53 protein-coding genes (2 of these 53 only partly in view) are annotated in these 56,278 nt (G+C 71.3%); 23 read left to right on the forward strand and 30 right to left on the reverse strand.

What is annotated here, in order from left to right; translation table 11 throughout:
* Window positions 1-1,538 carry the 5' portion of a phage tail sheath family protein gene (locus ACFPYL_RS06690; protein ID WP_379152032.1) on the reverse strand. The gene continues 37 nt to the left of window position 1, outside the view, so 1,538 of the gene's 1,575 nt are visible here — the first part of the coding sequence; it begins with the start codon at window positions 1,536-1,538; the stop codon falls past the left edge of the window.
* 157 nt (window positions 1,539-1,695) lie between these two features.
* Between ACFPYL_RS06690 and ACFPYL_RS06695 the strand changes: the two genes are divergently transcribed.
* The gene (locus tag ACFPYL_RS06695; RefSeq protein ID WP_379152035.1) at window positions 1,696-2,697 is read left to right on the forward strand and encodes a helix-turn-helix domain-containing protein; all 1,002 of its coding nucleotides are present in this window, start codon (window positions 1,696-1,698) and stop codon (window positions 2,695-2,697) included.
* Window positions 2,698-2,721: 24 nt separating this feature from the next.
* On the opposite strand, the gene ACFPYL_RS06700 is transcribed toward ACFPYL_RS06695, so the two are convergent.
* The 3 genes from ACFPYL_RS06700 to ACFPYL_RS06710 are packed head-to-tail and all read right to left on the reverse strand — an operon-like array spanning window position 2,722 to window position 4,189.
* Window positions 2,722-3,111: a DUF4280 domain-containing protein gene (locus ACFPYL_RS06700; RefSeq protein ID WP_379152038.1), complete on the reverse strand. Its 390-nt coding sequence runs from the start codon at window positions 3,109-3,111 to the stop codon at window positions 2,722-2,724.
* Between the two features lie 27 nt (window positions 3,112-3,138).
* Window positions 3,139-3,630, reverse strand: a complete 492-nt coding sequence (locus tag ACFPYL_RS06705; RefSeq protein ID WP_379152041.1) for a septum formation family protein — start codon at window positions 3,628-3,630, stop codon at window positions 3,139-3,141.
* On the reverse strand, window positions 3,623-4,189 hold the full coding sequence (locus ACFPYL_RS06710) for a DUF4255 domain-containing protein (protein WP_056157457.1): 567 nt from the start codon (window positions 4,187-4,189) through the stop codon (window positions 3,623-3,625). Before ACFPYL_RS06710 ends, ACFPYL_RS06705 begins: the two co-directional genes overlap by 8 nt.
* Before the next feature lie 200 nt (window positions 4,190-4,389).
* Between ACFPYL_RS06710 and ACFPYL_RS06715 the strand changes: the two genes are divergently transcribed.
* From ACFPYL_RS06715 to ACFPYL_RS06725, 3 genes are read left to right on the forward strand one after another with little or no spacing between them, the layout of a single operon-like run.
* Complete coding sequence (locus ACFPYL_RS06715; protein WP_379152044.1) at window positions 4,390-6,699, forward strand: carboxypeptidase regulatory-like domain-containing protein; 2,310 nt, start codon at window positions 4,390-4,392, stop codon at window positions 6,697-6,699.
* Window position 6,700: 1 nt separating this feature from the next.
* Window positions 6,701-9,307: a carboxypeptidase regulatory-like domain-containing protein gene (locus ACFPYL_RS06720; RefSeq protein ID WP_379152047.1), complete on the forward strand. Its 2,607-nt coding sequence runs from the start codon at window positions 6,701-6,703 to the stop codon at window positions 9,305-9,307.
* Window positions 9,304-15,936: a carboxypeptidase regulatory-like domain-containing protein gene (locus ACFPYL_RS06725; protein ID WP_379152049.1), complete on the forward strand. Its 6,633-nt coding sequence runs from the start codon at window positions 9,304-9,306 to the stop codon at window positions 15,934-15,936. The genes ACFPYL_RS06720 and ACFPYL_RS06725 overlap by 4 nt, the downstream gene beginning before the upstream one ends.
* A gap of 11 nt (window positions 15,937-15,947) precedes the next feature.
* Here ACFPYL_RS06725 and trhA read toward each other — a convergent pair whose 3' ends face one another.
* Window positions 15,948-16,679, reverse strand: a complete 732-nt coding sequence (gene trhA, locus ACFPYL_RS06730; protein WP_379152052.1) for a PAQR family membrane homeostasis protein TrhA — start codon at window positions 16,677-16,679, stop codon at window positions 15,948-15,950.
* A 99-nt stretch (window positions 16,680-16,778) separates the two neighbouring features.
* Here trhA and ACFPYL_RS06735 point away from each other — a divergent pair, with 99 nt between their 5' ends.
* The 3 genes from ACFPYL_RS06735 (at window position 16,779) to ACFPYL_RS06745 (ending at window position 20,050) form a co-directional block, all read left to right on the forward strand.
* Window positions 16,779-17,549 (forward strand): isoprenyl transferase, encoded by a 771-nt coding sequence (locus tag ACFPYL_RS06735; RefSeq protein WP_379152054.1) that lies wholly within the window; start codon window positions 16,779-16,781, stop codon window positions 17,547-17,549.
* Window positions 17,550-17,779: 230 nt separating this feature from the next.
* Complete coding sequence (locus ACFPYL_RS06740; RefSeq protein ID WP_379152057.1) at window positions 17,780-19,201, forward strand: PhoH family protein; 1,422 nt, start codon at window positions 17,780-17,782, stop codon at window positions 19,199-19,201.
* A 192-nt stretch (window positions 19,202-19,393) separates the two neighbouring features.
* On the forward strand, window positions 19,394-20,050 hold the full coding sequence (locus tag ACFPYL_RS06745) for an aggregation-promoting factor C-terminal-like domain-containing protein (RefSeq protein ID WP_379152060.1): 657 nt from the start codon (window positions 19,394-19,396) through the stop codon (window positions 20,048-20,050).
* A gap of 118 nt (window positions 20,051-20,168) precedes the next feature.
* On the opposite strand, the gene ACFPYL_RS06750 is transcribed toward ACFPYL_RS06745, so the two are convergent.
* The 3 genes from ACFPYL_RS06750 to ACFPYL_RS06760 are packed head-to-tail and all read right to left on the reverse strand — an operon-like array spanning window position 20,169 to window position 22,529.
* Window positions 20,169-21,557, reverse strand: a complete 1,389-nt coding sequence (locus tag ACFPYL_RS06750; protein WP_379152063.1) for a class II fumarate hydratase — start codon at window positions 21,555-21,557, stop codon at window positions 20,169-20,171.
* A complete protein-coding gene (locus ACFPYL_RS06755) occupies window positions 21,554-22,252 on the reverse strand; it encodes a spermine/spermidine synthase domain-containing protein (protein WP_379152065.1) in 699 nt (232 codons plus the stop codon). The genes ACFPYL_RS06750 and ACFPYL_RS06755 overlap by 4 nt, the downstream gene beginning before the upstream one ends.
* 28 nt (window positions 22,253-22,280) lie before the next feature.
* The gene (locus ACFPYL_RS06760; protein WP_379152068.1) at window positions 22,281-22,529 is read right to left on the reverse strand and encodes a TFIIB-type zinc ribbon-containing protein; all 249 of its coding nucleotides are present in this window, start codon (window positions 22,527-22,529) and stop codon (window positions 22,281-22,283) included.
* 226 nt (window positions 22,530-22,755) lie between these two features.
* On the opposite strand from ACFPYL_RS06760, the gene ACFPYL_RS06765 reads away from it, so the two are divergent.
* Window positions 22,756-23,688, forward strand: coding sequence for a DUF559 domain-containing protein (locus ACFPYL_RS06765; protein WP_379152071.1), 933 nt, complete (start codon window positions 22,756-22,758; stop codon window positions 23,686-23,688).
* Window positions 23,689-23,761: 73 nt separating this feature from the next.
* Here ACFPYL_RS06765 and ACFPYL_RS06770 read toward each other — a convergent pair whose 3' ends face one another.
* Complete coding sequence (locus tag ACFPYL_RS06770) at window positions 23,762-25,450, reverse strand: fumarate hydratase (protein WP_379152074.1); 1,689 nt, start codon at window positions 25,448-25,450, stop codon at window positions 23,762-23,764.
* 44 nt (window positions 25,451-25,494) lie between these two features.
* On the opposite strand from ACFPYL_RS06770, the gene ACFPYL_RS06775 reads away from it, so the two are divergent.
* A complete protein-coding gene (locus tag ACFPYL_RS06775) occupies window positions 25,495-26,136 on the forward strand; it encodes a DUF1707 SHOCT-like domain-containing protein (RefSeq protein WP_379152077.1) in 642 nt (213 codons plus the stop codon).
* On the opposite strand, the gene ACFPYL_RS06780 is transcribed toward ACFPYL_RS06775, so the two are convergent.
* The 4 genes from ACFPYL_RS06780 to ACFPYL_RS06795 are packed head-to-tail and all read right to left on the reverse strand — an operon-like array spanning window position 26,133 to window position 30,454.
* Entirely contained in the window at window positions 26,133-27,365 is a 1,233-nt protein-coding gene (locus ACFPYL_RS06780; RefSeq protein ID WP_379152080.1) for an ABC transporter ATP-binding protein, read from the reverse strand. The two genes, ACFPYL_RS06775 and ACFPYL_RS06780, sit on opposite strands and share 4 nt — an antisense overlap.
* 4 nt (window positions 27,366-27,369) lie before the next feature.
* On the reverse strand, window positions 27,370-28,248 hold the full coding sequence (locus tag ACFPYL_RS06785; RefSeq protein ID WP_379152083.1) for a carbohydrate ABC transporter permease: 879 nt from the start codon (window positions 28,246-28,248) through the stop codon (window positions 27,370-27,372).
* On the reverse strand, window positions 28,248-29,180 hold the full coding sequence (locus tag ACFPYL_RS06790; RefSeq protein ID WP_379152086.1) for a carbohydrate ABC transporter permease: 933 nt from the start codon (window positions 29,178-29,180) through the stop codon (window positions 28,248-28,250). Before ACFPYL_RS06790 ends, ACFPYL_RS06785 begins: the two co-directional genes overlap by 1 nt.
* The gene (locus ACFPYL_RS06795; RefSeq protein WP_379152088.1) at window positions 29,177-30,454 is read right to left on the reverse strand and encodes an extracellular solute-binding protein; all 1,278 of its coding nucleotides are present in this window, start codon (window positions 30,452-30,454) and stop codon (window positions 29,177-29,179) included. The genes ACFPYL_RS06790 and ACFPYL_RS06795 overlap by 4 nt, the downstream gene beginning before the upstream one ends.
* A 176-nt stretch (window positions 30,455-30,630) precedes the next feature.
* On the opposite strand from ACFPYL_RS06795, the gene ACFPYL_RS06800 reads away from it, so the two are divergent.
* Entirely contained in the window at window positions 30,631-31,713 is a 1,083-nt protein-coding gene (locus ACFPYL_RS06800; protein ID WP_379152091.1) for an ABC transporter ATP-binding protein, read from the forward strand.
* Between the two features lie 88 nt (window positions 31,714-31,801).
* Here the strand turns inward: ACFPYL_RS06800 and ACFPYL_RS06805 are convergent, their stop codons facing one another.
* The gene (locus tag ACFPYL_RS06805; protein ID WP_379152093.1) at window positions 31,802-32,752 is read right to left on the reverse strand and encodes an alpha/beta fold hydrolase; all 951 of its coding nucleotides are present in this window, start codon (window positions 32,750-32,752) and stop codon (window positions 31,802-31,804) included.
* Window positions 32,753-32,862: 110 nt separating this feature from the next.
* On the opposite strand from ACFPYL_RS06805, the gene ACFPYL_RS06810 reads away from it, so the two are divergent.
* Window positions 32,863-33,696: an esterase/lipase family protein gene (locus tag ACFPYL_RS06810; RefSeq protein ID WP_379152096.1), complete on the forward strand. Its 834-nt coding sequence runs from the start codon at window positions 32,863-32,865 to the stop codon at window positions 33,694-33,696.
* Here the strand turns inward: ACFPYL_RS06810 and glpX are convergent.
* The 6 genes from glpX to ACFPYL_RS06840 are packed head-to-tail and all read right to left on the reverse strand — an operon-like array spanning window position 33,661 to window position 38,977.
* A complete protein-coding gene (gene glpX / locus ACFPYL_RS06815) occupies window positions 33,661-34,683 on the reverse strand; it encodes a class II fructose-bisphosphatase (RefSeq protein WP_379152098.1) in 1,023 nt (340 codons plus the stop codon). The two genes, ACFPYL_RS06810 and glpX, sit on opposite strands and share 36 nt — an antisense overlap.
* A gap of 9 nt (window positions 34,684-34,692) precedes the next feature.
* Window positions 34,693-35,769: a sulfate/molybdate ABC transporter ATP-binding protein gene (locus ACFPYL_RS06820; RefSeq protein WP_379152101.1), complete on the reverse strand. Its 1,077-nt coding sequence runs from the start codon at window positions 35,767-35,769 to the stop codon at window positions 34,693-34,695.
* A complete protein-coding gene (locus ACFPYL_RS06825) occupies window positions 35,766-36,551 on the reverse strand; it encodes an ABC transporter permease (RefSeq protein ID WP_379152104.1) in 786 nt (261 codons plus the stop codon). Before ACFPYL_RS06825 ends, ACFPYL_RS06820 begins: the two co-directional genes overlap by 4 nt.
* A 3-nt stretch (window positions 36,552-36,554) precedes the next feature.
* Window positions 36,555-37,325 (reverse strand): molybdate ABC transporter substrate-binding protein, encoded by a 771-nt coding sequence (gene modA, locus ACFPYL_RS06830; RefSeq protein ID WP_379152106.1) that lies wholly within the window; start codon window positions 37,323-37,325, stop codon window positions 36,555-36,557.
* Window positions 37,322-37,717 carry a TOBE domain-containing protein gene (locus tag ACFPYL_RS06835; protein WP_379152109.1) on the reverse strand — a complete coding sequence of 132 codons (396 nt, stop codon included), beginning with the start codon at window positions 37,715-37,717 and terminating at the stop codon, window positions 37,322-37,324. The genes modA and ACFPYL_RS06835 overlap by 4 nt, the downstream gene beginning before the upstream one ends.
* 24 nt (window positions 37,718-37,741) lie before the next feature.
* Entirely contained in the window at window positions 37,742-38,977 is a 1,236-nt protein-coding gene (locus tag ACFPYL_RS06840) for an SLC13 family permease (protein ID WP_379152112.1), read from the reverse strand.
* A gap of 34 nt (window positions 38,978-39,011) precedes the next feature.
* Between ACFPYL_RS06840 and ACFPYL_RS06845 the strand changes: the two genes are divergently transcribed.
* Window positions 39,012-39,587 (forward strand): DUF4245 family protein, encoded by a 576-nt coding sequence (locus ACFPYL_RS06845; protein ID WP_379152114.1) that lies wholly within the window; start codon window positions 39,012-39,014, stop codon window positions 39,585-39,587.
* Here the strand turns inward: ACFPYL_RS06845 and ACFPYL_RS06850 are convergent.
* The 4 genes from ACFPYL_RS06850 to xseA form a co-directional block, all read right to left on the reverse strand.
* Window positions 39,584-40,366, reverse strand: a complete 783-nt coding sequence (locus ACFPYL_RS06850) for a hypothetical protein (RefSeq protein WP_379152117.1) — start codon at window positions 40,364-40,366, stop codon at window positions 39,584-39,586. The genes ACFPYL_RS06845 and ACFPYL_RS06850 overlap by 4 nt on opposite strands.
* An 18-nt stretch (window positions 40,367-40,384) precedes the next feature.
* Window positions 40,385-40,882: a SigE family RNA polymerase sigma factor gene (locus tag ACFPYL_RS06855; protein WP_379152120.1), complete on the reverse strand. Its 498-nt coding sequence runs from the start codon at window positions 40,880-40,882 to the stop codon at window positions 40,385-40,387.
* Window positions 40,883-40,948: 66 nt separating this feature from the next.
* Window positions 40,949-41,173 (reverse strand): exodeoxyribonuclease VII small subunit, encoded by a 225-nt coding sequence (locus tag ACFPYL_RS06860; RefSeq protein ID WP_379152123.1) that lies wholly within the window; start codon window positions 41,171-41,173, stop codon window positions 40,949-40,951.
* Window positions 41,157-42,404 carry an exodeoxyribonuclease VII large subunit gene (xseA, locus tag ACFPYL_RS06865; protein ID WP_379152126.1) on the reverse strand — a complete coding sequence of 416 codons (1,248 nt, stop codon included), beginning with the start codon at window positions 42,402-42,404 and terminating at the stop codon, window positions 41,157-41,159. Before xseA ends, ACFPYL_RS06860 begins: the two co-directional genes overlap by 17 nt.
* A 46-nt stretch (window positions 42,405-42,450) precedes the next feature.
* On the opposite strand from xseA, the gene ACFPYL_RS06870 reads away from it, so the two are divergent.
* Both ACFPYL_RS06870 and ACFPYL_RS06875 read left to right on the forward strand, forming a co-directional pair.
* Complete coding sequence (locus ACFPYL_RS06870) at window positions 42,451-43,452, forward strand: 4-hydroxy-3-methylbut-2-enyl diphosphate reductase (RefSeq protein WP_379152129.1); 1,002 nt, start codon at window positions 42,451-42,453, stop codon at window positions 43,450-43,452.
* Between the two features lie 8 nt (window positions 43,453-43,460).
* Window positions 43,461-44,087: an L-threonylcarbamoyladenylate synthase gene (locus ACFPYL_RS06875; protein ID WP_379152131.1), complete on the forward strand. Its 627-nt coding sequence runs from the start codon at window positions 43,461-43,463 to the stop codon at window positions 44,085-44,087.
* On the opposite strand, the gene ACFPYL_RS06880 is transcribed toward ACFPYL_RS06875, so the two are convergent.
* From ACFPYL_RS06880 to ACFPYL_RS06890, 3 genes are all read right to left on the reverse strand, one after another.
* Window positions 44,030-44,479 (reverse strand): DUF6542 domain-containing protein, encoded by a 450-nt coding sequence (locus tag ACFPYL_RS06880; protein ID WP_379152134.1) that lies wholly within the window; start codon window positions 44,477-44,479, stop codon window positions 44,030-44,032. The genes ACFPYL_RS06875 and ACFPYL_RS06880 overlap by 58 nt on opposite strands.
* Entirely contained in the window at window positions 44,476-45,537 is a 1,062-nt protein-coding gene (locus ACFPYL_RS06885; protein ID WP_379152137.1) for a DNA recombination protein RmuC, read from the reverse strand. Before ACFPYL_RS06885 ends, ACFPYL_RS06880 begins: the two co-directional genes overlap by 4 nt.
* A 67-nt stretch (window positions 45,538-45,604) precedes the next feature.
* Entirely contained in the window at window positions 45,605-46,396 is a 792-nt protein-coding gene (locus ACFPYL_RS06890; RefSeq protein WP_379152140.1) for an exodeoxyribonuclease III, read from the reverse strand.
* Between the two features lie 72 nt (window positions 46,397-46,468).
* On the opposite strand from ACFPYL_RS06890, the gene ACFPYL_RS06895 reads away from it, so the two are divergent.
* From ACFPYL_RS06895 to ACFPYL_RS06925, 7 genes are all read left to right on the forward strand, one after another.
* Window positions 46,469-47,017 carry an ArsR/SmtB family transcription factor gene (locus ACFPYL_RS06895; RefSeq protein WP_379152143.1) on the forward strand — a complete coding sequence of 183 codons (549 nt, stop codon included), beginning with the start codon at window positions 46,469-46,471 and terminating at the stop codon, window positions 47,015-47,017.
* Entirely contained in the window at window positions 47,014-48,240 is a 1,227-nt protein-coding gene (locus tag ACFPYL_RS06900) for an MFS transporter (protein ID WP_379152146.1), read from the forward strand. The genes ACFPYL_RS06895 and ACFPYL_RS06900 overlap by 4 nt, the downstream gene beginning before the upstream one ends.
* Before the next feature lie 10 nt (window positions 48,241-48,250).
* Window positions 48,251-48,652 (forward strand): hypothetical protein, encoded by a 402-nt coding sequence (locus ACFPYL_RS06905; protein WP_379152149.1) that lies wholly within the window; start codon window positions 48,251-48,253, stop codon window positions 48,650-48,652.
* Window positions 48,653-48,657: 5 nt separating this feature from the next.
* Entirely contained in the window at window positions 48,658-49,521 is an 864-nt protein-coding gene (locus ACFPYL_RS06910) for an MOSC domain-containing protein (protein ID WP_379152152.1), read from the forward strand.
* Between the two features lie 112 nt (window positions 49,522-49,633).
* Entirely contained in the window at window positions 49,634-50,710 is a 1,077-nt protein-coding gene (gene ychF / locus ACFPYL_RS06915; RefSeq protein WP_379152155.1) for a redox-regulated ATPase YchF, read from the forward strand.
* Window positions 50,711-51,074: 364 nt separating this feature from the next.
* A complete protein-coding gene (locus tag ACFPYL_RS06920) occupies window positions 51,075-51,962 on the forward strand; it encodes an endonuclease/exonuclease/phosphatase family protein (RefSeq protein WP_379152158.1) in 888 nt (295 codons plus the stop codon).
* Between the two features lie 250 nt (window positions 51,963-52,212).
* On the forward strand, window positions 52,213-52,581 hold the full coding sequence (locus tag ACFPYL_RS06925) for a hypothetical protein (protein ID WP_379152161.1): 369 nt from the start codon (window positions 52,213-52,215) through the stop codon (window positions 52,579-52,581).
* Here ACFPYL_RS06925 and ACFPYL_RS06930 read toward each other — a convergent pair.
* Window positions 52,566-52,694, reverse strand: a complete 129-nt coding sequence (locus ACFPYL_RS06930) for a hypothetical protein (RefSeq protein ID WP_379152164.1) — start codon at window positions 52,692-52,694, stop codon at window positions 52,566-52,568. The genes ACFPYL_RS06925 and ACFPYL_RS06930 overlap by 16 nt on opposite strands.
* A gap of 285 nt (window positions 52,695-52,979) precedes the next feature.
* Here ACFPYL_RS06930 and ACFPYL_RS06935 point away from each other — a divergent pair, with 285 nt between their 5' ends.
* Entirely contained in the window at window positions 52,980-53,381 is a 402-nt protein-coding gene (locus ACFPYL_RS06935; protein ID WP_379152167.1) for a hypothetical protein, read from the forward strand.
* A gap of 16 nt (window positions 53,382-53,397) precedes the next feature.
* On the opposite strand, the gene ACFPYL_RS06940 is transcribed toward ACFPYL_RS06935, so the two are convergent.
* Window positions 53,398-53,604 (reverse strand): hypothetical protein, encoded by a 207-nt coding sequence (locus ACFPYL_RS06940; RefSeq protein ID WP_379152171.1) that lies wholly within the window; start codon window positions 53,602-53,604, stop codon window positions 53,398-53,400.
* A 126-nt stretch (window positions 53,605-53,730) separates the two neighbouring features.
* Between ACFPYL_RS06940 and ACFPYL_RS06945 the strand changes: the two genes are divergently transcribed.
* Window positions 53,731-55,704: a PKD domain-containing protein gene (locus tag ACFPYL_RS06945; protein ID WP_379152174.1), complete on the forward strand. Its 1,974-nt coding sequence runs from the start codon at window positions 53,731-53,733 to the stop codon at window positions 55,702-55,704.
* Here ACFPYL_RS06945 and ACFPYL_RS06950 read toward each other — a convergent pair.
* A protein-coding gene (locus tag ACFPYL_RS06950; RefSeq protein WP_379152176.1) for an LLM class flavin-dependent oxidoreductase crosses the window boundary here: on the reverse strand, window positions 55,685-56,278 show its 3' portion. Its footprint extends 147 nt past the window's final position; only the last 594 of its 741 coding nucleotides appear in the window; its start codon lies beyond the right edge, outside the window; its stop codon occupies window positions 55,685-55,687. The genes ACFPYL_RS06945 and ACFPYL_RS06950 overlap by 20 nt on opposite strands.

Raw genomic sequence — 56,278 nt, forward strand, 5'->3', positions numbered from 1 at the left:
ACCACGAACTCCGCCGGCTTCACCGGGGCGATCCCGACCTCGACGACCAGGAGGCCCTGGTCGATCGACTCCGGCGGGTTCGTCTCGGCGTCGCACTTGACGTAGAACGCCTCGTCGGCGGAGGTGCCGAAGAGGGCACCGGCCGACCACAGGCCGCGGAGGAAGGCTCCGACGGTCCGCTTCACGCCCTCCCAGAGCGCCATGTCGTTGGGCTCGAAGACCGCCCACTGGGTGCCGGTGAGGATCGTCGCCTCGACCATGTTGAACAGGCGACGGACGTTGATGTAGTTCCAGTCGGTGTCCGAGGCGAGGGTGCGCGCGCCCCAGATGCGGATGCCGCGGGTGCCGAACGGACGGATGCAGTTGATGCCGATCGGGTTGAGCAGCGACTGCTCGTTCTGGGTGACGGTGCGCTCGATGTCGAGGACGCCCCGCATCGTGTCGTTGGCCGGGGCCTTCCACACGCCGCGGGTGTCGTCGGTCCGGGCCCAGACGCCGGCCACGTGGCCCGACGGCGGGATCAGGATCTCGCTGTTGCCGTTGACGCCGGTCGGGTTCTCGACCTTGACCCAGGGGTAGTACAGCGCGGCGTACGCCGAGTCGTACATCGCGACGTCGCTGCGCCACTCCTTGATCTGCTGGGGCGACATGCCGGGAGGCGCGTCGAGGACCGCCATCCGGTTGCCGTTCTGCTCGCAGTGCGAGATCAGCGAGGTCTGCACGGCCTTCCACAGGTTGAGGTCGACGGTGCCGTCCTCCCCGGTGGCGGCGGTGACCAGGTCGGGGACGATCACCATGGTGACGTCCTCGGCCACGGCCAGGCCGTTGATGCCGCGGCGGGCCGACTCGGACCCGGCGAACTTCGTGCCCGTGACCGGCACCGGGGTGGGCGCGGCCTTCTCGAGCGGGTACATGCCGGGCTTGACCAGCTCGAGCTGCGAGGCCAGGTCGACCTTGTCGTCCAGGTTGAGCTCGATCTTGATCTTCGTCGAGGTGGCGTTGACGGCCGTCGCGACGTTGGAGTCGCCGCTGCCGAAGCCGAGGCCGGAGAAGGACTCCACGGCCTCGCCGCCCTCGAGCACGGTGATGGTGAAGGTGGCCGGGCCGTCGGCCTCGTCGTCGCCGCCGTCGTCGGTGGTCACCTGGAGGGTGATGTTGGCGTCGGGCTCGACGCTCTCGACGGAGACGGGGAGACCCAGCGCGCGGTCCGCGGCCGGGAGGGCCAGGGTGGCCGGCTGGCCGGCGGGCTCGGTGTTCGGGACCCGGCAGATGTAGGCGATGCTGCCGCCGTTGGCGAAGTAGCCGTAGACGGAGAGCGGGAGGATGCAGCCCTCGGCGAACCCGCCGTAGAGGCCTTCGAACTGGGTCCAGCTCGTGACGAGCCGGGGGGACAGACCCTGGGGGTCGTTGGGGTCATCGTTCGGGAAGGTGGCCGTGAACCCGACGAAGGCAGCCACCGCGGTCGGCGCGGCGGACAGAACCTTCTGGGACGACGGGACCTCTTCGACGTAGACGCCGGGTGCGGTGTATGTGGGCATCTCTTTGATCCGCTCTCGCGACAGTTGGCAGGACATCGGCAGCCTGCGCCCGGCCTGGGGGGCCTGCAACGAGAACGGCGACACATGGCCCGAAATGACTATGCCGATGGCGCGAAGATGTCTTGACGGTTGGGTGCTGGGGTTTCGATGATCGGGCATGGCCAACCGCCCCGCCGCCGCGCTCGAGCTCCGCGAGGGCGACCAGCCGCGGCTGGTGGCGATGACCCGCAGCCCCACGGTGCGCGCCGGGCTCGCCCAGCGGGCCCGGATCCTGCTGCTCGCCGCCGACGGGCTCTCGAACACCGAGATCGCGGACAAGGTCGGGGTGTCGCGCCCGACGGTCCTGGTCTGGCGGCAGCGGTACGTCGACGCGGGGATCGACGGGCTCGACGACCGGACCCGCCCGGGGCGCCGTCCGCAGGCCGCCGCGTCGGACGTGCTGGCGGCCTCGCTCGCGACCCCGCCCCGCCGGCTGGCGGTGAGCCACTGGTCGTCGCGGCTGCTCGGTGAGCGGCTCGGTGTCGGTCGCGGCACGGTCGTGCGGGCCTGGCACGCCTACGGGCTCCAGCCGGTGCGCGGCGGCTTCCGGCTGTCGGTGACACCGGCGCTCACCGGCCAGGTGGCAGCAGTGCTCGCGCTGCGCCTGGGACCGCCGGAGAGCTTCGCGGTGCTCGACGTCCGCGAGCCGTCGCGGGCCGGCGACCGGACCGACGAGTCGGCCTCCGCCGACGCGCTGCGCGACCTCGGGGCCGCCCTGCAGCGCGACCTGCCACCGGCTCCTGTCGACGCCGCCAGCGCGCTGCTCGGCTTCCTCGACGAGGTCAACCGGTCCCGGACCCGGTGGCCGACGGCGTCACGGCTCCACCTGGTCACCGACGGCCGCGGGCCGGTCGCGCTGCCGGCGCTGCGCGAGGCCCTGGCGGTGCGCTCCCACATCACCGTCCACACGGTGCGCGACCCCGCGCGATGGCCCGACATGGCCGCGGCGTGGCTGTCGATGGCGGCGTACGGCGACGAGGAGGCGGGCTCGCTCGTGGCGGACCTGGAGCGGGTCCGCCAGGGACTCGCGCCGGGCGAGGTGTTCGCCTGGTCGCTGGGCGCGCGCTCGACCGGTGCCGAGCCGTGGCGGCTGATGCCTGCGCGGCCAACCGTCAAGTGACTTCAGAGCCACCAGACGGTCGGCTCAGTTGGACTGGGTCCGCACCGCGCCGGGCATCGTCATCTGGATGACCCCGCCGTACGCGCACTGGCACGTCGACCCCGACACCAGTGCGGGCTGGTTGCCCAGCATCGTCTTGATCGCGCCGGGCACCCACGGTGCCGGCACGAGGGGGACGCAGGGCATCGGGGTGAGCACGCCGAGCGCCGCCGCGGTGGCGGCTGCGACCGTCGGGTTGGCCAGGCTGTTGCACATGCCGAACGGCGGGATGTTCGCGCCGCCGATGTTGTCCATCGTCGTCGCCGCGGGCCTTCCCTCGATCATCACCTTGCTCACGCCCTTGGGCACCAGCGTCGACGGGGCGAGCCCGAAGGAGCACTGGAGCATCGCTCCCATCACTGCGTTCTGTCCCATGACGTCCTCCCGGTCTGTGGTGGGTGCCTAGCGCTTCGAGCCCTTGACCGACCCCTGCAACGGCTCGCCCGCACTCGTCACGAAGCAGATGACGCTGCGGTCGTCGTCCTCCCAGCTGCGGGCCGAGGGCAGCAGGTAGGTGTAGAAGAGCGAGGAGTCCAGGTAGTCGACCCCGACGTACTTGCCGTACGCGCCGGCGCAGGCGCCGTTGGCGAACTTCGCGAGGGCGTCGTCGCCCGGGTAGGTGTCGCCCGCGTCGCCACCGTCGGAGACGTAGGGGATCACGGCGTACGACTCCTGGGCGTGGTCCTCGTCGCAGTCGACCTCGCTGAGCTCGCTGAGCTGGGCCTTGACCTCGCCCTGGGCCTCGAAGCACTGCCCGACCCCGACGTCGAAGACGGACACGCCCAAGGTGTCGTCGCCGCGGCCGAAGTAGCCGCACCCGCTGACCAGCGGGACGGCGAGCAGGGCGGCCGTCGCGCCCGCCGCGCATCGCCCGAGGAGGGAGCGATCAGGCATGCGGACCGTCGTCCATCCGCGAGGCCATGCCGCTGATCCGCTCCACCGACGGGGGCGTGAGCTCCCAGTCGAAGGTGTCGGCTGCCACCGTGACCATCAGGCTGAACGACGCCTTGAGCGAGCCTCCGGACGCCGCCCAGATCTCCCGGACCTTGTTGTCGCTGTCGCCGAGGCCGAGTCGCACGGTCGAGGAGAGCTCGGCCGGGAGCAGGTCCTCGGGGATCGCCTCGACGCCCGCGAAGATGCTCACCACGTCGCCGAGCAGCTGGTGCTCGTCGCGGGGGCTGCCGGCCCAGGCGCTGACCAGGTAGCCGAGCTGCATCATCGGCTGCGGCCGGCGGCGCTGGGCGGGTCCGCCCTCGGGGTTGCGGGTCGCCGGGGCGGACGGCTGGTTGCTGCGCTGCACGTCGTACAGGAAGAGGTTCACCGTGATCCGCGACAGCTGTGCCGACCAGGTGCCGCTGGGCGGGTCGAACGAGACGTCGCCCATCTCCTCCGGGAGCGGGAGCCGCGCGCGGAGCAGCTTCTCGAGGCTCGAGTCCACGTGGCTGATGAACACGCGGCGAGTCTGGCACGCATCCCGTGGGGCCACACGAAATCGCCCAGATCGCCCCTCGGGTAGCGGTCCTCTCGACAGGTAGTTGACACCCCCCGAACGGGCCAGGGGATTGACCCCTTCGGGTTTCCCGATTCGGCCACGCACGCGGCCCCGGATTCCTAGGATCGGACGGTCAGCCAAGTCACCCGGGGAGGACAGTCGTGCGCGTAGCCACCGAGCACCGGCTGGTCACCGCCAACCCGGGAGAGACCGTCGAGGTCCGCGTCGACGTCGTCAACACCGGCGAGCTGATCGAGGGCGTGACCGCCCACCTCATCGGGCTGCCGGACGGGCAGATCTCCGTCGAGCCGCAGCTGCTGCCGCTGTTCCCGGACGCGCAGGGCCAGATCACGCTCTCGATCGGGGTGCCGACCCACCAGCCGGCCGGCATGCACCCGCTCACGATCGCGGTCGTGTCGCACGGCTCCGGCTCGCCCACGCAGCACGTCGACATCGACCTCTCCGTCTCGGCCCGACCCGGCATCAAGATGGTGCCGGACCCCCAGACGATCCGCTCCAAGCGCACCGGGCGCTTCGTCCTGAACATCGAGAACAGCGGCAACGTCGCGCTCGACGCGGTGCTGTCCTCGACCCAGGAGGACAAGCGCACCAAGACCCGGTTCACGCCCGAGACCGTGCACGTCGAGCCCGGCGTCTCGACGCCGGTGATCCTCGCGGTCAAGGGGCCTCGGATGTTCACCGGCTCCGAGACCGACCGGATGGTGACCGTCGGGCTGGTCGCCAAGCGGGCGCACACGATCCCGGCGATGGACGAGACCGAGACCGGTCCCGAGCTCGAGCGCGAGACCATCGTCCGTCTCCGGCAGAAGCCGCTGGTCAGCCGGGGCCTGCTGACCGCACTGATCCTGCTGGGCATCGTCGTCCTCTGGGCGGCGATCTTCCTGCTCGGCCTCACCCAGGTGCTGGCCGGCGACCCGATGACGAAGACGGCGCCCGCGTCCTTCTTCCCGGTGTCGGCCGACGACGCCTCCGGCGACCTCGACCCGTCCGCGGCGACCACCGGCCCGGCGCCTGCGGGCGCGATGCCCAAGACCGGCCTGCTGCCTGCCGGCGTCGGCGGGGAGATCAGCGGCACCGTGACCGCGGCCAGCGACCAGCTCCCCGCGGGTCGGATCACCGTGCAGGCCTACCGCCAGGGCCGCTCCAAGCTGCTGGAGGTCAGCTCGGCCGCGACCCAGTCCGACGGCACCTACACCCTCGCGGGGCTGTACCCCACGGCGTACCGGCTGAAGTTCAGCGCCGACGGCTACCGGCCGGTGTGGTACCCCAACGCCCCGTCCAAGGCGGGCGCCAAGCAGGTCACCGTCGCTGCGCAGGGCAAGTCCGAGGGCATCAACGTCGTCATCCAGGGCACGCCCGGCAGCATCACCGGCGACATCGACCCCGGTGCCTCGCTGGTCCCGGTCACCACCAAGGTCGTCGCGCGCTCGACCTCGGCGGCCGGCGGCAGCGCGCCGGTGGCGCAGACCGTCACCCACGGCGCGAGCTACTCGCTCGCCAACCTGCCGGCGCCGGCGACGTACGAGCTGAGCTTCAGCGCGCCCGGCTACCAGGCGACGAAGGTGGTCACGACCGTCGGCGCCGGCGAGTCCCGGATCCAGCCGACCGTCGTGCTCAGCTCCGGCAGCGGCCAGATCAGCGGCGTGGTCACGGACGGGACGAACCCCCTCGGCAACGTGACGATCACCAGCACCGTCGCCGGCCAGGAGGTCTCGGTCATCACCCCGACCACGGGCCAGGTCGGCGCCTACACCCTCGACCACCTGGCGACGCCCGGCACCTACATGCTCACGTTCACCAGCGAGGACCACGGCTCGCGTGCGGTGGTCGTCGACCTCGAGGCCGGGCAGAGCAAGACCGGGGTCAACGTCAAGCTGGCGGCGGGCACGGGCTGCGCCGTCGGCACCGTCAAGGACGCCGACGGCAACCTGCTCGGGGGCGTCAAGGTCCTCCAGGGCGGCTCCGTGCAGAGCGGCGGCACCGTCGACGCGAGCGCGATCCCGTCGACGACGACCCTGACCGAAGGGGCGGTCGGCAGCTTCTCGATCTGCGGGCTGAGCGCGCCCGGCGACTACACCCTGACCTTCGTCGCCGACGGCTACGCCTCGGAGACGGTGCCGCTCAGCCTGAGCGCCAACGGAACGCCGCCGAACGTCGCTGCCACCCTCGACACGGAGCTCGGCGGCATCCGGGGCACCGTCACCGGGCCCGGCGGCGGTGTGTTCGTCGGCGCGACCGTGACCGCGACGAACGGCGTCCGCTCCTGGGTGACGACCAGCAGCTCGGCCGGGGGCACCCTCACCAACGGCGGGTACCTCTTCAGCTCGCTGATGCCCGGCACCTACAGCGTCACCGTCACGGGCGACGGCCTCAAGCAGCAGACCGGCATCGTCACCGTGAAGTCCGGAGCCACCTCGGTCCAGGGCTTCGTGATGAAGGCGGCGGGCTGACGTGTACGTCGAGCTGAGCCAGCGCCGCATCATCGCCGTACCCCGGCGACCGGAGCCGATCGAGATCACGATCAGCAACACCAGCGACGTGATCGGCGGCTACACGCTCCGGTTCCTCGGCGCGGACCCGAGCTGGATCGAGGTCGACGAGACCGAGATCTCGCTCTTCCCCGACGAGACCCGGACCATCACCGCGATGATCACCGTGCCCGACGGGATGGTCGCCGGTGACCGGCGGATCACCGTGCAGGTGCGCGAGCTGACCCCGCCGGAGGCGACCAGCGTCGAGGAGGTCGTGCTCGTCGTCCCCGAGGCCCGGTCGGTGCAGATGCGGGTCGACCCGATGGCGCTCACGGCCGGCAAGGTCGGTCGCTTCGGCCTCCTGGTCGACAACACCGGCAACACGACCGTGAGCGGCCGCCTGACGGGCACGGACGCCGAGGGCAAGGTCCAGTTCGAGTTCGAGCCGCCGGTGCTCGACCTCGAGCCGGGGGAGCACGCGGTCGTCGAGATCAAGGCGAAGTCCAAGCGGCCGCTCGTCGGCGGTCCGTTCGTCCGCGTCCTCGACATCGGCATGGAGGACCCGCCGCCGGTCGGTGCGCCGGCGCCGGTGGCGCCGCCGCCCGCCGAGTCCGTCGACCAGAAGCTCACCGTCAAGACGCCCAAGAAGAAGAACCGCGCCGCGCCGAGCCCCGGCTCGGAGGAGCCGCCCCTCGCGAACGCCTCGTTCGTCCAGAAGGCCCTGCTGGGACGCGGCCTGCTGTCGCTCTTCGGCCTGCTCTTCGCGCTGTCGGTCTTCGCGGTCGTCATCACGCTGGCGCTCTCGAAGATCGTCGGCCAGTCCGCAGCCGACCGCAACCTCGCCCTGGAGATCGCCCAGGCGCGCAACGCCGCGGCCACCTCCGGCACCAGCGGGATGTCCGGGACCGTGCTGCTGCTGACATCGGGCAAGCCGGTGCCGGGTGTCGCCGTCGACGTCTTCCCGGCCGACGACACCTCGGCGCCCATCGCCAACACGGCGACCAGCAAGGCGGGCACCTGGTCGGTCTCGAACCTGCCCGCGGGCGACTACAAGATCACCTTCCGCGGTGCCGGGTTCGTCCAGATCTGGTACCCGCAGGCGCTGTCGGCGGACAACTCGAAGACGGTCACGCTCGAGGCCAACAGCAAGAAGGCGGGACTCGACGTCTCGCTCGGCGGTGTCCCCGCCTCGATCAAGGGGACCGTGCTCGGTGACGACGTCTCCGCCGCGTCCGTCGCGCTGACCGTGCCGGTGGCCGGCGGAGCCGGCACCAGCGGCTCCGACTCGACGACGGGCGCCGTCGTGCAGACCGTCCCGATCGGGTCGGACGGCTCGTTCGAGCTGACCAACGTGCCGTCACCCAGCGTGTACGACCTCGTCGTCACCAAGACCGGGTACGCCACCGCGACCCAGCGCGTCGACGTCGGTGCGGGCGAGGAGCGCGACGGCGTCGAGATCACCCTGCGCAAGGGCGACGGGGTGATCTCCGGGGCCGTCAGCTCCGCCTCCGGGGCACTCGGCGGGGTCACCATCACCGCGTCCTCCGGGCAGACCGAGGTCACCACGATCTCGTTGACGAGCGGGGATGTCGGCAGCTTCACGCTCCGCGGCCTGCCCACGCCCGCCAGCTACACCGTGGTCGCGAGCAAGCCCGGCTTCGCGACGCAGACCATGACGCTCACCCTGGCCAAGGGGCAGAAGCTGACCGGCGTCGCCCTCACGCTCGGCAAGTCGTCCGGCTCCCTCAACGGCTCCGTCACCCTGCTGCCCGACCGCGACCCCGCCGCCGGGGTGGCCGTCACGGTCACCGACGGCGAGCAGACGATCATCACCGCGACGCAGAGCTCGGGCGACATCGGCCGCTGGAAGGTCGGCGGCCTGGCCATCCCGGGCACCTACACCGTCACGTTCACCCGGTCCGACCTCGCCTCGCAGACCTTGTCGGTCTCGCTCGACGCGTCCGGCCAGATCACGCCCGGCTCGCAGGGCGCCACGGTCTCCGCGGCGGGGATCGAGGTGTCGATGCAACCGTCGGCCGCGGTCGTGAAGGGGACCATCAAGCAGCCCGAGTCCGGCTCCTCGTCGACGAACGTGCCGGTCGGTGAGGTGACCGTCCAGCTGAGCTCCGGCACCGCGACGTACACCGTCATCACGGCGACCGTGCCCGCCGCGGACCTCGGGAGCTATCGCATCGAGAACATCCCGCCCGGCACCTACACCGTCAGCGTCAGCCGCAACGGCGTCAGCCCGACGTCGACGATCATGCAGCTCACGGCGGGTCAGGTGCGCGACTACAGCCCGGTGCTCGCCGCCGCGGCCTCCATCTCCGGCACCGTCACCCAGGGCGGGTCGACGGTCCCCGCAGGCTGGTACGTCGACATCTACCGGTCCCCCGACTACCCGGACGACCCCTACCGGACGGTCCGCACCAACGCCGCAGGCCACTTCGAGTTCGACGACGTCGACGCGCCCGAGGTCTACGTCATCGAGGTCCGCCCGACCCGCGGCAGCGCGCCGCAGGGCTCGCGGACCGTCCAGCTCGCGGCCAGTGAGCAACGGACCATCAACCTGAGGGCCGAGCAATGACCTCGATGTTCCCGAGCACCGAACCCGCACCCGGGCTGGTGGTCGCCAGCCACCTGCGCACGGCTGCGGGCTCCCCGCTCCCGGTCGAGGTGACGCTGACCAACAACGCCACGTCGCCCCGCGTGCTCGCGGTCGGCGCGCTCGGGGTGGACGCTGCCTGGCTGCCCGCGCCGATCCGCACCGCGACGCTGGAGCCCGGCCAGAGCGTCATGGTCACGCTGGTCATGTCGCCGACCCAGGGGACCGTCCCGGCGCACTACCCGTTCGCGTTCACGGTCCAGGCCCTCGACCCGGCGAGCGGCCGGCCCTCCGGCGCCGCCGCCGTCATGGTCGACAGCACCCTGGTCGTCAACCCGCGCAACCAGCTCACGCTCGAGCTCCGGCCGCGGTCGACCTCGACCACGTCCTCACGCCGGATGAAGCTGGCGCTGCGCAACAGCGGCAACGAGCCCGCCCGCGTCACCCTGGGTGTCCAGACCTCGCCGCGCCTGCGGGTCAAGTTCCGCAAGAAGGTCGTGGAGGTGCTCCCCGGCGCCACCGAGCTGGTCAAGGGCAGGGCCACCGTGTCCCACCGGCGGCTGTTCGGCGGCAGCGAGCACCACACCTACACGGTCAGCGCGAGCGGCACGGAGTCGTTGCGGCACGTCGACGGCTCCGTCACCCAGCACCCGCTGGTCGGCACCATGCTCATGAAGACCGTGGCGCTGCTGTCCGTCCTCGCGATCTGGATCGGCGCGGCCGTCATCTTCATCCCGCAGCTCGCCGACCGGATCGGCGGCGGGTCGTCGACCACGACGACCACCGCCGACGGCGCCAAGGGCGGTGCCGGCAAGGACGGCGGAGGCGACGGCTCAGGCAGCTCGGGCGGCTCCGGGGGCACCGCTGGGACCGGCGGCGGCAGTGGCGGCACGGGCGATGCGAAGTCGGCGGCGGCCGGCACCGACGACTCCGAGCTCACCCTGACCGGCACCGTCGCGGGCGACCAGCCCGGCGGCGTACGGGTCAGCCTCGAGCCGACGTCGCTCGTCGACGAGAAGGCCCAGGGCGGCGTCGGCGTCGGCGTACCGAGGACGCAGCTGGGCTCCTCGGGGATGAGCCTCGCGTCCGCGTTCCTCAACCAGTCGTTGCCGACGACCCCGTCGGACCGTACGGCGACGACCACGACGGACGGGTCCTGGGCCTTCGCGAAGGTGAAGAAGCCCGGCTACTACCTGCTCACCTTCAGCAAGCCCGGCTTCCAGAAGCAGTCCTTCGTCATCGACTCGACGAGCGACGCCGCGGCCGAGCCGCTCGAGGTCGACCTCGCCGCCGGCAACGGCACGCTGTCGGGCACGGTCGTCGGCCCGAGCGGCAAGGTCGGCGCGGCCACGGTGACGATCTCCGACGGCACGACGACCATCACGACGAGCACCAACTCGCGCGGCGACGTCGGCCACTGGATGGTCAAGGGCCTGTCGACCCCCGGCTCCTACGTCGTCCAGGCCTCGAAGCCCGGACTGTCGAGCGAGTCGCGGATGGTCAGCCTGGCCGCGGGTGGGACCGCGACCGCCGACCTCGAGGTGAAGGCCGGCGTCGCCAGCCTCACCGGCCGGGTCCGCTCGGCCAACGCCTCGGGCGAGCTCGCGGGCATCGGCGGCGCGACGGTCACGGTCACCAGCGAGTCCGGCGAGGTGCGCACCGCGACCACGCTGACCCAGGGCGACAAGGTCGCGGGCAGCAACGCGCGGGTCTCCGCCGACTTCGTGGGCACCTACACGGTCCCGGGCCTTCCCGCACCCGGGACGTACGTCGTCACCCTGACCGGCCCGGGCATGCAGACGCAGACCAGCAAGGTCACGCTGAAGCCCGGGCAGTCGCGCGCCGGGAGCAGCGCCGACCTGGTGCCGTCGAGCGGCTCGGTCAGCGGAACCGTCAGCAGCAAGGCGACCTCGGGTGACACGGAGCCCGTCATCGGCGCCGGGCTCACGCTCTCGAACGCCGAGAACACCTACAAGACGATGTCGACGTCACAGCCCGCCGGCAGCTACCTCTTCGACGGCGTGGCACCCGGCACCTACGCGCTGACGACGCAGTTCTTCGGCTTCGTGACCGACCACGTCACCGTCACCGTCCGCGCCGGTCGCACCACCAACCTCGACCGGGTCGTCGACGAGCTCGCCGGGGGCGTCCTGGCCGGCCGCTCGAAGATCCAGGGCCAGGTGGTCGACGCGGGCACCGGCCTGGCGATCCCCTGCGTGCCGGCCGGGACCGAGTGCCTGACCGCCCGGGTCTTCGAGCCCGACATCGACACCGACGGAGCCAGCGCCGACCCGAGCGGCGACGACGGCGTCACGTACTCGACGACGTTCCTCCCGGGCGACACGTTCACCCTTCCGGAGGACACGGACACCGGCCTGCTCCCGGGCCTGCACACCATCGAGGTCACCGCACCGAGCTACGAGCTGGCCACCACCCGGGTCCAGGTGCCAGCCGACGGCACCGTCAACGTCGGGACCCTCGGCCTCTTCCCGGCGCCGAAGGTCACCGGCACGATCACCTCGGTCGTGGGCACGCCCACCGGTCCGACCTGCATCTGGGTGGTGCCGACGGGCGACGACGAGCCGACCCAGTCGTGCACGGACGCGACGACCGGACCCGACCCGACCTGCACGTTCCAGAGCGGCACCTTCGACCTCGACTCCACCGAGGACGAGCCGGTCTGTGCCTTCGTCAACGGCCGCGGCAGCTACTCCGTCGAGGTGCTCAAGCACGGCTCGTACACGGTCTACGTCAAGCCGTCCGACGGCGAGTACGAGCCCGCCGACCCGGCGGTGAAGGTCCTGGGGGTGGGCGACACCCAGAACTTCAGCGTGCCGCTGCACCGCAAGGGCCGGCTGACGGTGACGGTCCGCAAGCCCGGCACCTCGGGCAACCTGGTTCCGGCCACCCTGGTGCCGGTGCGGCTCGACCCGGGCACCCCCGCCGACACCTCCGACGACACCCTGGGCACGACCGACGGCACCGGCCGCGCGTCGTTCACCAAGATCAAGGACGCGACCTACACGGTCTCGGCCGTGGACACCGCCGGGCTCAAGGACTCGCGAGAAGGCGTCTTCATCGGGCTCGACCAGGACATCGCGGTCGACCTCACGCTGACCCTGCCGATCGGCAACGTCGTCGGGCAGGTGACCGCCAACATCGACGGCACGGCGAAGAAGATCGACGGCGCGGACGTGAAGGTCGTCGCACCGAGCACGTACAACACCGGATCCACCGTTCTCGGCACCGCGGAGATGACCACCGACGCGCTCGGGTGCTTCGCGATCCAGCCGAGCCCCACGGACGGGGGCACCACCGAGCCGAGCGCCGGGGAGTGCCCCTCGACCGGTGACTGGACCGGCGACTCGCTCGCCGTGCAGACGTTCCGCTCCAGCGCGGCCTCGTCGATCGAGATCAACAAGACCGGCTACGACCCGCTGCTGATCACGAACCGCCAGCTGCTGACGAGCGGCCTGAACGCGTTCACGCTCAACCCCACCGCGATCGACGGAAACTCGCTCGCGCTCGAGTCGACCCCGAACGACAGCGGCATCAGCTGGGCGAACGTGACCTTCAGCGTCGACATCACGGGTGGCGGGACGTTCGTGTCGCTGACGGCGAGCCCGGACGCGGCTGCCGGGCACGCCCACCTGAACTGGAACGACTCACGGCTGCCGGCGGGGATGGCGCGCCCCGGTCACTACAAGGTCACCGCGACGCTCGCGGGCTACGAGTCCGTCCCGCTGGGCGTCACCTGCGACGTCGGCGCGACCGCCTGCACCTGGGACGGCGGCGGCCCGCTGACGCTGGTCAAGCAGGGCTCGCTCACCATCTCCACGGTGGACGGCCCCGCCACCGACGGCTCGGCGAACGTGAACGGCGCCCAGTACACCCTCTTCAAGGGCACCACCGAGCTCCAGACGGTGACCGCCCCGGCATCCTCCAACACGGTCACCTTCACGGGCCTCAAGCCCAACGCCACCGACTACAAGGTGCGGATCCGTGCGGCGTCGCACGCGTTCGGCACCGCCGGCGGCGGCAGCGGCTCCCTGCCGATGGCCTGTGACGCGCCGACCCCCGTGTCCGCACGGACGACGACGAACATCCCGCCGGGCAACGTGCAGTCCTGCACGGTGACGCTCACGAGGCTGAGCACGGTCACCGGCACGGTGGAAGGCATCATCGCCGACCAGCCGGCACCGCCGGGCGCCCAGACCCGCGAGCTCGCCAACGCGCAGGTCCAGCTGACCAGGTGCGACACGATCCCGGCAGGCCAGCACTACTGCACGCACGTCGACGCGACGGACCGGTTCACGGCCTCGGTCAACGAGCTGGGTCAGTTCATCCTCACCGGCTCCACCAGCCAGGAGGGCATCAAGTCGGGCAACTGGCTGCTGACCGCGACGGCGCCCGGCTTCGACCTGCCGACCGCCACTCCCTCCGGGGCGCTGCCGGGCGTGCTGCTCGAGAACCTGACCGGTGACGTCGCCCAGAACATCGACATGTTCGTCGACCTGACCACGGTGACGGTCAACGTGACCGACCAGGTCGGCACGGTGACCGGCGCGGACGTCAAGCTCCAGACCCCCGACGGGCTCACCGACCTCCCGTACGTCGCCCACGAGACTCCCGCGGGCTCCGGGAAGTACGTCTTCGAGGACGTCGTGCCCGGCTCCTACAAGATCGCCGTCGCCAAGTCGGGCTACATCTCGACGGCGAGCTCGACGAAGTTCGAGGAGGGCATCGCGTCCTTCACGCGCGACATCGGCATCATCCGCGGCTCCAGCATCGCGAGCGGCGTCGTCGCCACCGGCATCGACGGCGTACGCGTGCGGATCTGTGACGACCAGACGTGCAGCCACGGTGCGGGTGAGGGCACCGACCGGCAGGCGATGGTGAAGACCACGGGCGCCAACCCGGCGATCCCCTCGCAGCACGGCTACTTCAACTTCACCACGGTGCCCGACGGCACCTGGTGGGTCGTGTTCGACAAGCACGGCTACCTCACCCAGGCGATGGGCAGCTACCTCTTCAGCTACGTCGCGGCGGGCTTCACCAACATCAACCCGACGCTGGTCGTCGTCACCCGCGGCGTCACGATCGACGTGTCACCGAGCTGGACGAGCGGCGACACCGACGGCTCCCAGGTGACGCTCAGCCGGACGGGCGGCCCGACGATCCCGGTGGCCACCGTGGCGTCGGGAGCGGCGACGTTCGAGGGCGTGCCGTGGGGGTGCTGGCAGGTCAACGTCACCCCTGACCGCGCGCACGACCACTACGGACGGGCGGGCGACGTCGACGACACCGGCAACGGGGACGACGAGGTCACGGGCTGCACCGGCCTGGTGGTCTCCGGCGACGAGACCGACGCCGACCGCGCCACCGGCGACGTCATCCTCCACGAGGGTGCGGTCGCGATCAGCGTCGACAAGGACATGGTGGCGGGCTTCGCGGGCAGCGGCTTCCCGGCGTCGGTCAAGGTCAGCATCACCCGCTCCGGGGACGACCCGGGCGTGACGCCCGTCGACGTCAGCGTCGGCGCCTCGTCGCCCACGATCGTCTGGCTCCCGACGGGCGGCAACGGCTACGTGGTCAGTGCCGACCCGCCTGCCTCCGAGAAGTTCTGGGGCTCCGACCAGACGACCACCGACCCGGTGCCGGACGCGAAGCCGGCCAGCGGGGCGCTCGACGTCCCGCTGAGCATCGAGGGGAAGTTCGCGACCCTCGTGGTCACCGTCAACGGTCACATCCCCAGCGACCCGCAGGCCCTGCTGACGCTGACCTCCACCGACACGACCGTGCCGGACGCCGCCCCCCACGACTACACGGACGAGATCGGGACCGGCACCGGCTACACCTACACGTACTACCTGCCTGCCGGCAGCTGGACCGTGTCGGCGACGGTCGACGGCCGACCGGGCGACGAGACCATCGACATCGACGACCCGGACGGTCCGGAGACCGACGGCTCCTACGCGATGACGATCACGGTGCCCCTGCCGCCGGCTACCAGCGTCACGGCGGGCCACCCGGGTTCGTTCTCGCCGACCGGCGCGGTGAAGCCGGAGACCCTGACGGACATCAGGACCGACGACAACTTCGACCTGAGCCCGGCCGCGATCTGGGACAAGAACGACTACGTCGTCCTGGGCAACGGCGGCAACGCCTACTGGGACGGCGTGACCTGGCAGAGTGGCAAGTCGCCCGGCCCGCCGGCCACCGGCGTCTCGGCGGGTCACCCTGGTTCGTTCTCCCCGTCCGGCTCGGTGCCGCCGACCAACCTGATGGCGATCAGGAACGACACCCACTTCGGCCTGGGCTCGGCCGCGGTCTGGGCCAAGAACGACTACGTCGTCCTGGGCAACGGCGACTTCACCTACTGGGACGGCTCGACCTGGCAGGACGGCAAGTCCCCGGGCCCGGTCACCGGGGCCAAGGATGACGGCACCTTCACGCCGGCGGCCTCCCCGATCCCCTACGACCTGGCGGCGCTCTCCGGGGTCACGGCGACCCCGGCGGCGGCGTGGGCGACGGGCAAGAAGGTCACGCTCGGCAACGGGAACCCGGCGTACTGGAACGGGACGGCCTGGGTCGCGGGCACGGCTCCGTGAGCTGAGGAGCCTCAGCGCAGGGAGTACGTCGCGAGCGAGACGCCCACGTAGTGCGCGACGAACGCGAGGATCGTGAAGGTGTGGAAGACCTCGTGGAAGCCGAACCAGCGCGGCCACGGGTTGGGCCGCTTGAAGCCGTAGACGGCTCCGCCGAACGTGTAGAGCGCGCCGCCGACCACGATCATCGTGAACGTCGCGACGCCGATGCCGACGCCCAGACGGGTGGCCCCGTCGAGGAAGGACGGCAGGAAGAAGACGGCCGCCCAGCCCATCGCGATGTAGAGCGGCACGTAGAGCCAGCGGGGGGCGTCGGTCCAGAAGATCCGGAAGAGCACGCCGAGGATGGCGCCGGTCCACACGGTGCCGAGCAGGATCCAGCGCGTCGAGCCGTCGAGGAGCAGCAGGCTGAAGGCGGTGTAGGAGCCGGCGATCAGCAGGAAGATGTTGGCGTGGTCGAAGCGCCGGAGGAACGCCCACGTGCGCGGTGACCAGGTGCCGGTGTGGTAGATCGCCGACACGGTGAAGAGGACCAGTGCGGTCCCGGTGAAGAAGGCCGAGCCGATCCGGGTGGTGCTGTTGGGCGACAGCGCGATCAGCACGATGCCGGCCGCCAGGGTCAGGGGGGCGGTGCCGAGGTGCAGCCAGCCGCGGAGCTTGGGCTTGATGTCGGCCGCGAGGTCGGCGACGGCGTCCTGCAGGTGGTCGAGCCCCGCGCGCATCGTCTCGTTCACGGACTGGTTCATGACGGAGAACCTACCCGGAGGTAGGGCACGGAAACGCCACACGCGGTGAACGTCACGTCAACGTCTCCGGCACGCGCACCGACGCCGTACCATCGACGGGTGGACTGGAAGCGGGGAGCTCGGAGGGTGCTCTATCCCGCCTACGAGGCGCGGATGCTCCGGCGGATGCCCGACGACGTCCCCCAGCACGTCGGCGTCATGCTCGACGGCAACCGCCGGTGGGCGAAGGCCGTCGGTCGCGACACCGCTCACGGGCACCGGGCCGGCGCCGCGAACATCGAGCCGTTGCTCGGCTGGTGCGACGAGGTCGGGATCGAGGTCGTCACCCTGTGGCTGCTGTCGACCGACAACCTCAACCGGCCCGACGAGGAGCTGGCACCGCTGCTCGACATCATCGGCGAGGCGGTCGCCTCGCTCGCCGACCAGCAGCGCTGGCGGATCCACCCCGTGGGTGCCCTCGACCTGCTGCCGGCCTCGGTCTCGGAGCAGCTCAAGGCCGCGGAGGAGGCGACCCGCGACGTCGACGGGATGCTCGTCAACGTCGCCGTCGGGTACGGCGGTCGCCGCGAGATCGCCGACGCCGTGCGCTCGCTGCTCCACGAGTCGGCAGCCAAGGGGATGTCCCTCGAGGACCTCGCGACCGTCATCGACGTCGAGCACATCGCGGAGCACCTCTACACCAAGGGCCAGCCCGATCCGGACCTCGTCATCCGTACGTCGGGCGAGCAGCGCCTGGGCGGCTTCCTGCTGTGGCAGAGCGCGAAGTCGGAGTTCTACTTCTGCGAGGCCTACTGGCCCGACTTCCGGCGCGTGGACTTCCTGCGCGCCATCCGCGCGTACGCCCAGCGCGAGCGCAGATTCGGATCCTGAGCGGTCCGTATTTCCGCTACGTGACGTTCACCCAACGGTCGGGCGTGTCGCCCCGGAACGTGCCCCGCAGCGGCGTACTTTCCGAGGTATCGGGGAGTGGGGAAGCTCGCCGTATCGGGAGGCCCGTTCGTGAGTATTCACGACTGCACAGCGCAGCAGCGTTGCTGGTGCGCGACCGGGAGCCGGCACTCCGGCGCTCGGGCTCGTTCCGGTCCATCAGTGTGAGATCGATGGCCGGACGCGGAGTGCCCGCCGGCCTGCGAAGGGGTGTCATCGTGCCGACCCAGGCTCAGAAGTCACAGCGCTCCGCCTCCACTGCCAAGACCCGCGCGAAAGCCGCGGCCGTGCCGACGCCCGGCGTTCGCACCTACGTCCTGGACACCAGCGTGCTGCTGGCGGACCCGGGGGCGTTGGGGCGCTTCGCGGAGCACGAGGTCGTGCTCCCGGTCGTGGTGATCACGGAGCTGGAGGGCAAGCGGCACCACCCCGAGCTGGGCTTCTTCGCCCGCACCGCGCTGCGCTCGCTCGACGAGCTGCGCGTCGTGCACGGGCGGCTGGACGAGCCGGTGCCGGTCGGCGAGGAGGGCGGGACGCTGCGCGTCGAGCTCAACCACACCGACCCGGAGTCGCTGCCGTCGGGCTTCCGGCTGGGCGACAACGACACCCGGATCCTCGCCGTGGCGCGCAACCTCGCCAACGACGGCTTCGACGTCACGCTGGTCTCCAAGGACCTGCCGCTGCGGATCAAGGCCTCCGCGGTCGGGCTCGACGCCCAGGAGTACCGCGCGGAGGCCGTCAGCGACTCCGACACCGGCTACTCGGGCATGGCCGAGCTCGAGGTCGCCGCGGCCGACCTCGACGAGCTGTACGACGACGGCGTGATCGACCTGGAGGCGGCCCGCCAGCTGCCGTGCCACCAGGGCCTGGTGCTGCTCTCCGACCGGGGTACGGCGCTCGGCCGGGTCGGCCCCGACAAGCAGGTGCACCTGGTCCGCGGCGACCGTGAGGCGTTCGGCATCCATGGACGGTCCGCGGAGCAGCGGGTCGCCCTCGAGATGCTGCTGGACCCGGAGGTCGGCATCGTCTCGCTCGGCGGCCGGGCCGGCACCGGCAAGTCGGCGATGGCGCTGTGCGCCGGCCTCGAGGCGGTGATGGAGCGCGGCCAGCACAAGAAGGTCGTCGTCTTCCGTCCGCTCTTCGCCGTCGGCGGCCAGGAGCTCGGCTACCTGCCGGGCTCGGAGAGCGAGAAGATGTCACCCTGGGGCCAGGCCGTCTTCGACACCCTCGGGGCGATGACGTCCAAGGAGGTCATCGACGAGATCCTCGACCGCGGGATGCTCGAGGTGCTGCCGCTGACCCACATCCGGGGCCGCTCGCTGCACGACGCCTTCGTGATCGTCGACGAGGCGCAGTCGCTGGAGCGCAACGTGCTGCTCACGGTGCTCTCCCGGATCGGCGCGAACTCCAAGGTGGTGCTGACCCACGACGTCGCCCAGCGCGACAACCTGCGGGTCGGCCGGCACGACGGCGTCGTCGCCGTCATCGAGAAGCTCAAGGGGCACCCGCTCTTCGCCCACGTGACCCTCACCCGGTCCGAGCGCTCGCCGATCGCGGCGCTGGTGACCGAGATGCTGGAGAACGTCGCGCTCTGACCCTGGTGCTCCTGCGCCCCCTGTGACTGCTGTGACCGGGGAGGTGGCCAACCGGCCATTTTGTCCGACCGGTTGGGCCGTTCGGTTTGCAACCACCTCCCCCGTCAGGCAGGGTGGCCCGTGATCTTTTCGTGACCTGCCGACAGAGCCGTCGTCGGTCCGCCCGAGTCGTCTACCCCGAGCCCCGAGGCCTTGTCGAAGCACAAGAAGTACGTCCCCAAGCACCGCCATGTAGCTGAGCCGACGCTGCGCGAGGCGCCGAAGAAGGCGCTGCGCACGGGCGTCGTGATGTCCTCGGTCGCCCTGGCGGTCACCGGCATCGCCGTGTCCGGGGGCATGCTCGGCTCGCCGGCGAAGGTCGCGACCACGGCGCAGGACCTCGGGTCCACCCTCGGCGACGGCCAGGCGGACGCCGCCGGCGCGGCCGCGATCGACCGGACCACGACCTCGCGCTCGGCCGACCGTCGACGCGAGGCGGACCCGGTCAAGGTGAGCGCGCTGTCGGCCACCAGTGGCCCGGCGCGCACCAGCTCGGTCGACCTCAGCGACGGCGACCCGCGCGACATCGCCCGCGCGCTGATGGGTCAGTTCGGTTTCGGCGCCGACCAGTTCGGCTGCCTCGACTCGCTGTGGACGCGCGAGAGCAACTGGAACGTCAGCGCCGACAACCCGTCCTCCTCGGCGTACGGCATCCCGCAGGCCCTTCCCGGCTCCAAGATGGCCTCGGCGGGCCCGGACTGGGAGCACAACGCGGCCACCCAGATCACCTGGGGCCTGGGCTACATCCAGGACCGCTACGGCAGCCCCTGCGGCGCCTGGGCGCACTCGGAGTCGCACGGGTTCTACTAACGCGCCGCGAGCGAGCCTGCGAGTTCACGGAAGCACGCGGGAAGGTCGAGTAGTGCCGCGCCCGAGGCACGAAGTCGCGACGCGCGTATCGAGACTCCAACCGTCGAGCTGATCGCCCTCAGGGGTGCGTCATGCTCTCCACGTCGAGGGCCTCGTCCAGCTGCGCCTCGGTGAGCTCACCGCGCTCGACGTAGCCCATCGCGATCACGGTCTCCCGGATCGTCGCGCCCTCGGCGAGCGCCTGCTTGGCGATCTTCGCCGCGGCCTCGTAGCCGACGTACTTGTTGAGTGGCGTGACGACCGAGGGTGAGGACTCGGCGTACTGACGCATCCGGTCCTCGTTCGCCGTGATGCCGTCGACGCAGCGCTCGGCGAGCAGGCGGGAGGCGGCCGCGAGGAGGCGCACCGACTCGAGCACGTTGCGGGCGATGACGGGCATCGCGACGTTGAGCTCGAAGCTGCCGCTGGCGCCGGCCGCGGTGACGGCGGCGTCGTTGCCGATCACCTGGAAGCAGACCATCAAGGTGGCCTCCGGCAGCACCGGGTTGACCTTGCCCGGCATGATGCTCGACCCCGGCTGGAGGTCGGGCAGGTGGATCTCGGCGAGTCCGGTGGTCGGGCCGGAGGACATCCAGCGAAGGTCGTTGCAGATCTTGACGAGCCCGACGGCGTACGTCTTGAGGACCCCGCTCAGCTCGACGAGGGAGTCGCGGGTGCCCTGCGCCTCGAAGTGGTCGCGCGCCTCCGTGAAGGGCTGGCCCGCGTTCTCGGACAGCACGGCGATGACCCGCTCGGCGAAGCCGGGCGGCGTGTTGATGCCGGTGCCGACCGCGGTGCCGCCGAGCGGCAGCTCGCGGACCCGGGGGAGGACGGACCCGAGCCGCTCGCCGGCGTACCGCACGGTGGCGGCGTAGCCGCCGAGCTCCTGGCCGAGCATCACCGGTGTGGCGTCCATGAGGTGGGTGCGTCCGGACTTCACCGCTCCGGCGAACTCCTCCGACTTGCGGCCGAGGCTGGTGGCGAGGACGTCGAGGGCGGGCAGCAGGTCGTCGGCGACCGCGAGGGCCGCAGCGACGTGGATCGCGGTCGGGAACGTGTCGTTGCTGGACTGGCTGGCGTTGACGTGGTCGTTGGGGTGCACCTCGGTGCCGGCGCGGCCGGCCAGGGTCGCGATGACCTCGTTGGCGTTCATGTTGGAGCTGGTGCCGGACCCGGTCTGGAAGACGTCGATCGGGAACTCGGCGTCGTGCTCACCGGCGACGACGGCGTCGGCCGCCGCCACGACGGCTGCGGCCTGCTCGGCGTCCAGGACACCGAGCTCGGCGTTGACGGTCGCGGCGGCCGCCTTCACCCGACCGATGGCGTGGATCAGGGCGGGCTCGATCGGCGTGCCGCTGATCGGGAAGTTCTCGACGGCCCGCTGGGTCTGGGCCCGCCAGAGGGCGTCGCGAGGCACCTGGACCTCGCCCATGCTGTCGTGCTCGACGCGGAAGTCCTCGGTGCTCATGCCCCCGACGCTACCCGCGCGACGTAGAGCCAGTAGGTCTCCTCGCGGTCCTGGAGCAACACGTCGTGCCCGTGGCCGTGCGCGTCGCCGAACACCGCGGACATGCTCGCGAGCAGCTCGGGGGCGGGAGCGGCCGACCAGATGGCCAGGACCCCGCCGGTGCGCAGCGCCTGCCGCGCGGCCTCGAGGAACGGCGCCTCGTAGATCGCGGCGTTGCTGTCGTGCACCAGGTAGCCCGGGCCGTTGTCGACGTCGAGCAGCACCAGGTCGTACGACGCGGGAGTCGCCTCGGCCAGCGCGACCGCGACGTCGGCGACGACCACGCTGACCCGTTCGTCGGCCAGCAGGGCCGGGCCGTGCGGGACCGTGCCGTCGCGCATCCAGTCGACCAGCGCCTGCTCGATCTCGACGACCGCCACCTTCTCCACCCGGGAGTCGGCGAGCACCTCGTGCATCGTGAAGCCCAGGCCGAGCCCGCCGACGACCACCGCGGCCGGGTCCTCGACCGCGGCCAGTGCGGCGCTCGCGAGGGCGCGCTCGGTGGCGACCTCGAGGGTGTCCATCACGAACACCCCGTTGGCGCGCAGCTCCAGCGACGTCGGGCCGTTCTCCGGGCGGCGCTCGCGCAGCACCAGCTCGCCACGCTCCGACTCGGACCGCGCGACCTCGACGTACTCCACGTGATCGGTCTCCACGCGGCCAGTCTTCCCGACGCGGTCGCGATCAGTCGAAGAGCTCGCTGAGCCAGCTCTCCTTGCGCTTCTTCTTGGCGTAGCCCGGCTGCTGGTAGCCCTGCGGGCCCTGGCCGTACGCCGGCGGTGGGGTCGGTGCGGGCTGGGTGACGGCCCGCTCGAGGATCTTGTCGAGCTCACCGCGGTCCAGCCACACCCCCCGGCAGGTCGGGCAGTAGTCGATCTCGATCCCGCTGCGCTCGCTCATCACGAGGGTGGCGCCGTCGGTGGGGCAGAGCATGGGGGAGTCCTCTCGTCGCTCACCTCGTCGAACGGGTGGGAGCGTGCGAGGGTTCCGCGAGGCGCCGGGGGACGTCATACGACCTGGCTGCCTGGGCGACCAGGTCGGATGACGTCCTGGCTGGTGCGAGCCACAAGAAGGACACAGGACGAGGCGTTGCCGCCCTGTCCACAGGACGCCGGCGGAGCTCGGCGGCCGGGGTGTGGGCTCCCCGAGCCTGGTGCGTATGGCGGATGTAGATCGCGAGACCCGGCTGGCCGAGCTCGCCGCGCGTCAGGCGCGCGTGGTGTCGAGGAGTCAGCTGTACGACCTCGGGTTCACCCGTGCCGAGGTACGCAACCACGTCCGGGCGCGGCGGTGGAGCCTCCTGGGTCGTCACTGCCTGGTGCTCCACCTCGGCGCGTTGACGAACGAGGCCCGGCACTGGTCCGCCGTCCTGGAAGGAGGACCGCGGGCGGTGGTCGACGGCGCCTCGGCCCTCGTGCTGGCGGGGCTGGAGCACTACGAGGTCGACCGCATCCGGATCTCGGTGCCCCGCGGCGCGCGGATCCGACATCGAGGCACGGGCGTCGACATCCGACAGACGAGGCGCTGGGCCGAGGATGACACCGTCGAGACCGGCGGTGCGCCGCGCACACCACCGGCCGTGGCGGCGGTGCGGGGTGCGCTGTGGGCGGTCAGCGATCGGCAGGCGCAGCTCTTGATGACGATGAGCGTCCAGCAGGGGCTGGTGTCCGCCGAGGACCTGGCGGTCGAGATGCTCCGCATCCGCCGCGACAAGCGCCGGCTCATGCTCAACCAGCTTGTCGTCGAGCTCCTCGGAGGGGTCAGGTCGCTGGGCGAGCTCGATGTCGTGCGGGGGTGTCGTGAGAGAGGGATGCCCGAGCCGGACAAGCAGGTCTGCCGCCGTACGCCGAACGGGACCTACTACCTCGACTTCCGGTGGAGCGCCTGGAGCGTGGTCGTCGAGGTCGACGGCATCCAGCACGCGTGGATCCAGAACGTCGTCTCCGACGCGCTGCGACACAACCGGCTCGCGATCGACGGCGATGTCGTCCTGCGCCTCCCGATCCTGGGGCTGCGTTTCCAGCCGGAAGACTTCTTCGGTCAGATCCGTGTGGCGCTCGAGCGCGCCGGTTGGCGGCGCCGTGCCGCCTGAGCCCCGGACGTCATACGACCTGGCTGCCTGGGCGACCAGGTCGGATGACGTCCTCGACCTGGAGCACGGCGCGTTACTCCGCCGAGCGCACCCGGATCCCCGTGACGGGCACGGTGACGGTGCCCGAGGGATCGGTGAAGAAGTCGTTGCCCTTGTCGTCGACGACGATGAACGCCGGGAAGTCTTCGACCTCGATCTTCCAGACCGCCTCCATGCCGAGCTCGGGGTACTCGATGACCTCCTGGCTCCTGATGCAGTCCTGGGCGAGCCGGGCGGCGGGGCCGCCGATCGAGCCGAGGTAGAAGCCGCCGTACGCGTCGCACGCCTCGGTCACCTGCTTGGAGCGGTTGCCCTTCGCGAGCATCACCATCGAGCCGCCGGCGGCCTGGAACGACTTCACGTAGGAGTCCATCCGGCCCGCGGTCGTCGGGCCGAACGAGCCGGACGCCATGCCCTCGGGCGTCTTCGCCGGTCCGGCGTAGTAGACGGGGTGGTCCTTGAGGTACTGCGGCATCTCCTCGCCGGCGTCGAGCCGCTCCTGGATCTTCGCGTGCGCGATGTCGCGCGCCACGACCAGCGGACCGGTCAGCGAGAGCCGGGTCTTCACGGGATGCTTCGAGAGCTCGGCGAGGATGTCGGCCATCGGCTGGTTGAGGTCGATCGCGACGACCTCGCCGCCGGAGATGTCCTCGGCCACGCCGGCGTCGGGCATGTACTGCGCGGGGTCGGTCTCGAGCTGCTCGAGGAAGACGCCGTCGGGCGTGATCTTGCCGAGCGCCTGGCGGTCGGCCGAGCACGACACCGCGATCGCGACCGGGCAGGAGGCGCCGTGGCGGGGGAGGCGCACGACGCGGACGTCGTGGCAGAAGTACTTGCCGCCGAACTGCGCGCCGATCCCGAAGGACTGGGTCAGCTTGAAGACCTCCTCCTCCAGCTCGACGTCACGGAAGCCGTGCGCCGACATGGAGCCCTCGGTCGGCAGGTTGTCGAGGTAGTGGGCCGAGGCGTACTTCGCGGTCTTGAGGGCGAACTCCGCCGACGTGCCGCCGATGACGACCGCCAGGTGGTACGGCGGGCAGGCGGCCGTGCCGAGCGAGCGGATCTTCTCGTCGAGGAAGGTCAGCAGGCGCTGCGGGTTGAGGACCGCCTTGGTCTCCTGGAAGAGGAACGACTTGTTGGCCGAGCCGCCGCCCTTGGCCATGAAGAGGAACTTGTACTCCGGCTTCCCGCTGGTCTGCGGCGTCGAGTAGATCTCGATCTGTGCCGGCAGGTTGGTGCCGGTGTTCTTCTCGTCGTACGTCGTCAGCGGGGCGAGCTGCGAGTAGCGGAGGTTGAGCTTCGTGTAGGCGTCGTACACGCCGCGCGAGATCGCCTCGCCGTCGTCGATGCCGGTGAGCACGCCCTCGGACTTCTTGCCCATCACGATCGCGGTGCCGGTGTCCTGGCACATCGGCAGCACGCCGCCGGCGGAGATGTTGACGTTCTTGAGCAGGTCGAGCGCGACGAAGCGGTCGTTGCCCGACGCCTCGGGGTCGTCGATGATCTTGCGCAGCTGGGCGAGGTGCGCCGGCCGCAGGTAGTGGCTGATGTCGTGCATAGCCTCCGCGGTCAGCCGCTGGATCGCCTCGGGGGAGACCTTGAGGAAGGTCTCGCCGTCCGCCTCGAAGGTCGAGACGCCCTCGGTCGTGATCAGCCGGTACGGCGTCTCGTCCTTGCCGATCGGGAGCAGGTCGGAGTACAGGAAGTCCGCAGTTGTCGCCACGAACCCCGAGGCTATCCCGACGGGTCGCTACTACGCTGACCGGCATGGGAGATCTCGAGCCCCGCGCGACGCCGGACCCGACGCTGATGCGGATCTCCGACGAGGAGCGGCACCAGGTCGCCGAGATCCTGCGCACCGCCGCCGGCGACGGTCGCATCGACCTGGACGAGCTCGACGAGCGCCTCGAGGCGACGTACGCCGCGCGGACCTACGCCGACCTGGCCCCGATCACCTTCGACCTGCCGACCGGCGACCAGCTGGCCTGGCAGCCGCCCGCCCTGCCCTCGCCCGTCGTCGACGGACCCGCCAGCGAGAGCCACGTCGCGATCCTCAACGGCCTGGACCGCAAGGGGGTCTGGGTCGTGCCGCGGCGGATGTCGGTCTTCGCCATGATGGGTGGTGCCGACCTCGATCTGCGGCAGGCGAAGTTCGCGGCGCAGGAGGTCGTCATCACCGTCAACGCCTTCATGGGCGGCGTCCAGGTCACCGTCGGCCCGCACACCCACGTGGTCATGGAGGGCACGGGGATCATGGGCGGCTACTCCGGGCCGGGCGACAAGGTGCCGGCCGAGCTGGACGCGAACTCTCCGACCGTGCGGATCCGCGGCGTCGCCGTCTGGGGCGGCGTCTCGGTGGACCGCAAGCCGATGCCGGGCCAGAAGCGGCGGCGTCGCGAGCGCCGCTAGCCAGCGGCCGGCTCCACGTCCTCCTCCTGCACGGCCTCCTGCACGGCCTCGGCCGAGATGCGGCCTGCGTGCTCGCGATCCACCGTGAGGTTCTCCCCGGTCGCCGGGTCGAAGAGGTGGATCTTGGACCCGTCCACCCAGATCTCCGCCTCCTCGCCCGCCGCGATCCGGCTGGCACCGTCGAGGGACACCACCAGCTGGGTGTGCAGCGACTCGCCGTCGAGGTCGCGCTCGAGCTGGCGCAGCTGGTCCTCGACCTCGGGCGGCGCCTCGAACGGGATGTAGGCGTAGGTCTCGTTGCCGAGCCACTCGACGACGTCCACCTCGGCCCGGAAGGTCGATCCGGACGGGTGGTCGGTCTTCACCGAGGCGTCCTCGAAGTACTCCGGCCGGATGCCCGCCATCAGCAGACCCCTGCCCTCGGCCTTCGCGGCCTTGTCCGCCGGGATCTCCACGGTCCCGAACGGGAGCTTCACCGTGGTGCCCTCCACCGTCGCCGGCAGGAAGTTCATCGGAGGTGAGCCGATGAAGCCCGCCACGAACAGGTTGCCCGGGTTCTCGTACAGCTCGCGCGGGGTCGCGAGCTGCTGGAGGATCCCGCGCTTCAGGACGGCGACGCGGTCGCCCAGCGTCATCGCCTCGGTCTGGTCGTGGGTGACGTAGACCGTGGTGATCCCGAGCCGCTTCTGGAGCCGGGAGATCTCGGTGCGCATCTGCCCGCGGAGCTTGGCGTCGAGGTTCGACAGCGGCTCGTCGAAGAGGAACGCGTCCGCCTCGCGCACGATGGCCCGACCCATCGCGACGCGCTGGCGCTGACCGCCCGAGAGGTTGCCGGGCTTGCGGTCGAGGTGCTCGTCGAGCTCGAGCGTCTTCGACGCGGCTCGCACCTTCTCGTCGACCTCGGCGTCCGACGCCTTGGCGAGGCGCAGCGGGAACGCGATGTTCTCGTACACGGTCAGGTGCGGGTAGAGCGCGTAGTTCTGGAAGACCATCGCGAGGTTGCGGTCGCGCGGCGCCAGGTCGTTGACCCGCCGCTCGCCGATCATCATGTCGCCGGAGGTGATGTCCTCGAGCCCGACGATCATCCGCAGCAGCGTGGACTTGCCGCACCCGGACGGCCCGACCAGGATCATGAACTCCCCGTCCCGCACGTCGATGCTGACGTCGTTGACGGCCGGGAAGCCGTCGCCGTACTGCTTGACGATGTTCTTCATGTCGATGGAAGCCACGAGGTCACCCCTTCACGGCGCCGGAGGTCAGGCCGGCGACGATCTTTCGCTGGAACAGCAGGACGATGATGATGATGGGGACCGTCACCACCACGGAGGCGGTGGCGAGCAGTCCGTACGGCGGGTTGAACGGATCCGGTCCGACGAAGAAGGACAGCTGCGCCGGGACCGTGCGCGAGTCGGTCGTCGAGGTCAGCGAGATCGCGAGCACGAACTCGTTCCACGCGAAGAAGAAGGTCAGGATCGCGGCCGTGAAGACGCCCGGCGCGGCGAGCGGGACGATCACCTTGCGGAAGGCCTGCCACGACGTCGCGCCGTCGACCTGGGCGGCCTGCTCCATCTCCCACGGGATCTCGCGGAAGAAGGCCGAGAGCGTCCAGATCGCGAGCGGCAGGGTGAACGACATGTACGGGATGATCAGGCCGGGCCAGGTGTTGAAGAGGTGCAGCGTCCGCCAGAGGTCGAAGAGCGGGCCGACCAGGGCGACGACGGGGAACATCGCGATGGCCAGCGCCAACGACAGCACCAGGCGCTTGCCCTTGAACTCCAGCCGCGCGATCGCGTACGCCGCGAGCGTCGCGAACACGACCGACAGGAGGGTCGCGATGATCGCGATGCCGAACGAGTTGCGCAGGGCGTCGAGGAAGTCGTTGTTGGTGCTCTCCTGGCCGGGGGTCACGCTGCCGATGCCGAGGATGTCCCGGTAGTTCTGCAGCGTCCAGTCCTGGGGCAGGAAGTGTGGGCTGCCGGCCGCCGTCTCGCCCGACCCCTTGAAGGACAGCGACAGGATCCACACGACCGGGAGCAGGCACCACACGAGGATGACCACGAAGCCGATCCACGTGCCGACGACGTTGCGGGTTGCCCTGGATGTCGTGGCCATCAGGCCTCCCCTCGGGCCTGCGCGAGATCGACGCGGAAGAGCTTGACGATCAGCCAGGCCAGCAGCAGGACGGTCAGGAAGAGCAGCACCGAGAGCGCCGAGCCGAGGCCGAGCTGGAACTGCTGGATCACCTGGCGGTAGGTGAGGAACGACGACGACTCCGTGTCCTGGGCGCCGCGGGTCATCACGAAGATGTTGTCGAAGATCCGGAAGGCGTCGAGTGCCCGGAAGAGGACCGCGACCATGATCGCCGCGCGCATGTTGGGCAGGACGACCTTCCAGAGCCGTTGCCACCAGGTGGCGCCGTCGACCTTCGCCGCCTCGATCATGTCCTCCGAGACCTGCGACAACCCGGCCAGCAGGAGCAGCGACATGAACGGCGTGGTCTTCCAGATCTCGGAGACCATGATCGCGAACATCGCCGGCCAGTGGCTGCCGAACCAGTTGGTGTCGGGCGAGATCCACGGCAGCCACGAGAACCAGGCGTTCACGAACCCGTTGTTGAGGCTGAACGCGAACTGCCAGGCGTACGCCGAGACCACGGTGATGATGCCGTAGGGGATGAGGATCGCGGTCCGGATCGCGCCGCGGGCGAAGACGATGCGGTGCATGACCATCGCGAAGATGAAGCCGATCACGAGCTCGACCGCGACCGTGACCACCATGATGATCACGGTGTTGAGCGTGTCCTGCCAGAACAGCGAGTCGGTCAGCACGGTCCCGTAGTTGGAGAGCCCGACGAACGACTTGTCGTCCGGCGACGTCAACCGGTAGCGGAAGAGCGACAGGTAGAGAGCCTGGATCATCGGCCACGCCGTGACGGCGAGCATGACGATGACCGCCGGCAGGACGAGCTTCTGGCCGAGCCGGTTCTCGGCCCGGGCCCGGTCGCTCACCACCGGTCTGCCCGGGGCCCTCGCGATGGCGCTCACAGCAGGCTCCTTCCGTGGAGGACGTCGTCGATGAAGCTCTGCGACTTCGCCGGGGTGTCGCTGTTCACGCTCGCTGGCGGGTGCCACCTCGACTGGATGCCGCCGGAGATGTCGCTCCAGTAGGGCGTCACGGTGCGTGGCGCCGCCGCGTCGAGGCTGTCCTGGAACAGCTGGAGGAGGTCGGCGGGGTAGGTCTTCTGGAGCGCGTCGTCGTTGGCCTCGTAGCCCGCCTGGCTCGCCGGCATGTTGCCGGTGATCTCGGCGTTGACCTCTTGGTTCTCCGGGCTGGTGAGGCACTCGATCGCCTTCATCGAGTCGTCGACGTGCTGGGAGTAGGCGCTCACGCCGAGCCCGATGCCGCCGTACGGCGGACGCGAGTCCTCGCCCTCGACCGTCTGCGGATAGCGGGCGTAGCCGATGTCCTTGTTGAACCCCGGGTTGGACCCTTCGTAGCTGTTGAAGATGTAGGTCCAGTTGACCATGAACGCGCCCTGCGTCCCGCCGAAGGTGCCGGCGGCCTGACCCTCCTGGGCGACCGACAGGTCCGCCGGTGCGGCCGACGAGTGAGCCAGCTTCTCGATGACGGCGGCGGCCTTCTCGCCGGCGGGGGAGTCGATCTCGAGCTTGAGGTCGAGGCCCTTCTCGGTGTCGGTGGCCAGCTCGCCGCCCGCGCCGGAGATCAGCGCGTTGATCCAGACGACGTAGCCCTCGTACTTGTTGGCCTGCACGGCGACCTTGCCGCCGTTCTTCGCTGCGGCGCCGATGATCTGGTCCCAGGTGACCGGCTGGCTCATGTCGATGCCGGCCTTCTGCGCGAAGGACTTGCGGTACCAGAGCACCTGGGTGTTGGACCAGAACGGTGCGACGACCAGCTGGTCGTTCCAGGTGGCCGCGTCGGTGGCGCCCTGGAAGGACTGCTCCTCGAGCTTGTCCTGGAGCTCCTGGGGGATCGGGGCCAGGAAGCCGGCGTTCGAGAACTCGGCGGTGAACGGCGGGTCGATGCTCATGATGTCGATCCCGGAGTCGCGGGCGGCGAGGCGCCGGGCCAGCTGGATCCGCTGCTCGTTCGCGTCCTGGGGCAGGACCTGGGTGGTGATCGTGTAGTCGTCCGTGCTGCAGTTCGCGGCCACCTTGGCCGCACCGCCGCTGTCCGGGTTGATGTACCAGATCAGCTCGGGCTTGCCCGAGTCCGCACTGGCCGCGCACGCGGCGAGCAGTCCGGACACGGTGATCAGTGCTGCGGCCGCGGTGACCCCGCGCCGTACTCGATCCATGCGCTCCACCTCCCGAGTGGTCTAGATCACATGTAGCCCTCATTCGGCCCGATGTAAACGTTGACAATTCTTCGAACCGGGTGGATCGCGCGGGAGGCGCACCCGCTACTGTGAGCCCGCTCACCTTTACTACGGATCGTCCGGCACGTACCTGCCGGTGAAGGAGTTGTTCAAGCATGGCCACAGTTCGATTCGAAGAGGCTCAGCGCTGGTATCCCGGTGCCGACAAGCCCGCAGTCCCGGGCATCTCCCTGGAGATCGGCGACGGGGAGTTCATGGTCCTCGTCGGCCCCTCCGGTTGCGGCAAGTCCACGACCCTGCGGATGCTCGCGGGGCTCGAGGAGGTCAACAAGGGGAAGATCTTCATCGGGGACCGCGACATCACCAACATGCCCCCGAAGGACCGGGACATCGCGATGGTGTTCCAGAACTACGCGCTCTACCCGCACATGTCGGTCGCCGACAACATGGGCTTCGCCCTCAAGATGGCGAAGGTGCCCGGCGACGAGCGCAACAAGCGCGTCCAGGACGCCGCCAAGATCCTCGGGCTCACCGAGTACCTCGACCGCAAGCCGAAGGCGCTCTCCGGCGGTCAGCGTCAGCGCGTCGCCATGGGTCGCGCGATCGTGCGTCAGCCGCAGGTCTTCTGCATGGACGAGCCGCTGTCGAACCTCGACGCGAAGATGCGCGTGCAGACCCGCACCGACATCGCGAAGCTCCAGGCCGACCTGGGCGTCACGACCGTCTACGTCACCCACGACCAGGTCGAGGCCATGACGATGGGTGACCGCGTCGCGGTCATGAAGGACGGCTACCTCCAGCAGGTCGACACCCCGCTGGGTCTCTACGACAAGCCGGTCAACCTCTTCGTGGCGGGCTTCATCGGCTCGCCGGCGATGAACCTCCTCGAGGCGACCGCCGCCGACGGCAAGGCCCAGATCGGCGAGTACGCCGTGCCGGTCGACCCGGCCGCGGCCGCCAAGATGCAGGGCAACATCACCGTCGGCGTCCGTCCCGAGGCGTGGCGGATCGTCGGCAACAGCGAGGCCGGCATGCCGGTCCGGGTGACCGTGGTCGAGGACCTCGGCTCGGACGCCTTCGTCTACGGCACCAGCGGTGTCGAGGGCACGCCCAACAACATCATCATCCGTGTCAACGGCCGCGACCACGTGCAGAAGGGCGAGACGGTCTACGTCACGACCGACCCGCACAACGTGCACGTCTTCGACACCGACACGGGCGAGCGTCTCTCGGACTGAGCCGACCCGGCGCCAGTTTGCAGTCGACCCGGCGCCAGTTTCACCCTCACGGGTGCAAACTGGCGCCGGGTCGGCATTTCAGGCTGTTTCAGGCTCTGTCGGCTGTACGCCGGATGCCGGCGACGAACGTCTCGAAGAGGGCGACCGGCAGGTCGTGGCCCATGCCGTCGATGAGCAGCAGCTCGGCCCCGGGGATCGCGGCCGCCGTGGCCCGCCCGCCCGAGACGTGCACCATCTTGTCGGCGAGCCCGTGCACGACCAGGGCCGGGACGCGGACGCCGCGCAACCGGCTGCCGCGGTTGGGCTGGGTCAGCACGGCGAGCATCTGCCGCACCGTGCCGGCGGGGTGCAGCCCGCGGTCGTACGTCGTCTCGGCGCGCTCGCGGATCCGCTCCTCGGTGTCCGGGTAGGCCGGCGAGCCGGTCAGCCGGGTGAAGGCGAGGTTGCTCGCGACGTACGCCTCACGGCCGGGCTTGGTCGGGGCGAGCAGCCGCGGGAGCACCACGGGGTCCTGCCAGCCGACGGTCCGCTTGCCGGTCGTCGACATGATGCTGGTCAGCGACCGGACCCGCTCGGGGTGCGCGACCGCCATGGTCTGCACGACCATCCCGCCCATCGAGACCCCGACGACGTGCGCGGAGTCGAGACCGAGGTGGTCGAGGAGCCCGAAGGCGTCGTCGGCCAGGTCCGCCATGCCGTACGGCGCCCGCACCCGGACGCCGGCGAACGCGCGGACCAGCATCGCGCGGGAGACCCGGGCGTCGAGGATGGTCGAGCGGCCGGTGTCCCGGTTGTCGTAGCGGACCACGAAGAACCCGGCCCGGGCGAGCGCCTCGCAGAGCTCGGTGTCCCACCAGGTCATCGGTCCGCCGAGGCCCATCACCAGCAGGAGCGGGTCGCCGTCGGGATCCCCGAAGGTCTGGTAGCAGAGCTCGATGCCGCGACCGACCGGTGCCACCAGCTCCTCGGAGGCGGGGACGGTGGCCTGGACCGGCGTTTCGGAGGCCGCGGTGCGGGTACGTCGTGTTCCGGGAGGCACTTGACCAGTCAACCACTGGTCGGTGCGGTGCCGGGAGGGCGGGAGAGCAATGCGACACCAGCTGACCGATAACCGGGATTCTGTCCGTGCGTCGTCGTAACGTGGAGGGCATGCCGAGCAACGCGCTGGCCGACTTCCTGCTGCCGGAGGGCTTCGCCGCCCCCGCGGTGGGCGCGGTGCTGCGCGAGAGCAGCGCCGTCGTCGAGATCGGCCGGTTCGCGCTCCGCGCCGCCGGCGACCGCCGGACCCGCCGCGAGACGCCGTACGCCCAGCGTGCGGGCTCGCGCCTCGGCGACCCGGTGCTGCTCGTCCCCGGCTTCCTCGCCGGCGACGGCACCCTCGCCCTGATGTCCCGCTCGCTGCGGGCGCAGGGCTTCCGCACCTACCGCTCCCACATCCACGCCAACGTCGGGTGCACGCTCAACGCGGCCGCCCAGCTCGAGGCGCGGCTGGAGTCGATCTCGATCCGGCGCGGCACCCGCGTGCAGGTGGTCGGGCACAGCCTCGGCGGCATGCTGGCCCGCGGGGTCGCCGTACGCCGTCCCGACCTGGTGTCCAACGTCGTGACGCTCGGCAGCCCGATGCTGGCGCCGGGGGCGCACCACCGCTCGCTGAGCGCGAGCGTCGAGATGCTGGTGCGGCTGAGCAGGGCCGGCGTCCCCGGGCTGATGGCGGAGGACTGCGTGGCCGGCGCGTGCGCCCGGCAGAGCTTCGAGGAGTGTCGCGCGCCGATGCCGGCCGGCATCGGCTTCACCTCGGTCTACTCCCGCCGCGACGGCATCGTCGACTGGCGGGCGTGCATCGACCCGGTCGCCCACCAGGTCGAGGTCACCGCGTCCCACCTGGGCATGGCGTTCGACCCGCGCGTCATCGACGTCGTCGGCGACAGCCTGCTGCGGACGAGCGGCTCAGCCGTGGAAGTCGATCGCGGCAAAAGCGCGTAGCTTCTGGAGCTGGTGCTCCGAGCTGATCTTGCGGATCGTGCCGCTGCGCGAGCGCATCACGAGCGACTCCGTGGTGCAGCCGCCGGCGTAGTAGCGCACCCCGCGCATCAGGTCGCCGTCGGTGATGCCGGTGGCGACGAAGAAGCAGTCGTCGCCGGTGACCAGGTCGTCGGTGCCGAGCACGAAGTCGCGGTCGAGGTTGTGGCCCGCGTCCAGGGCCTTCTGGCGCTCATCGTCGTCCTGCGGCCAGAGCTGTCCCTGGATCACGCCGCCCATGGACTTCATCGCGCAGGCGGTGATGATCGCCTCCGGCGTGCCGCCGACACCGAGCAGCAGGTCGACCCCGCTGTCGGGCCGGGCCGCCGAGATCGCGCCCGCGACGTCGCCGTCGACGATGAACTTGATCCGGGCGCCGGTCTTGCGGATCTCCTCCGCGAGACCCGCGTGCCGGGGACGGTCGAGGAGCACCACGGTGACGTCCTCGGCCTTGCCGCCCTTCGCCTTGGCGACCTGGTGGATGTTCTCCGCGACCGGGTAGCGGATGTCGACCACGTCGGCGGCCTCGGGCCCGGTCGCGAGCTTGTCCATGTAGAAGACGGCGGAGGGGTCGTACATCGAGCCGCGGGGGGCGACCGCGAGCACGGCGACGGCGTTGCTCATGCCCTTGGCGGTGAGCGTCGTGCCGTCGATCGGGTCGACCGCCACGTCGCACTCGGGACCGGTGCCGTCGCCGACCCGCTCGCCGTTGTAGAGCATCGGGGCGTTGTCCTTCTCGCCCTCGCCGATGACCACGGTGCCGTTCATGCCGATGGTCGAGATCATCACGCGCATGGCGTTGACCGCGACCCCGTCTGCACCGTTCTTGTCGCCGCGCCCGACCCATCGACCGGCGGCCATCGCGGCCGCCTCGGTCACCCGGACCAGCTCGAGGGCGAGGTTGCGATCGGGCGACTCGGGAGCGACGGTGAGGCTCTCAGGCTCGGTCATGAGGCGACTCTAGCGGTCCTGGATTTCTGTTCTGGTTCGATAGATCGACACTTCGGTCGCCTTGATGCTGAAGACGACGGAGGCCCCCGGGACGAGGTCGAGCTCGGCCGCCGACAGCGACGTCACGTCGGCCGCGAGGTCCTGTCCGTCGGATGGCGTGGCGCGCACCCGCACCTGGTCGCCGAAGGGCTCGAGGTCCGTCACGGTGACGCGGATGCTGTTGCGCGGGCTGCCGCCCGGTGGCTCCCGGAACACCGAGACGGCGTGGGGCCGGAAGACGGCGACCACCTCGTCGCCCTCGACCGGTGCCGGATCGGTCGCCAACCCGCGTACGACGTGGCCGTCCGGGGCCGCCACGGCACCGTCGTGCCAGGAGCCACGCACCATGTTGAGGCCGGCGATCCGCGCCGCGAACGCGCTCCGCGGGCGCGTGAGCACCTCGGCCGTCGGCCCGGCCTCGACGACGCGGCCGGCGTCGACCACGACCACCCGATCGGCGAGCAGCAGGGCGTCCAGCACGTCGTGGGTGACGAGCACGACCGTCCGGTCGGCCAGCACCCGACGCAGCGACTGCCGCAGCGCCGGTCGTACGGCGACGTCCAGTGCGGCCATCGGCTCGTCGAGCAGCAGGAGCCGGGGGTCGGCGGCCAGCGCGCGGGCCACCGCGACGCGTTGCGCCTGGCCGCCGGACAGCTCGCCGGGCGGGCGGTCGGCGAGCTCGGCGACGCCGACCTCCGCCAGCCACGACCGCGCCTGCTCGCGCGCGGGCCGTCGCCGTACGCCGCGGCTGCGGGGGCCGAACGCCACGTTGTCCAGCGAGCTCAGGTGCGGGAAGAGCAGGGGGTCCTGGGCGAGGAGCGCGATCCGGCGCGCGTGCGGGGCGACCCAGACACCGGGGCCGGTCAGCTCGACGCCGTCCAGCACCACGCTGCCCGTGTCGGGGCGGAGCAGCCCCGCCGCGACAGCGAGCAGGGTCGACTTGCCCGCGCCGTTGGGCCCGAGCACGGCGACCGTCTCGCCGTCGGCGACCTCGAGCGAGACGTCGACGTCGCGCTCGGTGACGCGGGCGTCGAGCCGGAGGCTCACCAGGTGCTCCGTCCCGGGCGGGCGAAGGCGATCACGAGCACGGCGACCCCGACGAGCACCAGCGACATGGCCACCGCGGCGTCCGGGTCGACGACCCGCAGGTTGTAGATGAAGAGCGGCAGCGTCCGGGTGGTGCCCTCGAGGCTTCCCGCGAAGGTGATCGTGGCGCCGAACTCGCCCAGCGCCCGGGCGAACGACAGCACCGCCCCCGAGACCAGGCCGGGCAGCACGAGCGGCAGCGTGACCCGGCGGAAGACCGTCGTCGGCCGCGCGCCGAGCGACGCGGCCACCTCCTCGTAGCGCGCACCCGCACTGCGCAGCGACCCCTCGAGGCTGACGACGAGGAAGGGCAGGGAGACGAAGGTCTGCGCCAGCACGACCGCGGCCGTCGAGAACGCGACCTGGAGACCGAGCGCGTCGAGCTCCTCGCCGAGCAGCCCGCGCCGGCCGAACGTGTAGAGCAGCGCGATGCCGCCGACCACCGGGGGCAGCACCAGGGGCAGCAGCACCAGCGAGCGCACCAGGCCCTGGCCGCGGAAGGTGGTGCGGGCGAGGACCAGCGCCATCGGCACGCCGAGCAGCAGGCAGAGCGCGGTGGCGACCAGCGAGGTCTTCAGGCTCAGCACCAGCGCGGTCAGCGCCGAGTCCGAGGTGACCAGCTCGACGAAGCTGCCCCAGTCGACGCGCGAGACCATCCCGACCAGCGGCAGCAGCACCAGGGCGGCGCCGAGCGCGGCGGGAACGAAGATCCAGCCGGGGAGGCCGACCTGCCGCTGCTTCACCCGCTAAGGCTGCCCGAAGCCGGCGTCCTGGAGGATGCCCTGGCCCGTGTCGCCGAGCACGAAGTCGACGAACTCGCTCGCGAGGTCGGACTCCTTGCTGTCGGCGACCGGCACGATCGGGTAGGTGTTCACGACGTCCCCCGACTCCGGGAAGGTGACCCCGGTGACCGTGTCCCCGGCTGCCTTCACGTCGGTGACGTAGACGACCCCCGCGTCGGCCTCGCCCGAGGTGACCTTCGCGAGCACGTCGGTGACCGACTGCTCCTCGCTGACCGGAGTGAGCGTGACGCCCAGGTTGTCGGCCATCGTCCGGGTGGCCGCGCCGCACGGCACCTCGGGCGCGCAGACCACCAGCTGGAGGCCCTTCTTCGCCAGGTCCTGGAAGCTGGCCACGCCCGCGGGGTTGTCCGGCGGGGTCGCGATCTCGAGGGTGTTGGTCGCGAAGTCCTGCGCGTCGCCGTCGGCCAGGTCGCCGTCGACCAGCTTGTCCATGTTGGCGGTGTCGGCGGACGCGAACACGTCGGCCGGAGCACCCTCGGTGATCTGGGTGACCAGGTCTGAGGAGCCGCCGAAGTCGAACTCGACCTTCACGCCGTCGTGCTCGGCCTCGAACTCCTTGCCGATCTGCTCGAACGTCGACGTCAGCGAGGCCGCGGCGTACACGGTCAGGGTCGTGGTGTCGCCGCCGTCACCTCCCTCGGAGTCGCTGCCGCAGGCGGCGAGGCCCAGGGAGAGCGGCAGGGTGAGGACGAGCGCGATCAGGGACTTCTTCATGGACGCTCCACGACGACGTTGGTGGACTTGACGGAGGCGATGGCGCGTACGCCGGGCTCGAGGCCGAGCTCCTCGGCGGCCTCCGAGCTCATCAGCGAGACCATCCGGTAGGGACCGCAGATCATCTCGACCTGGGCCATGACGGTGTCCTTCTTGACGTTCGTGACGATCCCGGCGAGCCGGTTGCGAGCGCTGACGGAGGCCGCACGGGTCGCCTCGCGGTCGGGGTGCTCGGCGAGCGACTCCGCGAGGGCTGCGAGCTCCCTCCCGTCGACCACCGTCCGTCCGTCGTCCTTGGTGCTGGACACCCGGCCCGCCTCGACCCAGCGCCGCATGGTGTCGTCGCTGACGCCGAGCAGCTCGGCTGCTTCCGCGATCCGGTAGGTCGTCACGCGAAGATCATGCCGCAGATGCGGCTACGTGACGAGTGATAGTGCCGCAACTGCGGCAACGAGGCTCACCGGCGTCACCAGCAGTGACACCCGGTGGAACTCCCGCAGCGACGGCGGGTGGCCGAGCCGGACCATGCCCCGACGCCACAGCAGGTTGGCGAGCGAGCCCGTGTAGCTGAGCCCGGAGCCGATGTTGAGGCCGAGCAGGGCCGCGAGGACCGCGGTGTCGCCCAGGGGTGCGAGCAGCGGGACGAGGAGCAGCGTGGCCGACAGGTTGGTGAGCAGGTTGGCGAGCACGGTCGCCAGGACGGCGATCAGCAGCAGGCTCGCGAAGTCGGTGCCGTCCGGCAGCGCGTCGTTGACCCAGTCGCCCAGGAAGCCGGTCGCGAGCGCGGCGACGACGACGCCCAGGCACAGCACGAACAGCGCGAACGCCGGGTGCGCCGCCCGGACGGCGTCGGGGACGCCGAGCAGCCCGCGCCGGCGGGCCCATCCGACGAGGACCAGCGCCGCCGCGCCGGAGACCCAGAACGGCTCGACCCCCAGCGGCGAGCCGACCCCGAAGCCGACCAGCATCAGGAGCACCACGACCAACGGGACGCGGGGGAGCGGCGGCGTCTCCTCGGCGTACGCCGGGCCCGGCGGCGCGGAGAGCTCGCGGCGGAAGAGCAGGCGGAGCGCGACGTACTCCACGACCAGGACGACGGCCAGCACCGGCGCCATCACCAGCGCGAACCCGCCGAAGGTCAGGTCCAGGTGCGGCATCGCCAGCAGGTTGGTGAGGTTGGAGACCGGGAGCAGCAGCGACGCCGAGTTGGCCATCCGCAGGCAGGCGTGGGCGCCGGGACGGTATGACGTGCCGCTGCTGACGGCGGCCGCGACGACGACGGGGGTCAGCAGCACGACGGTCGCGTCCAGGCTGAGCACCGCCGTGACGGCAGCGGCCAGCAGGAAGACACCGGTGAAGATCGGCACCGCCCGGCCGCCCCCGACCTCGCGGACCCGAGCGGCTGCGGCAGCGAACAGGCCCGCCCGCGCGCACACGTCGGCGACGACCAGGATCGTCACCAGGAAGAGCACGACCGGTCCCAGGTGGCGCACGGTGTCCTCGACGTCGGACCAGGACAGGATCCCGGTCGCGAGGGTGACGAGCGCGGCGACCAGGCCGACGCCGGCCTCGACGCGGCCCGACGGGTGGGCGTACGCCGTCGCGAGGAGCGCGAGCAGGGCGGCCACCGGGATGAGATCGAGGGCCGCCACGACGCGACCCTAGGGCACCTGGGAAACTGCTCCGGTGAGTGAGCCGACGACCGCGCCGAGCCAGCCGGAGAAGGCGGGCCGCTACAACCGGTCCACCGGTGGCCTGATCGGCTCGATGATCGTGCTGGTGGTGGTCGTGCTCGGCATCGTGGTCGTCCGTGCGGCCTTCCGCGACACCCCCGACTACGAGCCCGAGCACATCGACTACGTCGAGCTCGTCACCAGCGTGCAGCAGCTCGGCCTCACGCCGCTCTACCCGGCAGAGCTCCCGGACGGCTGGTACGTCAAGGACGCCAGCTTCGTCGCCGGCGACCGGCCCTCGCTCGACCTGGTCTTCGCGACCGACGACGAGCACACCGCCGGGCTGCACCAGGAGAACGCCTCCGAGCGCGACCTGCTGACGAAGTACGTCGGCGGCGGCGCCACCGAGGACGACAGTCGCGGGCTCACCACCGACGTCGGCACCTGGACCGCCTGGGTCGACACCGACGGCGACCACGCCTACACCACCGAGCACGGTGACGACACGGTGCTGGTCTACAGCTCCGGCGACCCGGAGGCGCTGCGGACCTTCGTCGGGACGCTGACCGACGCCCCGCTGAATCCCTAGCCCTGGTACAGGTCGAGGTCGTGGCCGGCCTCGACGTACTCGACCGGCAGGGTCGACAGGCTCCACCACGGCTGAGTCGCGATCTCGGTGAGGCCGGGCACGGCCAGGACCGGCTCTGTCTGGTACTCGCCGCCCGCCCACGGGTTGGTGTTGAGCGCGAAGACGACGACCCGGAGGTCGCGGCGGGGTGAGAGCACCTCGGCGATCGCGCGCTTCGAGGCGGCGCCGAACTCGCTGTCGCCGTCGTCGTGGTAGGTCCGCAGGGTGTCGCCGTCGGACAGCTTCCGGACGTGACACCGGGTCATGAAGGCCTCGCACCGGTACGGCGGTCCCTCGACGCTCTCGAGCGGCTGCAGGTTGACCATCACCTGACCTGCCGGATCCGTGCTGCCGAGCGGGTGGAAGAGCAGCGCCGCCATCGCATCGCCCTCCGACACGTCACCCTGGAACCGGTCGGAGGTGCCGGACGCGACCGCCGCGACGGCCTCCTCGAGCGCCACGGCGACCCCGGCCGGCGTGATCGGTGCGGCCTCGCCGCTGAGCGTGGGGTGCGGTTGGGTCGCGACGTCGGTGCCCGTCGAGTCGGGCCCGTCGCTGCCCGGCAGCAGCGCGTACGCGCCGACGGCGACGAGGGCGACTGCCGTGGCGGTGCCGACGGAGGCCAGCGCCCGGCGCCGCCGGCGCAGGGACAACCCCTGCCTGCGGGAGCCGGAGACGAGGGCGGGGAGGTCGGCCGAGACGTCGGCGACGGCGTGGTCGAGGGAGTCGTGCAGCTTCATGGTCGTGTCCTCGGTCTCTCAGGCCTCGTCGGCCAGGTCGGGGAAGTGGGTGCGGAGCCGGGCGAGCGCGCGGGACGCGCGGGTGCGGCAGGCGGACTCGGAGAGCCCGACCTGGCCGGCGACCTCGGCCACCGGGAGGTCGTGGAAGTAGCGGAGCACCAGGACCGCGCGGTCGAGCGGCGGCAGCGTGCCCAGCGCCTCGACGAGGGAGAGCCGGAGCGCCGGGTCGGTGCTCGCCGCCGGGGCGTCGGCACCGGGGAGCAGCGGGAGCTCCGCGACCCGCTTGCGCCGCCGGTCCGAGAGGAACAGCCGGGTCAGGATCGCCCGGGTGTACGCCGTCGGGTTGTCCGCCCTGCTCACCAGCCGCCACCGGGCGAAGGCCTGGGCGTAGGCGCTCTGCACCAGGTCCTCGGCGGCATGCCGGTCGCCGGTCAGGAGCACCGCCGTCCGCAGCATCCGGTCACCGGTCGCGACGACGAACTCCTCGAAGCTCGCGGTCCGGCGGCTCGCCGTCACAGGTTCATCCACCACATCGGTCATCACACCCGTCCAGAGGGGCGCGGGACCGGAAGTGTTGCAGTCCTACTCGTTCTCGTCGTCCCCGTCGGCGTCGATCGCCGCGTCGAGCCGCTGCCGGGCGCCGTCGAGCCAGTCCTGGCAGATCGTGGCCAGGGCCTCGCCGCGCTCCCAGAGCGCGAGCGACTCCTCGAGCGTCGTGCCACCGGCCTCGAGGCGGCGCACCACGTCGATGAGCTCCTCCCGGGCGGCCTCGTACGACGGCGTCTCGTCCTCAGTCTTCTTGGCCATCGAGCTCCCTGTCGATCGGTGTGGTTCTCGTCGTGGTGGCGTGGATGCGGCCGTCGGCGACGCGCACGCTGATCTGCTGGTCGGCGGCGACGCCGGCGACCGAGGTGACGACGTGGCCGTCGGCGTCCTGGAGGACGGCGTACCCGCGCTGGACGGTCGCCAGCGGCGAGAGCGCCCGGGCCCGCGCCCGCTGGTGGCCGATGTCGTCGGCGGCCCGGTCGAGCGCGTGCCCGAGGGTGCGGCGGGCGCGGTCGCGGAGCTGGTCGACCTCGTCGAGGCGGGCGTCGAGCAGGCTGCGCGGGTCGGCCAGCGCCGGTCGGGAGCGGAGCGCGTCGAGGCCGGCCTGCTCGCGGGCCAGCCACCCGCGCACGGCGGCGCGGACCCGGTCGCGCGCGTGCGTGACGCCACGCTGCTCCTCCGCGACGTCGGGCACGACGAGCTTGGCGGCGTCGGTCGGGGTGGAGGCGCGCACGTCGGCGACCAGGTCGAGGAGCGGCTGGTCGGGCTCGTGGCCGATCGCGCTGACGACCGGCGTGCGCACGGCCGCGACGGCCCGGACCAGGGCCTCGTCGGAGAACGGCAGCAGGTCCTCCACCGAGCCGCCGCCGCGCGCGACCACGATGACGTCGACGGCCGGGTTGCGGTCGAGGCGCTCCACCGCCTCGATCACCTCGGCCGCGGAGCGCTGGCCCTGCATCGCGGCGTACGCGACCTCGAAGGTGACTGCCGGCCACCGGCGCCTCGCGTTCTCGAGGACGTCGCGCTCGGCCGCGCTGTTGGGCGCGGTCACCAGCCCGACGGTGCCGGGGAGGAACGGCAGCGGCCGCTTCAGCTCCAGCGCGAAGAGGCCCTCGGCCGCCAGCAGCTGCCGTCGGCGCTCGAGGCGGGCGAGCAGCTCGCCGAGGCCGACCATCCGGATGTCGCGGGCGTAGAGCGACAGGGTGCCGCGGTTGGCGTAGTACGACGGCTTCGCGTGCACGACGATGCTGGCGCCCTCGACGACCGGCGGGTTCAGGCCGTCGAAGAGGGTGCGCGAGCAGGTGACGGTGACGGAGATGTCGGCCACCGCGTCACGCAGCGTCATGAAGACGGTGCTCATGCCCGGGCGGCGGTTGACCTGGGCGACCTGGCCCTCCACCCAGACAGCGCCCAGGCGGTCCACCCAGCCGGCGATCGCGTTGGCGACCTGGCGCACGGGGGCCGGGGACTCGAGCGAGGTCTCCATGGCCATGCGGGCGAGATTAGGGGATCAGGCCGACACTCCTAGACTGGACACCATGACGACCGACATGGGGATGCCCCCGATCCTGTCGCCGGAGGACGCCGAGAAGGCGGTCCTGCTGGCGGCGCCGCGCGGCTACTGCGCCGGCGTCGACCGGGCGGTCATCACCGTGGAGAAGGCGCTCGACCTGTACGGCGCGCCCGTCTACGTCCGCAAGCAGATCGTCCACAACAAGCACGTGGTCGCCGACCTCGAGTCGCGCGGCGCGATCTTCGTCGAGGAGCTCGACGAGGTGCCGGCCGGCCAGACCGTCGTCTTCTCCGCCCACGGCGTCTCGCCCGAGGTGCACCGCCAGGCCGGGGAGCGCTCGCTCAAGACGATCGATGCGACCTGCCCGCTGGTGACCAAGGTCCACCACGAGGCGAAGCGCTTCGCCGGCGAGGACTACGACATCCTGCTCATCGGGCACGCCGGCCACGAGGAGGTCGAGGGCACCGCGGGCGAGGCTCCCGACCACATCCAGCTGGTGCAGAGCCCGGCCGACGTGCCCGGCATCGTCGTCCGCGACCCGAAGCGGGTCGCCTGGCTCTCCCAGACCACGCTGTCGGTCGACGAGACGCTGGAGACGGTGGCCGCGATCCGCGAGCGGTTCCCCGACCTGCTCGACCCGCCGAGCGACGACATCTGCTACGCCACCCAGAACCGTCAGCTCGCCGTCAAGGAGATCTCCTCGGCGGCCGACCTGGTGATCGTGGTCGGCTCGGGCAACTCCTCCAACTCGGTGCGCCTGGTCGAGGTCGCGCTGGAGGCCGGCGCCAAGGCGTCGTACCGCGTCGACGACGCCTCCGAGATCGACGAGGCCTGGCTGGAGGGCGTCCGCACCGTCAGCGTGACGTCGGGCGCCAGTGTCCCGGAGGCGCTGGTCGACGGCGTGCTCGCCTTCCTGGCCGAGCGCGGCTACCCCGACGCGCAGGCCGTGCACAGCGCCGAGGAGTCGCTGATCTTCGCGCTCCCGCCCGAGCTGCGGCGCGACCTCAAGGCCGCCGGACGGGTCTGAGTCGCACGATGGCGCGCTACCTGGACGTCCACCCCGACAACCCGCAGCAGCGGCTGCTCGACCAGATCGCCGACGCCCTGCGCGACGACCAGCTGATCGCCTACCCGACCGACTCCGGCTACGCGCTGGGCTGCCGGCTCGGCAATCGGGACGGCCGCGACCGGATCCTGCGGATCCGCGGGCTCGACGACCGGCACCACTTCACGCTGATGTGCAAGGACTTCGCCCAGCTCGGCCAGTTCGTGCAGGTCAACAACACGGCGTTCCGGGCGATCAAGGCGGCGACGCCGGGGCCGTACACGTTCATCCTCCCGGCGACCCAGGAGGTGCCGCGGCGGCTGATGCACCCGAAGAAGAGGACCGTCGGGGTCCGCATCCCCGACCACGTCTTCGTGCAGGCGCTGCTGGACACCTTCGGTGAGCCGCTGCTGACGAGCACGCTGATCCTCCCCGACGAGACCGAGCCCCGCAGCCTGGGCTGGGAGATCAAGGAGGAGCTCGACCACCAGGTCGACGTCGTGGTCGAGGCGGGGGAGACCCTCGCGGAGCCGACCACCGTCATCGACTGGTCGGAGGGCTATCCCGAGGTCGTGCGCGTCGGCGCCGGGGACCCGAGCCGGTTCGAGGCGGCCTGACGGCTCAGCACGCGGTGCCGCAGCGCGAGCACCCCGAGCGCCAGCGCATAGCCGGTGATCAGCGACCCGGCGTGGTGGGAGAGCCCGCTGACGACCGCCTGGACGACGCCGTCGGTGTCGTCGGCGATCACGTCGGGGCGGGTGCTCCCGATCAGCACGAACGCGCCGACCATCAGCAGCGGCGGCAGCACGCCGACGGTGAAGAAGTCCCGCGGCCGCACCAGCAGCGCCAGCAGCACGCAGACCAGCACGAAGCAGATGTCGAAGAGGACCGTGAGGTGCCCGAAGACGAGCAGGTCCAGCGCGGTGATCGTGAGTGTGAGCGCGACTCCGAGCACGGCCACCTGGCGGCCGGGCTCGTGCCCCTCTTCCCAGAGGGTCCTCTGGCTCACAGGGCCACGCTATGGTCCGCGGCGCCGTCGTCGTCGGCGCCGCGCCGGTCGACCGCATGGAGCCCTGGGGTGCCCGCGCCGTCGACCGCACGGGTCGTGGACTCCACCTGGCGGGGCGCGGGCAGGTCGCCGAACCGGCGCGCGGAGACCAGCACCCGCGACTCCAGGGAGCCCACGGTCTGGTTGTAGTGGCCGACCGCGGCGTTGAGGGAGCGGCCGAGCTGGTCGAGGTGGCCGTTCATGCTGGCCAGCCGCTCGTGCAGCTCGCGCCCGAGCCGGTGGATGTCGCGCGCCTGGTCGGCGAGCGCCTCGTGGCTCCACCCGTGCGCCACCGTGCGCAGCAGCGCGATCAGCGTGGTCGGCGTCGCCAGCACGACCTGCCGCGCCGCGGCGTACTCGATCAGCGACCCGTCGGTCTCGAGCGCGGCGGCCAGGAACGACTCGGCCGGCACGAAGAGCACCACGAACTCCGGGCTCTCCTCCAGCGAGCGCCAGTAGCGCTTCGCGCCGAGGGTGTCGACGTGGGCGCGCAGCTGGACCGCGTGCCGGCGCAGGTGGTGCTCGCGCTCGTCCTCGTCGTCGGTGCTGGTCGCCTCGAGGTAGGCGTCGAGCGGCACCTTGGCGTCGACCACGACCTGCCGGCCGCCGACCAGGTTGACCACGAGGTCGGGCCGCAGTGCGCCGTCGTCGAGCCGCACCTGCTCCGCGAAGTCGCAGCGGTCCACGAGGCCGGCGAGCTCGACGGCCCGCCGTAGGTGCAGCTCACCCCAGCGGCCGCGCACCTGCGGCTTGCGCAACGCCGTCGACAGGGCGTGGGTCTCGCGCTGGAGCTGGCCGACCTGGGCGTCGAACTGCCCCTGCCAGGTGGCGCGGGCCCGGTCCAGGTGGTGCATCTGGTCGCTGAGCCGGTCCAGGCCCTGCATCACCTCGGCCTGGTCGACCACGCCGCCGGTGTAGGACGGGCGGGACCGGGACCAGAGCGTGCCGACGACCGCGCCGATGGCCCCACCGAGAACGAGGCCCACCAGCAGCGTGAGGAAGAGCGTCAGGATCTCCATAGGCCCAGCATGGTGGTGACCACCGACAGTGGTTTCGAGGCTCGCTCCGCTCGCACCTCGACCACCGCTACGCGAGGTCGACGATCACCGGCGCGTGGTCGGAGGGGGCGCCGGTGCCCTGGGCGGGGTCGCGCTCGTCGCGGTCGACCTGCGCGCCGGTGACCCGGTCGGCCAACGACGGCGAGCCGAGCGCGAAGTCGATGCGCAGCCCGCGGTTGCGCTCGAAGCGCTGCCGGTAGTAGTCCCAGTAGGTGTAGCCGGCGTCGTACGGCTTCACGGTGTCGACCCAGCCGTCCTCGAGGAACGCGAAGAAGGCGGCGCGCTCGGCCGGCGTCACGTGGGTCGAGTTCTTGAACTGGGTGACGTCGAAGACGTCGTCGTCGGTGGGGCAGACGTTCCAGTCGCCGACCAGCACGGCGTCGCGGTCCAGCCAGCCGCGCGCGGCCTCGCGGAGGGCGGCGTACCACTCCAGCTTGTAGACGTAGTGCGGGTCGTCGGGCTTGCGGCCGTTGGGCACGTACAGCGACCACAGGCGTACGCCGCCGCAGGTCGCGCCGATCGCCCGCGACTCGGCCTCCGCGGGGGTGTCCAGCTCCTTGGTGAACCCCGGCTGGCCGGGGAAGCCGATCTCGACGTCCTCGAGCCCGACCCGGCTGAGGATCGCGACGCCGTTCCACTGGTTGGTGCCGGCGGCGGCGATCTCGTAGCCACGGGCCTGGAGCCCCATCAGCGGCAGCTGCTCCTCGCGCGCCTTGGTCTCCTGGAGCGCCAGCACGTCGATCTCGTGCCGGTCCAGCAGGGCCTCCACGCGGTCGATCCGGGTCCGGAGGGAGTTGACGTTCCAGGTCGCGATGCGCACGGGCGTCACCCTACGACCGGAGATGTACAAGAACTCTTGTAGATGTCGGAGGGCGCGCCTAGCGTCGCGGGCATGACCTCGATCGAGACCCTCCGGGCCTTCCACCACCCGACGCGGCGGCGGATGGTCGACTACCTGTTCCTGCACGGCCCGACCCAGGTCGGCACGCTGGCGCGGGAGCTGGGGCAGCAGGTCGGCAGCATCAGCCACCACCTGCGGATGCTCCAGCGCGCCGGCGTCGTGGCGCCCGCGCCGGAGCTCGCGACGGACGGTCGGACCAGCTGGTGGCGCCTCGACCAGGACAGCGTGACCTGGTCGGTCGACGACTTCGCCGACGCCGCCGAGCGGATGCAGGCCAAGGCAGCGCAGCGGCTGAACACCGACCACCACCTCGCCAAGCTCTCGGCGTGGATGCGCGAGTCGGAGCGCGCGGACCCGGCCTGGCGGCACGCGGCGTTCAGCTCCGACGCGCTGGCGATGGCGAGCCCGCAGGAGCTCGAGGAGCTCTCCGAGGCCCTGCGGGTCGTGACGCGCGAGTGGCGCGAGCGCATCGACCCCGAGGACGGCACCGAGCGACGCCCGGTCTTCGTGTTCTCCTACGGCTTCCCGACGCGGCCGTGAAGGGGCTGCGCGGGGACCGGCTGGTCCTGGGCTGGATCGGACTCCAGGGGCTGTCCGCCGCGGGTGACGCGGTGTGGACGGTCGCGCTGGCCTGGACGGCGGTGCAGGTCGCCTCACCTGCCGTCGCCGGGCTGGTCGTGGCCGCCGGGACGCTGCCGCGTGCGGTGGTGCTGCTCGTCGGCGGGATCGTCGCCGACCGGCTCCAGACCCGCTGGGTGATGCTGCTCGTGAACGCCGTACGCGTGGTGGTGCTGCTCGTCACCGCCGTCCTGGTCGCGATCCACGGGGCCTCGGTGCCGCTGCTGGCCCTCGCGGCCGCGGGGTTCGGGATCTGCGACGCCATCTACGTCCCGTCGGCCGCCACGATCGGCCGCCAGCTGGTGCCGGCCGAGACGCTCCCGGAGTACGCCGGCGCCAGCCAGACGGCCAACCGCCTCGGCGGCATGGCCGGGGCCGCGCTCGGCGGCGCCGTCGTCGCGACCTGGGGGATCGGCGGCAGCGCGATCGCCAACGCGGTGACCTTCGGGCTGGTGGTGGGCTACCTCGCGCTCGCGCTGCGACCGCGCTACCCCCTGCCCCGGGCCGAGGCGGAGCCCGCGGTCCGCGGGATCGTCCGCGGCTTCGCCCACCTGCGCGACGTGCCGGCGACCCGGACCCTCGTGCTCACCTTGTCGGGGCTCAACCTCGCGGTCACCCCGGCGCTCTCGCTCGGGCTGGCGCTGCACGTCCGCGACGCCCACTGGGGCGCACACACGCTCGGACTGCTGAACGCCGTCGTCGGCCTCAGCGCCGCCCTCGGCGCGCTCGCGCTCTTCCGGTGGCGGCCGCGGCACGAGGCGACCGCCGGCTTCTGGTTCCTGGTCCTCCAGGGCGGCGCGATCGCGCTCCTGGGCGCGGGACCGCTCGTCACGACGGCGCTCGCGTGCGCCGTCATCGGCGCGACGTCCGGGGCCGCCTCGGCGCTGCTGTCCGCCGTCTTCGTCGGCACTGTCGACGGGGAGTACCTCGGCCGGATGGCGTCCATCCAGATGCTCGGCGACGACGTGCTGATGCCGCTGGCCATGGTCGTCTTCGGCGTCGTCGCGTCGGCGTTCGGGCCGGCGTGGGCGTGCGCCGGCTTCGGCCTCGCGATGGCCCTGCTGATGGTCGTCCCGCTCTCCCGGCCGGCGATCCGCGCGATCAGCCTCCGACCGGAGGCGGACCTGGTTGGATCGCGCCCATGAGGACCCCACGATGAGACGCGCGGTGCAGGTCATGCTCGTGATCGCGATCGTCATCGACATCGCCTACTGGTCGATCTGGTTCACCGACCGCGACGTGCTCGCCAGCGCGCACACGCAGGCCTACTACGACTTCGAGAACGCCTTCCCGCTCGCCGACCTGTGGCTCGGCGCCGCGTGCGTCCTGGCGCTGGTCGCGTTGACCCGCGAGCAGCGCTCGGCGGCGTTCTGGCTCACCTGCGCGGGTTCGGCCGGGCTCTACCTCTTCGGCATGGACTTCCTGTACGACGTGGAGAACGGCATCTTCACCTCCGGAGGGGGCGGTGCGATCGAGGCGCTGATCGTCGCGCTCACCCTGGTGTTCTCGCTGACCGTGCTGCGTTTCGCCTGGAACCGGCAGACCGCCGTACCGTGATTCCCGTGGCCCACCTCTCCGCGATCAACCGGTTCCCGATCAAGTCGTGCCGCGGCTGGTCGGTCGACTCGGCGGTCGTCGAGCCGTGGGGTCTGGCGGGCGACCGGCGGTGGATGGTCGTCGACGAGGCGGGGGAGGTCATCACCGCCCGCGAGGCCAACCGGCTGGTGCTCGTCCACCCCGAGATCACGGCCGACGGGCTGCGGCTGACCGCACCCGACCTGCCACCGCTCGACGTGCCCACGCCGGACCCGGAGACCCAGGTGCCGGTCGCGATCTGGGGCTCGCAGCTCACGGCCGCGACGGCCGGTCCCGAGGCCGACGCGTGGTTCAGCAAGGTGATCGAGCGCTCGGCACGCCTCGTGCACCTCGACGACCCGACGCGGCGCCCGACCAGCATCGAGTTCAGCAAGCCCGACGACCGGGTCTCGTTCGCAGACGGCTTCCCAGTGCTCGTCGCCACCGAGGCGTCGCTGGCCGCCCTGAACGACGAGGTGCTCGCGTCCAGCGCGACCGAGCGCGAGCCGCTGCCGATGACCCGCTTCCGGCCCAACGTGGTGATGTCCGGGACCGAGGCCTGGGAGGAGGACGACTGGCGCCGGATCCGCATCGGCGACGCCGTCTTCCGCGCGGTCAAGGGCTGCGCCCGCTGTGTGCTCACGACGATCGACCCGGAGACCGCCGTACGCGAGAAGGAGCCGATCCGCTCGCTCGCGAAGATCCGCCGGTGGGACGGGGCGACGTGGTTCGGCGTCAACCTGGTGCCGGACACCCCGGGCGTCGAGATCCGGGTCGGCGACGAGCTCGCGGTCCTCGACCGGGTGCCGTCGGGTGCGGGGCCGATCCGACCGGCTGCCACCCAGCGGTGAGTCAGCAACCGAAGGCCGCTGATTGCGTGGCGAGAAAGGTTGCCTGCTCACCGCCGCCCGGGTCACGGCCGGATTGGGGCGCGGTCGTCGTACGCCCGTAAAGTGACCGCCCGTGGCACTCACCATCGGCATCGTCGGGCTCCCCAACGCGGGCAAGTCCACCCTCTTCAACGCACTGACCAAGAACGACGTGCTCGCCGCGAACTACCCGTTCGCGACCATCGAGCCCAACGTCGGCGTCGTGGGCGTCCCGGACGGACGGCTCCCGCAGCTCGCGGAGCTCTTCGGGTCGGCCAAGCTCATCCCGGCGACGGTCGAGTTCGTCGACATCGCCGGCATCGTGCGGGGGGCGTCCGAGGGTGAGGGTCTCGGCAACAAGTTCCTCTCCCACATCCGCGAGTCGTCGGCGATCTGCCAGGTGACCCGGGTCTTCCGCGACGAGGACGTCACCCACGTCGACGGCGAGGTCAACCCCGGCAACGACATCTCGACGATCCAGACCGAGCTGATCCTGGCCGACCTGCAGACCGTCGAGAAGGCGATCCCGCGGCTGGAGAAGGAGGCCCGGATGAACAAGTCCCAGGCCGCCGTGCTCGACGCCGTGAAGGAGGCGCTCGGCCACCTCGAGGCCGGTACGCCGATCATCGCCACCAAGGTCGACCGGACCCTGGTCCGCGAGCTCTCGCTGCTGACCGCGAAGCCCTTCATCTACGTCTTCAACTGCGACGCCGACGAGCTGTCCGACGAGTCGCTCAAGGACAAGATGCGCGCGCTGGTCGCGCCGTCCGAGGCGATCTTCCTGGACGCGAAGTTCGAGTCCGAGCTCGTGGAGCTGGACGACGACGCCGAGGCCCGCGAGATGCTCGCCGAGATGGGCGTCGAGGAGCCCGGCCTGGAGGTGCTGGCCCGGGTCGGCTTCGAGACCCTCGGCCTGCAGACCTACCTGACCGCAGGCCCCAAGGAGACCCGCGCCTGGACGATCCCCCAGGGCGCCACCGCTCCCGAGGCCGCCGGTGTCATCCACACCGACTTCCAGCGCGGTTTCATCAAGGCCGAGATCGTCTCCTTCGACGACCTGATCGGCCTCGGCTCCATGCAGAAGGCCAAGGAGGCCGGCAAGGTCCGCATGGAGGGCAAGGACTACGTCATGGCCGACGGCGACGTGGTCGAGTTCCGCTTCAACGTCTGAGGCGCAGGGCGCGAGCGGAGCTCGCGACCTGCGACCCGAAGAGGTTGAGGGGGCCCCGCGGCCGAGCCCGCGAGGCCGCGACGGGCGGCTCGAAACCTGAGGCGCTCCTGCGACCCGAAGGGCTCAGTGGTCCGGGGCGATGCTGGCCGCGCGACTCATCACTGGCTAACGTCGAACGAGCCACATCTCGGAAAGGCGATCACGCCTTGAGGCTCAGGAGGTTCAGATGAACTCGGTCACTAACCACACTGATCGGAGAGCGGCCCGGCGGCTACGCGTCGTCGCGGTCCTCTCTCTGCTTGTCGCTGCTCTACCCATGGCCGCGCCAGCGCAGGCGGCGGCTCCCGTCGGGGGCCAGCGGATCATGACCTTCAACTACTGCGGAGCCGGGTGCGCAGGGGGCTCGTTCCCTTCCAACACCCACGTGTTCGCGTTTTTGGACCAGATCGACGCCTTCAAGCCACGCGCGATCCTGGTCAGCGAGATCTGTGAGAGCCAGGCCAATGACATCGTGACCCGCTCTCAGTCCGATTCACGGACCTGGCCACTGAAGGTTCTCTTCACCCCGATCGGGGCGAACGGGTCCGCAACGCGCCCCGGGTGCCCGCTCGGCAACGACGAGGGGTTCGGCAACGCGATCTTCATCCCCGAGTCGAAGTCGTTCGGAACGGTGTCGGTGCTCAAGCTGACTGCTGATGAGACGGGAACCCCTGACCAGCCTGGGGCCAAGCACCCGCAGACGATCACGTGTGCAGACGTCGACTCGTTTGCGTACCCAGCCGTCGTCTGCAACACGCACATCGCTCCCAGCAACACGCCCACGAAGCCGAACCTCATCGCGACCCAGATCCAGACCGCGACCGACTTCGCCTACGGCCACGCTGGCGGCAAGGCACTCATCTTCGGCGGCGACATGAACGCCGTGCCGAACTCGGCAGCGCTCAGCGGCGTCTACTCGAGCGGTACGCCCGCCGGGACGGGGCACTTCGAGGAGATCGACAACTGCCACCCCAACGCGCGACGCGTGCCCGCGCCGGGCGACTCCGATTACAGCCGATGCAACGTGCCGACCCACGGCTTCGGCGCTGGAGACAATCCGAAGAAGATCGACTACATCTTCTTGAAGAAGGGTTACTTCAAGGGTGACAACGATGTGGACGACTTCAGCTCGACAGTCATCAGCATGCCGGGTTCCGACCATCGTCTCCTCCAGGGCAGCGTCAATATCTGCGACGGTTCCCCGGGCTGCTGACCGACCCTTCTGCTGAGGCGGCGACCCTCCACCGGCCTTCGCACGCCGCCCATCCCGTTCACCTTCTGGCGGGTGGGGCGGCCGTGGCATGTCTAAACGAGGGGACTCAGCAGCCGAGATCGAGTGAGCGTCCGCACGCCGAAGCCGCTGCCACGCCTCGACCGGGCTTTGGTGTAGGAGTGGGCGCGGGCCCAATTGAACTGATGACCCGGGACGTCGCATGGCCAGACCAAGCGGTCACACTGTCCGCATGACGTCCGCGCCCTGGGAGCCCGCCGACGCCTGGGTGTTCGCAGCGATCGCCGTGTACGACCGCCGGTGCACGCTGCTCGAGCTGATCGCCTCGGCCGACTGGATCAACCACGCCGTCCTGCTCGAGGCCGAGGTCGAGGGTGCGCTGGGCAGGCTGGCCGGGGCCGACCTGGTCCGCGTCTACGAGGACTGGACCTTCGAGCTGACCGACGAGGGCTCGAGCGTGTGGGGCGGGGGAGTGCGGGACCTCCAGTCCCAGCTGCACCGGATCGAGGAGCGCCTGGCGGCCGTCGAGCCCGGGCGTGTTGCCGTACGACTGCCGCGGGGAGCGATGGAGCGGGCGCTCGAGGACTACCGCAGCGCCTGACGGCCCGCGTTGGCCGACGCCGGGGCGGCGTCCACCTCGGGCGTGGTGAGCAGGAGCTCCGGGTCGAGGTCCAGGTCGCGGGCGACAGCGGTGAAGATCGGGCAGGTGTCCATGGTCAGACCTCCGTCTGGGCAGGGCCGTCGGGGGTGGACGTCATCGGAAGACGACGTCCGGGCAGTGCTCGCACTCGAACGAGACCACGCTGGCGCCGTCGTCGAACTCGACCGACGACAGGTGCCACTCGTGCTCGTGGCGTTCGATGGTCCGGGACACGGTGCGGCGCTCCTCCATGACGGCATGACTCCGAGAATCGGCTGATAGGTGTCCGTTCGGCCGGCCCGCGAAACCTCTCCGTGCGATGGACCACACCACCGAGGGGTGCGGCCTACACTCACCCCATGAGCGCCACGACGATCCGCCGTACCTGCACCGGCCTGCTCGTCGGCGCGCTGCTGCTCCTCGTCACGGCCTGCGGCTCCGACTCGGGCGGCTCGACGGCCACCGACGACCCCACGACAGCGGCTGCCAGCCCCACGGACACCGAGAGCAGCGCCGCCCCCGAGGGCCCCGCGTGCGCGGAGATCTGGGTGGAGGGCGCGACTCTGGACAAGAAGTACGCCGGCTGCGTCGACGACACCGGGCTGGTCGCCCCCGACAAGGTCGGCTGCTCGTCGGGCCAGACGTTCGTCCTGTACGGCGACCAGTTCTGGGCCGTGAAGGGCGGCATCGTGAAGTACGCAGCCGAAGGCCGCACCGACGCGAAGCCCTACCGCGTCGACATGGCTGCCTGCCGGGGCTGATCCCGCCCGACGAAGGTCAGGCGGCGGAGACGCCGAGGATCTCCTCGCGCGTACGCCGCCACGCGGCCGCCCGCTGGCGGTCGCTGGCCAGCGCGGAGTTGGTCGTGCGCAGCTCCTGCTCGGCACGCGCGCGCCAGGCAGTGCCGTGGGCGCCGTGCAGGCAGAGACGGAAGTCGTCGAGCCAGCCGGCGACCCAGGTCTCGGGGTCGGCGGAGTTCGTCATGCCGTGATCATCGGCAGGGAGCGCGTGGACCTGAGGACGGGCGGTCCCAGCCGGTCCCCAGCGGTCTCCAAGTAGGCCCGGCGAGGCTGCGGTCATCACTCGGAAACGACCGCACAGGAGCCTCTCGTGAACCCCATCCGCCACCGCCTCGGCCTCGTCGCCGCCGGGCTCGGCCTCGCCGCCACCGCCGTCGTCACGGTGCCGCCCGGCGCGTCCGCCACCCCGACCTGGACCACGCCGGTCTCCGAGCTCGCGGTCTTCGCCAGCGGGGCCGGCGTCTGGCGCCAGGTCGTCGGTCCGGACGGCACCGCGTGGACCTCTTCGTGGGGCGGCAACGGGAGCCACCAGCTGGCCGTGGTCTCCCGTCGTTCACCCGGCGCCGACTGGGACCCGCCGGTCACCCTCTCGGCGGCCGACGTCGACGGCAGCGCTCCGGAGCTCGCGGTCGACGCCGGCGGTACGGCGTACGCCGTCTGGGACCAGGGCTGGCCCTCGTCGACCTGGTTCGCGCAGAGCACGCCCGACGGTGGGTGGACGCCCCCGCTGCAGCTGGCGGAGGACGGGGTCTACTCGACGATCACGGCTGGGGCCGACGGTGCTCTCACGGTCGCCTGGAAGGACTCGGCGTACCGTCTCCACACCATCGACCGGCCGGCCGGATCCGCGACCTGGACCGACCCCGTGCAGCTGTCCCCGGACGGCTGGGCCTCCGAGTCGCCGCTCCTGCGGGTGGACGGGCACGGCGGGGTCGTCGCGCTGTGGCGCCAGATCAGCCCGATCGGCGCCGGCATCTTCATGGTCGAGGGCGCCTACCGCGCCGCAGGCGGTGCCTGGAGCACGCCGACCCACGTCTCCGACCCGCTGCCCCTCGAGGCGGCGAACCCCGACCTGGTCATCACCCCGGACGGCACCGCGGTGGCCGGCTGGCGCCAGGACGTCGTCGTCGACGGTGCGACCAGGTCGCGGGTCCAGACAGCGACCAGCGTGCTCGGTGGCGCATGGACCGACCCGTCGGACCTGTCGGACCTCGCCACCGATGCCCGCGCCGTGGACCTCGCCAGCGACGCCGAGGGCGTCGTCACCGCCGCGTGGACCGAGAATGCTGCCGGTTCCTACGCGATCCGCACGGCTCGTCTGACCGGCTCCGGCTGGACCCAGGCCGTCACGATCGGGACCTCGCCGGGGAGCGCCTACGGGCCGGCCGACGGGGTGGCGCTGGACGTCGCTCCGGACGGTCGCGTGGCCGCGATCTGGGTCGCGGAGGACGAGACGTTCTCGATGTCCACGATGGGTGCGACCGCCGACGCGAGCGGCAGCTGGACCGAGCCGGTCACCCTCGACGCGGACGCCAGCTCGACCAACCCCGTGATCACGATGTCGCCGGACGGCGACGCCGTCGCGTCGTGGGCAGGCGTCACCACGTCGTACGTCGTCCGCTCCGCCGTCCTCGACGGCACCGGCCCGGTGCTGTCCGGTCTCGCGGCGCCGAGCACGGCCGAGACCGGCGACACGCTCGACTTCGCGGTCGACGTCGCCGACACCTGGTCGGACCTGGGTGAGGTGACCTGGGACTTCGGCGACGGGGCGACCGCGGTCGGTCCGTCGGTGAGCCACGCGTTCGCCGCAGCCGGCAGCTACCCGGTGCAGGTGGTCGCCACCGACGTCCACGGCAACACCACCCGGGCCACCGCGACGGTGACGGTCGCCGCGCCGGAGCCGACCCCAGAGCCGACGCCCACACCGACGCCCACCCCCACCCCGACGACCGTTCCGACGCCCACGGTGTCGGCCCCGCGGATCCTGTCGGCCCACCTCGACAAGGCCCGGATCCGGGCGCCGCGGAAGGCGCGGCTCGAGCTGCGGCTCTCCGGTGCCGCGACCGTGCGGGTGGCGATCACCGGCGCGGGGCGTCGCCCCAGCCGTGCCACCGTGGTGCGGGCACTGCCGGCAGGCACCTCGACCGTGGCGCTGGGCGCCCGGATCGGGAAGCGCACGCTGCGCCCCGGCCGGTACGTCGTCACGGTGGTCGCCACCAACGACATCGGCTCGAGCAAGGCAGTCCGCCTCGCCCTGCGGGTCGTCAGGCCAGTGCGTCGATGAGCCGTCGCGGGTCGGGGTCGTGCTCGGTGGCCTGCAGGATCACCGTGTCGGCCCCGGCCTCGCCGAGCTCGGCCACCCAGTCGCCGAGCCCGGCGGCGTCAGCGCGCTCGGTGTAGGCCAGGACCTGCCGCTCCGGGCCGACGACCTCCCGCGCACGTCGTACGACGTCCGCGTCGACGACCGAGTCGAGGAGGACACCGTCGGAGACCTCACCGGCCAGGGCGACCGTGCGTGGCCCCCGCGCGCCGACGAGGAGAGTCGGCGGGACCTCCGGCGGCCAGTCCAGCGCGACCCGGTCGAGGCGGACGTAGCGCCCCGAGACGGTGACGGTCTCACCGGCGAGCAGTGAGCGGACCGCTTCGGTGTGCTCGCGCAGCAGCGTCATCGGTGACTCGACGCCCGCGCCGACCTGCGCCATCCAGTCCAGGACGCCGTGCCCGAGCGCGACCGTGAGCCGGCCCGGGAAGAGCCGGGCCAGGGTCGCGACCTCCATCGCCGCCAGGGCCGGGTTGCGCAGCGGCACCGGCAGCAGCCCGATGCCGACCTGCAGCCTGGTCGACCACGCCAGCGCGGC

It is taken from the genome of Nocardioides hankookensis (genome assembly GCF_042658885.1).
GTDB classification, from domain to species: domain Bacteria; phylum Actinomycetota; class Actinomycetes; order Propionibacteriales; family Nocardioidaceae; genus Nocardioides; species Nocardioides hankookensis.

Excerpts from the sequence above, each read along its gene's own strand:
- ACFPYL_RS06695 (WP_379152035.1), top strand. The coding sequence starts at position 1,696 with ATGGCCAACCGCCCCGCCGCCGCGCTCGAGCTCCGCGAGGGCGACCAG.
- ACFPYL_RS06700 (WP_379152038.1), bottom strand. The coding sequence starts at position 3,111 with ATGGGACAGAACGCAGTGATGGGAGCGATGCTCCAGTGCTCCTTCGGG.
- ACFPYL_RS06705 (WP_379152041.1), bottom strand. The coding sequence starts at position 3,630 with ATGCCTGATCGCTCCCTCCTCGGGCGATGCGCGGCGGGCGCGACGGCC.
- ACFPYL_RS06725 (WP_379152049.1), top strand. The coding sequence starts at position 9,304 with ATGACCTCGATGTTCCCGAGCACCGAACCCGCACCCGGGCTGGTGGTC.
- trhA (WP_379152052.1), bottom strand. The coding sequence starts at position 16,679 with ATGAACCAGTCCGTGAACGAGACGATGCGCGCGGGGCTCGACCACCTG.
- ACFPYL_RS06740 (WP_379152057.1), top strand. The coding sequence starts at position 17,780 with ATGGCCGGACGCGGAGTGCCCGCCGGCCTGCGAAGGGGTGTCATCGTG.
- ACFPYL_RS06750 (WP_379152063.1), bottom strand. The coding sequence starts at position 21,557 with ATGAGCACCGAGGACTTCCGCGTCGAGCACGACAGCATGGGCGAGGTC.
- ACFPYL_RS06760 (WP_379152068.1), bottom strand. The coding sequence starts at position 22,529 with ATGCTCTGCCCCACCGACGGCGCCACCCTCGTGATGAGCGAGCGCAGC.
- ACFPYL_RS06765 (WP_379152071.1), top strand. The coding sequence starts at position 22,756 with ATGGCGGATGTAGATCGCGAGACCCGGCTGGCCGAGCTCGCCGCGCGT.
- ACFPYL_RS06775 (WP_379152077.1), top strand. The coding sequence starts at position 25,495 with ATGGGAGATCTCGAGCCCCGCGCGACGCCGGACCCGACGCTGATGCGG.
- ACFPYL_RS06785 (WP_379152083.1), bottom strand. The coding sequence starts at position 28,248 with ATGGCCACGACATCCAGGGCAACCCGCAACGTCGTCGGCACGTGGATC.
- ACFPYL_RS06795 (WP_379152088.1), bottom strand. The coding sequence starts at position 30,454 with ATGGATCGAGTACGGCGCGGGGTCACCGCGGCCGCAGCACTGATCACC.
- ACFPYL_RS06800 (WP_379152091.1), top strand. The coding sequence starts at position 30,631 with ATGGCCACAGTTCGATTCGAAGAGGCTCAGCGCTGGTATCCCGGTGCC.
- ACFPYL_RS06810 (WP_379152096.1), top strand. The coding sequence starts at position 32,863 with ATGCCGAGCAACGCGCTGGCCGACTTCCTGCTGCCGGAGGGCTTCGCC.
- glpX (WP_379152098.1), bottom strand. The coding sequence starts at position 34,683 with ATGACCGAGCCTGAGAGCCTCACCGTCGCTCCCGAGTCGCCCGATCGC.
- modA (WP_379152106.1), bottom strand. The coding sequence starts at position 37,325 with ATGAAGAAGTCCCTGATCGCGCTCGTCCTCACCCTGCCGCTCTCCCTG.
- ACFPYL_RS06850 (WP_379152117.1), bottom strand. The coding sequence starts at position 40,366 with ATGAAGCTGCACGACTCCCTCGACCACGCCGTCGCCGACGTCTCGGCC.
- ACFPYL_RS06860 (WP_379152123.1), bottom strand. The coding sequence starts at position 41,173 with ATGGCCAAGAAGACTGAGGACGAGACGCCGTCGTACGAGGCCGCCCGG.
- xseA (WP_379152126.1), bottom strand. The coding sequence starts at position 42,404 with ATGGCCATGGAGACCTCGCTCGAGTCCCCGGCCCCCGTGCGCCAGGTC.
- ACFPYL_RS06870 (WP_379152129.1), top strand. The coding sequence starts at position 42,451 with ATGACGACCGACATGGGGATGCCCCCGATCCTGTCGCCGGAGGACGCC.
- ACFPYL_RS06875 (WP_379152131.1), top strand. The coding sequence starts at position 43,461 with ATGGCGCGCTACCTGGACGTCCACCCCGACAACCCGCAGCAGCGGCTG.
- ACFPYL_RS06885 (WP_379152137.1), bottom strand. The coding sequence starts at position 45,537 with ATGGAGATCCTGACGCTCTTCCTCACGCTGCTGGTGGGCCTCGTTCTC.
- ACFPYL_RS06895 (WP_379152143.1), top strand. The coding sequence starts at position 46,469 with ATGACCTCGATCGAGACCCTCCGGGCCTTCCACCACCCGACGCGGCGG.
- ACFPYL_RS06905 (WP_379152149.1), top strand. The coding sequence starts at position 48,251 with ATGAGACGCGCGGTGCAGGTCATGCTCGTGATCGCGATCGTCATCGAC.
- ACFPYL_RS06920 (WP_379152158.1), top strand. The coding sequence starts at position 51,075 with ATGACCTTCAACTACTGCGGAGCCGGGTGCGCAGGGGGCTCGTTCCCT.
- ACFPYL_RS06925 (WP_379152161.1), top strand. The coding sequence starts at position 52,213 with ATGACGTCCGCGCCCTGGGAGCCCGCCGACGCCTGGGTGTTCGCAGCG.
- ACFPYL_RS06930 (WP_379152164.1), bottom strand. The coding sequence starts at position 52,694 with ATGGACACCTGCCCGATCTTCACCGCTGTCGCCCGCGACCTGGACCTC.
- ACFPYL_RS06935 (WP_379152167.1), top strand. The coding sequence starts at position 52,980 with ATGAGCGCCACGACGATCCGCCGTACCTGCACCGGCCTGCTCGTCGGC.
- ACFPYL_RS06940 (WP_379152171.1), bottom strand. The coding sequence starts at position 53,604 with ATGACGAACTCCGCCGACCCCGAGACCTGGGTCGCCGGCTGGCTCGAC.